The following is a 56,246-nucleotide window of genomic DNA, read 5'->3' as shown; positions in this document are numbered from 1 at the left end:
GCCAGCGGGCGATTTCTCGGTGACGTGCTGAGCAGCCGAGCGGTAATCGTCGTGACTTCGAAGGGAAAGTTCGTGCTGACGCGTAACACAGCGGCCAAGACCGATTCGAATGCCGTTCCACCCAGGCCAGGTGGTGCTGGCTCGAAGGGCGCACGCGTGATCTACTGGCGGACGCTGATGTAACAAGTTTCCGGCTTTCCGCCGGCTTGGCACCGGCGGGAATTTTCCATAGAATCACCCGCTTGCCGAGGAGCGCTGCGACCCGATGAATTGCGGGCCAGGCTCGGCAACCGAACAACGGCGCTCGCAAACCACCACCGGGGTTTGCCGCGCCGTTTGCTTTTGTGCGCTCCTGCGGCTTCCGCCCGGTGCTTGAATCGACCGAGGTAGAACCATGCAAGCCGACCGCTCCAATGAAATCCGTGACCTTCTCGCCCGCCGCATCCTGATCCTCGACGGCGCGATGGGAACGATGATCCAGCAGCACAAGCTGGGCGAGTCGGACTATCGCGGCGAACGCCTCAAGTCCCATCCGAAGGACCTCAAGGGCAACAACGACCTCTTGGTGCTGACGCGCCCGGACGTCGTCGCCGGCATCCACCGCGCCTACCTCGAAGCCGGCGCGGACATCATCGAGACCAACACCTTCAACGGCACGCGCGTGTCGCAGGCCGAGTACGGGTTGGCGGACCTCGCCTACGAGATCAACGTCACCGGCGCGCGTCTCGTGCGCGAGCTGTGCGACGAATACACCGCGCAGAACCCGGCGAAACCGCGCTACTGCGCCGGCGTGCTCGGGCCGACCTCGCGCACGCTGTCGATCTCACCCGACGTGAACGACCCGGGCTTCCGCAACATCAGCTTCGACGCGCTGGTCGACGACTACTACGATTCGGCGCGCGGGCTGCTCGAAGGCGGCGCGGACCTGCTGCTGATCGAGACGATCTTCGACACGCTGAATGCGAAGGCCGCGGTGTTCGCGATCGAGAAACTGTTTGCGGAGCTGGAGGCCGCCGGCGGCCACCGCGTGCCGGTGATGATCTCCGGCACGATCACCGACGCCTCGGGGCGCACGCTGTCGGGCCAGACCGCCGAAGCCTTCTGGAACTCGCTCGCACATGCGCGGCCGATCTCCTTCGGCCTCAACTGTGCGCTTGGCGCGAAGGAGCTGCGCCAGTACGTCGAGGACCTGTCGCACGTCTGCGACACGCACGTCTCCGCGCACCCGAATGCCGGTCTGCCAAATCCGCTCGCGCCGACCGGCTACGACGAGACGCCCGAGCAGCTCGCGACCGACATCCGCGAGTGGGCCGCGGCCGGCCTCGTGAACATCGTCGGCGGCTGTTGCGGCACGACGCCCGCGCACATCGCGGCGATCGCCGAGGCCGTCGCCGACATCGCGCCGCGCAAGGTGCCGGAAGTCGAGAAGAAGCTGCGCCTGTCCGGCCTCGAGCCCTTCAACGTCGGCGCCGACAGCCTGTTCGTGAACGTTGGCGAGCGCACCAACGTCACCGGCTCGAAAGCCTTCGCGCGCATGATCCTCGAAGGCCGCTTCGACGACGCGCTCGCGGTCGCGCGCCAGCAGGTCGACAACGGCGCCCAGGTCATCGACATCAACATGGACGAGGCGATGCTCGACTCGATGGCGGCGATGGAGCGCTTCCTCAAGCTCATCGCGTCCGAGCCGGACATCTCGCGCGTGCCGATCATGCTCGACTCGTCGAAGTGGAGCGTGATGGAGGCGGGCCTGAAGTGCATCCAGGGCAAGGGCGTCGTCAATTCGATCTCGATGAAGGAAGGCGAGGCCGAGTTCCTGCGCCAGGCGCGGCTGTGCCGCCAGTACGGCGCGGCGGTGATCGTGATGGCCTTCGACGAGAAGGGCCAGGCCGACACCTATGCGCGCAAGACCGAGATCTGCAAGCGCGCCTACGATCTGCTGGTCGGAATCGGCTTCCCGCCCGAAGACATCATCTTCGACCCGAACATCTTCGCGATCGCCACCGGCATCGAGGAGCACGACAACTACGCGGTCGACTTCATCAATGCGGTGGCGTGGATCAAGCAGAACCTGCCGTACGCGAAGACCTCGGGGGGCGTCTCCAACGTGTCCTTCAGCTTCCGCGGCAACGATCCGGTGCGCGAGGCGATCCACACGGTGTTCCTGTACCACGCGATCAAGGCGGGGATGGCCATGGGCATCGTCAACGCCGGCATGCTCGGCGTCTATGACGACCTCGAACCCGCGCTGCGCGAGAAGGTCGAGGACGTGGTGCTGAACCGCCACCCCGGCGCCGGCGAGGCGCTGGTCGAGTTCGCGCAGTCGGTGAAGGAAGGCAAGGCCAAGAACGCGGGGCCGGACCTCGCGTGGCGCGCGCTGTCGGTCGGGGAGCGGCTGTCGCATGCGCTCGTGAAGGGCATCACCGAGTTCGTCGTCGCCGACACCGAGGAGGTGCGCGCGAAGCTCGAAGCCGAGGGCAAGCCGCCGCTCGCGGTGATCGAAGGGCCGCTGATGGCGGGCATGAGCGTCGTCGGCGACCTCTTCGGCGCGGGCAAGATGTTCCTGCCGCAGGTGGTCAAGTCCGCGCGCGTGATGAAGCAGGCGGTCGCGCACCTGATCCCCTTCATCGAGGCCGAGAAGCTGCGCACCGGCGCGAGCTCCAAGGGCCGCATCGTGATGGCGACGGTGAAGGGCGACGTGCACGACATCGGCAAGAACATCGTCGGCGTCGTGCTGGGCTGCAACGGCTACGAAGTGATCGACCTCGGCGTGATGGTGCCGGCCGAGAAAATCCTGAATGCCGCGCGCGAGCATGGCGCGCAGGCGATCGGCCTGTCGGGGCTGATCACGCCTTCGCTGGAGGAAATGAGCCACGTCGCGGCCGAGATGCAGCGCCAGGGTTTCGCTGACGGTGTGTCGATCCCGCTGCTGATTGGCGGCGCGACAACGAGCCGCGCGCACACTGCGATCAAGATCGCGCCGCACTACGAGGGGCCGGTGGTGTACGTGCCGGACGCGTCGCGCGCGGTCGGCGTCGTCACGGCGCTGCTGTCCGAAGGCGGCGCGGCGGACTTCAAGACGCAGCTCGCCGCCGACTACGACAAGATCCGCGCGCAGCATGCGAACAAGAAGGGCGTGCAGCTGGTGAGCCTGGAAGCGGCGCGTGCGAACGCGTTCCGCTGGGATGGCGTGCCGGGCTATGTGCCGACCCGGCCGAACGTGCTCGGCGTGCAGGCGCTCGACGTGCCGCTGGCGGAGCTCGTCCCCTTCATCGACTGGGGCCCGTTCTTCCAGACCTGGGACCTCGCCGGCAGCTTCCCGAAGATCCTCGACGACGCGATCGTCGGCGAGACCGCGCGCAGCGTCTTCAACGACGGTCAGGCGATGCTCGAACGAGTCGTCGCCGAGGGTTGGTTGCAGGCGCGTGCGGTGTTCGGCCTGTTCCCGGCGAACCGCGTCGGCGACGACATCGCGTTCTACGCCGACGAATCGCGCGCCACGCCGCTGATGAGCTGGCACGGCCTGCGTCAGCAGCACGAGCGCCCGTCCGACAAGCCACACTATTGCCTCGCCGACTTCGTCGCGCCGAAGGATTCGGGCGTTGCGGACTACGCCGGCGCCTTCGCCGTGACCGCCGGTATCGGCATCGAGACGAAGCTCGCCGAGTTCGAGGCCGCGCACGACGACTACCACGCGATCATGCTGAAGAGTCTCGCCGACCGCCTCGCCGAAGCCTGCGCCGAGTGGCTGCACGCGCGCGTCCGCAAGGAGTTCTGGGGCTACGCGGCCGACGAGACGTTGGGTAACGACGCGCTGATCCGCGAGGAATACCGCGGCATCCGTCCGGCGCCCGGCTACCCGGCCTGCCCGGACCACACGTCGAAGGGCGCGCTGTTCGATCTGCTCGATGCGCCACGGAACGCCGGCATGACGCTGACCGAATCCTTCGCGATGAGTCCGGCGGCCGCGGTCAGTGGCTTCTACCTCGCGCATCCGCAGGCGCAGTACTTTGCGATCCCGAAGATCGGCCGCGATCAGCTCGAGGACTGGGCGCAACGCGCCGGCATGCCGGTGGAGCAGGCCGCGCGCTGGCTCGCTCCGCTGCTGTAAGCGTTTCGGGGCGTTACGCGTGCTTACCCCGGGAGGGCGGGTGCTGGCCTAGACTTTAAGCGCGAGGGCGCCGCCCCACGGAAAGAATCATTAGCCCGGCAAGCAATCAGGTGATGTCGGGTTGCGTGCGGCACCGTTACTCCCTCCCCTTGAAGGGGGAGGAACTTGGCGCCCGAGCAGATTCCACAACAGGAGAGACCCGATCATGCAAGCAGGCATTCGATCCGGCCGGTCTCGCACACCGGCCTCCACTGCGGCCATCCTTGCCGGCATGCTGCTGGCTGCAGCCGTGTTGGCCACACCGCCCGTTCATGCGCAGGATTCCCGCGGCACGACGACGGCCGAGGACGTCGGCCATGGCGTCGGGTCGACGATGCACGACATCGGCACCGGCGCGCGCGATGCCGGCAAGGAAGTGGGGCAGGCGGCCGGGAAGGCCGGCAAGGCGGTCGGCCACAGCGCGCGCGACGCGGCGGTCGTGACGTGGGACGCGATGAAGCGTACCGGCATCACGATCGGCCACACCGTGCGCGACGGCAGCAAGGCCTTCGTACGCGGCCTGAAGGGCGAACCCGAACGCTGAGCGTTTCCATCGCCGTTGCACAGAGCCACGATTTTCGCGAGAGAATCGTGGCTCTGTTCATTTGGAGCTCCCCGGCGACGCCGGGAGGGGCATGATGGATCTCAGCCAGATCACCGAAGCGATCCAGCGCGACGCCGTTTGGGTCGTGTTCGTCAATGTGCTGCTCCAGCAGCTGGGCCTGCCGGTACCGGCGGTGCCGACGCTGCTGGTCGCGGGCAGTCTCGCGGCGAGCTCGGGGCAGGCGGGCGCGATGCTCGCCGCGGCCGTGGCGGCGTCCGTTATTGCCGACTGGGTGTGGTATCTCGCCGGGCGCATCTTCGGCTATCGCGTGCTGTCCGGCCTGTGCCGGCTGTCGCTCAACCCCGGTTCCTGCGTGACGCAGACCGAGGCGCGCTTCATGCGCTGGGGCGTGTGGTCGCTGGTCGTCGCGAAGTTCGTGCCGGGTTTCTCGACCGTCGCGCCGCCCATCGCCGGGTCGCTGCGCATGCCGCTGCCCGGCTTCCTCGCGGCGGCCGCTGCGGGGGCCGCGCTGTGGGCGGGGGGCGCCATTCTCGCCGGCTGGTGGCTGCGCGATGAGTTGCAGAGCGCGCTCGCGATGATGAGCCGCCACGGTTCGACGATGATCGTTGGGCTGGCGCTTGCGCTGGGCGGATGGATCGCCTGGAAGCTGTGGCAGCGCTACCGCTTCGAGAAGCTCGCGGCGATCCCGCATGTCACGCCATCCGAACTGATCGAGGCGCTGGCGTCCGACGCGCCGCCGCTGTTCCTCGACCTGCGCGGTGCGGCGCTGATCGCGACGAGGGGGGCGGTGGACGGGGCGCGCGCGGCCGAAATCGACAATCTCCTGCGCGCGGTAGGGGACTGGCCGCGCGAGCGGCCGATCGTGACGATGTGCGCCTGTCCCGGCGACGCGACCGCGGTGCGTGCCGCGCACGTGCTGGGCGATCTGGGTTACGCCGCGGCGCGTCCGCTCAAGGGCGGCTACGAGGCCTGGCTGGCGGCGACGCGCGCCGCCTGAGCCGCGGCGGCGCTACTCGAACAGCGCGCCGACGCTCTCGCCGCTGTGGATGCGCTCGATCGCCGACGCGAACAGCGGCGCGACGGTGAGCTGGGTGATCTTGTCGAGGCGTTTGCCCGGCGGCATGTGCACGGTGTTGGTGACGACGATGGACTCGATCGGCGCGTCGCGCAGGCGGTCGATCGCCGGGCCGCACAGCACCGCGTGCACGGCGCCGACGTGGATCGAACGCGCGCCGGCGGCTTTCAGCGTGCCAATGGTCGACAGCAGCGTGCCGCCGGTCGAGATCTCGTCCTCGAAGATCACTACGTCGTGCCCCTTCACGTTGCCGACGACTTCGCCGTGGGTGACGTTGGTGTCGCTGACGCGGCGCTTGTCGATGATCGCCATCGGGATGCCCAGGCGCTCGGAGAAGCGCCCGACACGTTTCGCGCCGCCGGCGTCGGTCGCGACCGCGACCATGTGCGCGAGGTCGTGGTGGCGGCGGAAGTGCTCGGCGATGGTCGGGATCGCGGTGAGGTGGTCGACCGGCACCGAGAAGAAGCCGTGCACCTGGTCGGCGTGCAGGTCCATCGTCAGCACGCGGTTGGCGCCCGCGGTCTGCAGCATGTCGGCGATCAGGCGTCCGGTGATCGAGATGCGCGGGGCGTCCTTCTTGTCGGAGCGCGCGTAGGAGTAGTAGGGGATCACCGCGGTCACGCGCCGCGCCGAGGCGCTGCGCAGCGCGTCGAGCGTGATCATCAGCTCCATGATGTGGTCGCTCACCGGCTCGGTGAAGGACTGCACGACGAACACGTCGCGCTCGCGCACGTTGTCGCGGATCTGCACGTGCAGGTTGTCGTTCGAGAAGCGCGAGATCTCCAGCGGACTCAGCGCCAGGCCGAGCGTGTCGCAGATCTCCGCGGCCAGGGCGCGGTTGGAGTTGCACGCAAAGATGCGCAGGGCGTCGTTCATCGCATTCGCTCCGGTGGCGGTCGTGCCGCGCCGCGGGGCCGGCGCAACATCCTGTTGCGAATTGTAGCTGCCGGGACGGGGCCGCGGCAGGATGCGATGACGCGGGAAGGGGATTCACGCTCCCGGAAGCGCCCGCGCTTCCGGGGTCAGGAACTCGCTGAGGGGGCGGGCGCAGACCTCAGGTGCGCGGATCCATGTGCTGGAAATAGGCCACCCATTCGGTGCGGCTGATCTTGCCGTCGGAATCGGTGTCGATGTCGCCGAAGTACTTCACCAGCGGCGCCGAGGCGCGCGCTTCGTCGCTGTCGATGCGGCTGTCGCTGTTGCGGTCGAGCAGGCCGAAGACGTAGTTCGCGTCCGGCTCCGGTTCCGTGGCGCGCTGCGACTGGGAATCGAGGGCGACGGGCGTGAAGGCCCCGGCGGCGGCGGCGACCAGCGGGGCCAGCACGCTCAGCGCGAGCGTGGCGCAGATCAGGCGTTTGCTTAGCACGTTGTTTCTCCATCCTGGTGGATCCTGCGGGGAACGCAGAAGACCGCCGCCACTCTGCAAGCCGCGGGCCAGTCATGGAAAAATGTTTTGTATCAACGTGTTGAAGCCATTGGCATGGTCACGCAGGTGCGCGTGGGCGCAAAACCGTCGCCACGAGGCGACGGCACGGCCGGCCTGCGCGCCGAAAGCCGTGTGTGGCGCGGCTTTTGCGCTGTCGCCGGCTGGCGATGGGGGTGGGGATCTGTTGCGCTGCGGCGCGGAGGGTGCCGGAGGAAGTTACAAAGTGGCGCGCGCCGCCCCGGCTACCGGATGTTGCGGCGCGGCGATCCGGGGGCGTGTCGCCGCGTTGCGCCGTTCAGCGATACAGCAGGAAGGGTTCGCGCGCCGCGGACCAGTCGGACTCGTCGGGGATGGTGAGGGCGTCGAGGTCGGCCGGGGTCGCGGCCGGATCGTCCACCCAGCGGCGCAACAGCTCGCTGCCGTTGATGAGGTCGATCGCGAGGCGGTCGTGCTCGTACTCGTAGGGGAAGTCGCGCCACAGCGGGTAGTCCGGCTGCAGGCCGCGCAGCGCCTTGAACGCGAGCGCCTGCAGGCGCCACGGACGGAAGGCGGCGTGGTCGTAATGCGCCGGATCCTCGACGTGGATCTGCAGGCCGCTGCACAGCCTGCCGGCGTGCTTGTGGAAGGTCGGTTCGAACCAGCACTCGCGCAGCACGCAGCCGGCGAGCCAGTGCGGGGCGAGGCGCTGCATCTCCGCGCGCATCGCGCGCGCGTCGATGTCGGGGGCGCCGAAGAGCTCCAGCGGACGCGTCGTGCCGCGGCCTTCCGACAGCGTCGTGCCTTCCAGCATCACGGTGCCGGCATAGGCGCGCGCCATCGACAGGTTGGGGGCGTTGGGGCTGGGATTGACCCAGCTGCGTTCGCCCAGCGGCCAGCCGTAGCCGGGTGCCGCGTCCGGCTGCCAGCCGTCCATCGTCACGACCTGGCAGTCGACGTCGAGCTTCAGGGTCGCGACGAACCAGCGTGCGAGCTCGCCCATCGTCAGGCCGTGCCGCATCGGCAGCGGTCCGGCGCCGACGAAGCTTTCCCCGCCGGGGCGCAGCAGCAGGCCCTCGACCGGTCGCCCGGCGGGGTTCGGGCGGTCCAGCACCCACACCGCCTTGCGATGCCGGGCGGCGGCTTCGAGCACGTAGCGCAGCGTCGTGATGAAGGTGTAGATGCGGCAGCCGAGGTCTTGCAGGTCGACCAGCAGCACGTCGAAGGTGTCCATCATCGCGTCGGTCGGCCGGCGCACCTCGCCGTACAGGCTGAACACCGGGATGCCGTGCGCCGGGTCGATGAAGTCGGGCGACTCGACCATGTTGTCCTGCTTGTCGCCGCGCAGGCCGTGCTGCGGGCCGAAGGCGGCGCTGAGCGTGATGTCGGGCAGCGCTCCGAGCGCGTCGAGCGAATGCGTGAGCGTGCGCGTGACTGAAGCGGGATGGGCGAGCAGGGCGACGCGGCGGCCGGCGAGCGGGCGGCGCAGCGCGGGGTCTGCGAGCAGGCGGTCGAGGCCGAACCGGATGGAAGCGGTCATGATGTCCTGATGGTTTCCGACGTACTCAGGGCCGAGCCAGCGTCAGCGTGAAGGCGTCGCGGAGGTGGAAATCGGGGCGGGCACCGGGGTGGTGCAGGGCCCAATAGGATAGCGTGCCGTCGGCCGCTTCGACGACCGTCGTGACGCCGAGCTCGAGCGGCGAGCCCCGCGGAACGGTCGCCGCGTCGAGCGTGGCGTCGAGCACGAGCCGGTCCGCTTCGAGCCTTGACGCGATGAGGGGGGCGGGCGGGACGATTCCCGCCGCGCTTCGCTGGCGGTAGGCGTCGAAGTCGTAGATCGCCCATTCGCCCGAGGGCGAGAAGTTGAACTCGCGGTAGGCCGGGCTGCCGGGGAGGCCGATGAAAGCCTCGCAGCAGGTGTGCGCCCACAGACCGTCCGCCATCCGCGCGGCGCGCGGGCCGGGGACCGCCACCCGCTGGACGTTCCCCACGAGCTCGAAACGCAGCCGCAGCCCGCCTCCGTCCTCGCGGCAGACGCGCACCGCGACCGAATCGATGGGGCAGGGCCGGCTCGCCGGGAAAGGACGAAGCAGCGCGGTCGCTGACGCGGTCACGGGTGTTTGCCGCGCTCCAGCGCGATGCTGAGCGAGAGGTAGGCGACCGGGCATACCTCGTTCACCGGGTCGTTCGAGCCGCTTGCGGCCTGCTGGCTGCGGTCGGCGAATTCCTGATGGCGGGGCCCGATGTTCTGGGCGGTGAGGCCCCACTGCACGGTATGCCCGGCGACGGTGGTCGTGTAGGTGATGTTCGCGTCCCCCGTCGTGTAGGGCCGGGCGACGAAGCGATAGCGCGGCACGTAGCCGTCGCCGCCGGCAAGCGGGCCCATGCGCATGACGCTGATCATGCTCCTCCAGCCGCCGCCCCAGTCCTGGAGCCAGCTCACCGCCGCGGAGTAGGGGGCGCTGCGGTCCTCGATGCCGGGGTGGCTGCTGTTGCGGTCGAGGATGGCGTGCGCGACGCGCAGCTCGGTGCCCGGCCGGGGGCGCGTCGACAGCTCGTATTCGATGCCGCGCAGGCGCACCGCGGAGTCGAGGTTCTCGTAGCGGGTGGAGCCGAGGAAGGACGACAGCAGAGGCGCCGGCACGGGGTCCGGCCGGGGCACGCGCACGACGAAGTCGTGGATGTCCTCCTCGAATACCCGGACGTCCAGCGTCGTGTTCCAGGTCTCGAAGCGGCCCAGATAGCCGACTTCGCGGGCGCCGACGCGCGTCTGTTCGAGGTCGGGATTGGGCAGATAGGGGCGGACCAGCACCTGGCCGCTCGCCGGGTCGATCGCGCGGATGTCGGCGTAGCGCGCGAACACGTTGTTCTGGCGCAGGCCGCGGGAATAGCCGGCGCGCAGCGTGTGTCCGGGGGCCGCCTGCCAGTTGGCGAAGGCGCGCGGGCTGAGGTGGGTCTTGCCGCCGGAATACCGCTCCACGGCACCCCCCAGGTTCAGCGTCACGTCCTCCAGCGCGCGCCACTCGACGTTGCCCGATCCGCGGTACAGGTACTGCGGGTCGGGGTTGTCGCCGAAGTAGAGGAAGGGCGCATCGACATCATCGCGCTGGGCCTCCAGTCCCCACACCAGCTGCAGGTCCCGAGCGGGTGCGCTGCGCCGCTGGATCCCCACGCTGTCGCGCACGCTGTCGCGGTTGCGGTCGAGCGGCACCGCCGGGAACATCGGTGCGCCCGCGAACCATTCGTCGCGCACGCGTTCGTGATTGCGGTAGTAGTTGAGCAGCCACTCCGCGTTCGCGGAATCGTTGTGCTGCCACTGCAGGTGGATGTTGTGGCTGTGGTTCCTGCTGTGGCGCGTGCCGTTGTTGTTGAACACGGACCCCGCATAGCCTTCGCCGCGCGCGCCACTGTTGCTCGCGACCCGCAGCAGCAGCGAGTCCTGGGCGTCGATCTGCAGGTCGCCCCGGAGCGAGAAGGTGTCGGTGCGGCGGGTGTCGTGCAGGCCGTCGAAGCCTTCGTCCCGCTGCGTCGCCGCGTTCACGCGCAGGGTCAGCGGGTCTCCGCCGCCGCTCCAGGTGAATGTCGCGTCGCGGATGCGGTCGTCGCCCGCGCGCAGGTCCACCCGCAGTCCGGGGTCCTCGACACTGTGGCGGGTGATGATGTTGATGACGCCGAGGAAGGCGTTGGCGCCGAAACTGCTCGCATTCGTCCCGCGCACCACCTCGATGCGGTCGATCTCGTCGAGAGTGAGGGGCAGCCCGGTCCAGTCGATACCGCCGAAGGCGCTGCCGTTGATCACCGAGCGGCCGTCGATCAGCACCTGCATTTCGGTCGGATAATCGCTCGATAATCCGTGGTAGGTCACCCACTGGGCGTGCCCGCGTTCCTGCCCGATCTGCATCCCGGGCACGAGCCGCAGCACGCGCGCCAGATCGCGGTAGCCGGTCGCGGCGATCAGCTCGCGGTCGATCACCGTCACCGCGCCGGGCACCTCATGCCGGGGCTGGGGCAGGCGGGTCGCGCTCAGCACCAGCGGCAACTCCTCGAAATAGGGCGATTCCGCGGCGGATGCGGGAATCGCGACGCTCGCAATCAGTGCGAGCGCCAGGTGCAGGCGGAAGGGGCGGATCGGGTAGGCTGCCAACTGAATCTCGGTCCAGGCGCGGCGGATGATAAACCCGCAAGCATACCCTGTTCCCTACCTCCATGGTGATAGCCCGGGCATTTCCGATGATTATGTCGGCGTGCGCGGGCGTGTCATGGTCCTTAACGCAGGCGTGCATGGCGGGCAGGCCGGGAGCCGGCCCCGTCAATCAGGAATTGCGGAACCTGTGCTGCGGTTCCGCAATTCGCGCTTCTTGCCGGCGGCATGCTATATAAGCGGGATTCTCCATTTTCTGGTCCGCCATGATCGAATTCCTCACCGACCCGCAACTCATCTTCGCCTTCCTGACCCTCACCGCGCTCGAGCTGGTGCTGGGCATCGACAACATCATCTTCATCTCGATCCTTGTCGACAAGTTGCCGCCGGAACGCCGTGCGTTTGCGCGTCGCCTTGGCCTGTTCCTCGCGATGTTCATGCGCCTTGCGCTGCTCTCCATCCTCGCGTGGCTCGCCGGCCTCAACCAGGCGCTGTTCGAACTGTTCGGTCATGGCTTTTCGGCGCGCGACCTGATCCTGCTCGGCGGTGGCCTGTTCCTTGTGTGGAAGAGCACCGGGGAGATCCATCAGCTGATGGAAGGCGAGGAGGGCGAGGCGTCCTCGGCCGTCAAGGCAACCTTCACTGCCGTGATCATGCAGATCATCGTCATCGACCTGGTGTTCTCGCTCGATTCGATCATTACCGCGATCGGCATGGTGAGCAACCTGACCGTGATGATGGCCGCGGTGGTCGCGTCGGTCGGCCTGATGATGGTGGCGTCGGCGCCGATCGGCAACTTCGTGTCGGAGCACCCGACCGTGAAGATGCTGGCGCTGTCCTTCCTGATGGTGGTCGGTGTCGTGCTGATCGCCGAAGGCTTCGGTCATCACGTGCCGAAGGGCTACATCTATTCGGCGATGGCCTTCTCGGTGGTCGTCGAGATGCTCAACATCCGCATGCGCAAGCGTGCGGCCCATCCGGTGGTGCTGCACGAACCCTACGTTGCGGAGAAGCAGCCGGCACGCTGACGCGGGCCGGTCGCGCCGGGGAAGCCCGGCGTGTCGACGGCGGCGCGGAGGCTCAGCCCTTCGCGCCGCCGTTGCCGTTTACGCCCTGCTCGCGCTCCTCGTGCGCGACCGCCGAGAGGTCGCGCAGATACCACGCCGCATAGCCGAATCCTGCTGCCGCCACCAGCGCCGTGAACATCAGCTTGCTATCGAAGGGCACGCCGCCCGCAAGATTCGCGATCACGACGTAGCCGAGGTAGCAGGCGGCGACGAGGCCGCCGAGGATGCGGGTGAGGGCGAAGATCTTGCGCTGGCGGAGCGTGGGGGCGGCTTTGGGCATGGTCGTGCACGGATGCGAAGGGACGAGGCGCGCATCATCGCAGATTTTGACGTCGGCACGCCGCGACTGGCGCTGCGCGCGCGCTGCTGCGCGGGATTTCCACGCTTTCCGCCCGTTTCCCAGCGGACAGCCCTAATTCCTTGATAGAATTGCGTTTGTCTCCGCCTCGCCGATTCCGGCCGGCGGCTTTGTTTTTTTGCGATCCGATCCATGGCCGACATCCCCTATCCGCCCGAACTGCTGCGCGACGTCGCGAAACGCCGCACCTTCGGCATCATCTCCCACCCCGACGCGGGCAAGACCACGCTGACCGAGAAGCTGCTGCTGTTCGGCGGCGCGATCCAGCTCGCCGGCACCGTCAAGGCGAGGAAGAGCGCACGCCATGCGACCTCCGACTGGATGGAGGTCGAGAAGCAGCGCGGCATCTCGGTGACCAGCTCGGTGATGCAGTTCGAGTACCAGGATCACACCATCAACCTGCTCGACACGCCGGGCCACCAGGACTTCTCGGAAGACACCTACCGCGTGCTCACTGCCGTCGATGCCGCGGTGATGGTCATCGACGCCGCCAAGGGCGTCGAGGCGCAGACGATCAAGCTGCTCGAGGTGTGCCGGCTGCGCAACACCCCGATCATCACCTTCGTGAACAAGATGGACCGCGAGGTGCGCGAGACCTTCGACCTGCTGCAGGAGATCGAGGAGGTGCTGAAGATCGACTGCGCGCCGATCACCTGGCCGATCGGCATGGGCAAGACCTTCCGCGGCGTGTACCACCTGCTCGAGGACCGCGTGTTGCGCTTCACCGCGGGCGAGGAAAAGCGCAGCGAGGGCGAGCTCATCAAGGGCATCGCGAACGCCCAGCTCGACGAGCTGTTCCCGCTCGAAGTCGGCAAGTTGCGCGAGGATGTCGAGCTGATCCAGGGCGCATCGAGCCCGTTCTCGCTCGGCGACTTCCTCGCCGGCAAGCAGACGCCGGTGTTCTTCGGTTCCGGTATCAACAACTTCGGCGTGCAGGAGATCCTGCAGGCGCTGCTCGACTGGGCGCCGCCGCCGCAGCCACGGGTGGCCGGCGTGAATGACGCCGACACCCGCCTGGTGCAGCCTGCCGAGGCCCCCTTCACCGGCTTCGTGTTCAAGATCCAGGCGAACATGGACCCCAAGCACCGCGACCGCATCGCCTTCTTCCGCATCTGCTCCGGGCGCTACACCTCGGGGATGAAGGTCAGGCACGTGCGCATGGGGCGCGAAATGAAGCTCGCCAACGCGCTGACCTTCATGGCCAACGAGCGGGTGCTGATGGAAGACGGCGTCGCCGGCGACATCATCGGCATCCACAACCACGGCCAGCTGCACATCGGCGACACCCTCACCGAAGGCGAGAACCTCGGCTACAAGGGCATCCCGTACTTCTCGCCGGAACTCTTCAGCGCCGCGCGCCTGCGCGACCCGCTCAAGTCCAAGCAGCTGCAGAAGGGCCTGCAGGAACTCGGCGAGGAGGGCGCGATCCAGGTGTTCGAGCAGGAAGGCGGCAACATGCTGCTCGGCGCCGTCGGCCAGCTGCAGTTCGAGGTCGTCGCGCAGCGCCTGAAGGACGAGTACAAGGTCGACGCGATCTTCGAGTCCGCGGACATCCACACCGCACGCTGGCTCACCTTCCCCGACGAGCTCACGCGGCGCAACTTCGAGCGCGAGCAGTCGATGCGCATCGGCAAGGACGTGGACGGCAACCCCGTGTATCTCGCCTCCAGCCGTTACAACCTCGAAGTGACGATGGAGAAGTGGCCCAAGGTCGGCTTCCACGCGACGCGCGAGCACGGTCAGGTGCTGGCCTGAACGGAGGAGGCATCCCCGGAATTGCGCAGGAAATGCTGCGCCGCAGCACGACGCAGCTGTTTCCTTCACGCAACACGGGTATCTGGATGGCGTGCCGATGCTGGATAATCTCCGCATCACATGCACTCGGGCGCCAACGTGTCAGGTAACACCAGCAACAAGAAGCCGGAACGGCGAGGGTGGTTCAGGGTGCTGCGGCGCTCGCTGTTCTGGCTGTGTGTCCTGGCGATCATCGTCGGCGGCGTCGCGGCGTATTACGAAAGCGAAACTTCCTGGCTGCAGTCGCGCGAGATCCCGCGCTACGCGGCGAAGCTCTCCTTCGCGCTGCAGCCCGGCCCGAGCGAGGCGATCCGCTTCCCCGAGCACGGCCCCTTCGACCAGCGTCTGGGCTACACGCAGCTCAGGGACTTCTCCGAGCGCCTCGCCGCGCGCGGTTACGCGATCGAACGCCAGACGCGGTTCTCCGACGCGCTGCTCGACTACGCCGGCCGCGGCTATTTCCCGCCGTACCGCGAAAAGACGCACACCGGTCTGGCGGTGAGCGATGCGCGCGACGAATCGCTGTACGCGACGCGCTACCCCATCCGCCATTACGACGCGTTCGACAGCATCCCCCCGCGTATCGTGCAGGGACTGCTGTTCATCGAGAACCGCGACCTGCTGGATCCCGAGCGGCCGCACATGAATCCGGCCGTGGACTGGGCGCGCTTCGGCCGCGCGATCGTCGCCCAGCTCGCGAAGGTCGTCGACGAGGACCTCAACACCCCCGGCGGCAGCACCCTCGCGACGCAGATCGAGAAGTACCGCCACTCGCCCGACGGCGTCACCCACTCGCCGCAGGAGAAGCTGCGCCAGATGGTGTCCGCGAGCGTGCGCGCCTACCGCGACGGTGCGGAAACGCTGCCCGCGCGGCGCGAACTGGTGCTCGACTACCTCAACACCGTGCCGCTGTCGGCCGCGCCCGTGTATGGCGAGGTGCATGGCCTGGGCGATGGCCTGTGGGTGTGGTTCGGCGCCGATTTCGCGCGCGTGAACCAATTGCTCGCGAAGGACGAGGCGAGCGGCGACGAGCTCGCCGAGCAGGGGCTCGCGCTGCGCCAGGTGCTCGCGCTGATGATCGCGCACCGCCGCCCCTCGCACTATCTGGGCCGGGGCCGCGACGACCTCGCCAAGCTCGCCGACGCGCACCTGCGCATCCTCTCCGAAGGCGGGCTGATCGGGCCGGGCCTGCGCGATGCGGGCCTCAAGGCGAAGCTCGTGTTCCGCGACCCCGCGGTCGACCCCGCGCGCGTGCCGGTGCCGGCCGACAAGGGCTCGACGCTCGTGCGCACGCGCATCGCGGGCATGCTCGACGTGTCGCTCTACGACCTCGACCGCCTCGACCTGCGGGCCTCGACGACGCTCGACGGCAAGCTGCAGGAGGTCGTCACGGAATACCTGCTGCGCCTCGCCGAGCCCGAGTTCGGCCGCAACGCCGGCGTCATCGGCGAGCGCCTGCTCACCCCGGCGCAGCTCGACAAGGTGCATTACAGCTTCACGCTGTTCGAGCGCACCCCGGGCGGCAACCGCGTGCGCGTGCAGACCGACACCACCGACCAGCCGCTCGACATCAACGAGGGCAGCAAGCTCGAGCTCGGCTCCACGGCCAAGCTGCGCGTGCTCGCGACCTACCTCGAAATCGTCGCCGAGCTGCACCAGCGCCACGCGGCGCAGTCCGTGGCAGAACTGCGCGCGGTCCAGGTCGACCGCCACGACGCGATCACGCGCTGGGCGATCGACTACCTGATCCGCACGGCCGACCGCAACCTGGCGGCGATGCTCGAAGCGGCGCTGGAGCGCAACTATTCGGCCGGTCCGGGCGAGGCCTTCTTCACCGGCGGCGGGTTGCACACCTTCAACAACTTCCGCAAGGAAGACGACAGCCGTGTGCCGACGATCCGCCAGGCGCTGCAGGCCTCGATCAACCTGCCCTTCGTGCGCCTGATGCGCGACATCGTGCGCCACACGATGTACCAGGTGCCCGGCAGTACCGCGAAGCTGCTGCAGGACGACGACGATCCGCGCCGCAGCGAATATCTCGCCAAGTTCGCCGACCGCGAGGCGCAGGTCTTCATGCGGCGCTTCTGGCGCAAGTACAAGGGGCAGAGCCCGGAGAAGATCCGCGCGACCTTCATGGACGGCCTGCGCCCGAGCGCCGACCGCCTCGCGGCGACCTACCGCTACCTCAACCCGGAGGCCGACCTGAAGACCTTCTCGGCCTTCGTGGCGGAGCGCCTGCCGGCCGCCGAGCTCGGCGAAGAGCGGCTGGGTGCGTTGTACAAGCGCTATGCGCCAGGCTCCTTCGACCTGCCCGACCAGGGATTCATCGCGCGTGTGCATCCGCTGGAACTGTGGCTTGCCGGCTACCTCGCGACCCATCCCGAGGCGAGCTTCGACGAGGCGGTCGCGGCGAGCAAGGCCGAGCGCCAGGCCGTGTACCGCTGGCTGTTCCGCACCCGCTACAAGGGCGCCCAGGACACGCGCATCTACACGATCCTCGAAGTCGAAGCCTTCCTCGACATCCACCGCCGCTGGGTGCGCCTGGGCTATCCGTTCAACCGCCTCGTGCCCTCGCTCGCGACGGCTCTGGGCAGCGCCGGCGACCGCCCCGCGGCGCTGGCCGAGCTGATGGGCATCATCGTCAACGACGGCGTGCGCCTGCCGAGCGCGCGCATCGACCGCCTGCACTTCGCGCCGGACACGCCGTACGAGACGGTGTTCGCGCGCCGGCCAAGCGAGGGGGAACGCGTGATGTCTTCCGAGGTCGCGGCGGCGCTGCGCGGCGCCCTGTCCGAAGTCGTCGAGGGCGGCACCGCACGCCGGCTCTCCGGTGCCTTCACCGCGCCCGACGGCACGCCGCTCGTGGTCGGCGGCAAGACCGGCACCGGCGACAACCGCATCGTGATCTCGGGCGCGCGCGGACAGTTGAAGGGGGGGGTGGCAATGAACCGCACCGCGACCTTCGTCTTCTACCTCGGACCGCGCCACTTCGGCACCCTGACCGCGTACGTGATCGGAGCGGACGCCGCATCGTTCAAATTCACGTCGGGTCTGCCGGTGCAGATCCTCAAGTCGATGGCGCCGACGCTGCTGCCCTACCTGAGCCAGACCGTCGCCGAGCCCGAGCCGGCGCACGTGCCCCCGACCGAGGCCGCGCGCGATGCGGACGCGTCCGTGGAGGAGCCGGCGCGCGGCAACGCCGATGCGGGCATGGCCACCGGCGAGGTCCGTCCTCTGGTACCGGCGCCGGAAGGGCAGGGCGAGGCGGAGCGCGCACGGCCGCAAAATTGAAAGGATTTGTGTGGGGCGTCGGCAACGGCGCTCCATGGCCGTTGAATACTCAGGATCCCGGTGCGGTTGCGGAGGACGCGAGGCGCGCCGGATCTGCCCGCCCCGGGAGGGGTTAGTCCGGAGTGACACCGAAATGGTCCGCAATCTGAAGAACGCTTTGCGACTGCTGTTCATCGTGCCGCTGGTGCTTGCCCTGACGGGCGCGAGCGGCGCCGTCCTGGCCGACCCGCCGTCGCGCGCGGGGCGGCTGTCCGCCGTCGAGGGCGAAGTGGCCCTGCGCCGCGACAGCAGCCGTGACTGGGCGAGCGCGGCCGTGAACCTGCCGGTCACGACCGGCGACGAGATCGCGACCGAATCCGACGCGCGCGCCGAACTGCGCATCGGATCGAGCGTGCTGCGCCTTGACCAGGCCACCTCGGTCGAGGTGCTGCGGCTCGACGACGAGCGCATCCGCGTGCGCCTCAAGGAAGGCAGCGTGGCCATGCGCATCCGCAGCTCCGACCGCGAGGACGCGATCGAGGTCGAGACGCGCGACGGGGTGGCCGTGCCTGCCGCGCCCGGCCAGTACCGTGTCGACTTCGTCGATTCGGGAACGCTGGTGAGCAATCACCGCGGTCATATCGATTTCCGCACCGACGACCGCCACGTCGGCGTCACCGAGGGGCGCCGCGCCCAGATCTGGAACGACGGTCCGACCGACGTCCAGTGGGACGAGCCCGACGAGGACAACTTCATGGAGTGGTCCTTCGCGCGCGACCAGCGCGACGACCGCATCGCGCGCAACAAGTATGTTTCGCCCGAAATGACCGGTGCCGAGGATCTCTACGACTACGGCGACTGGCGCGAGTACGACGACTACGGCCCGGTGTGGTTCCCGCGCGACGTGCCCTATGGCTGGGCGCCCTACCGCTACGGCCGCTGGGTCTCGATCGCGCCGTGGGGCTGGACCTGGGTCGACGATGCGCCGTGGGGCTTCGCGCCCTTCCACTACGGCCGCTGGGTGCGCATCCGCGGCGTATGGGCCTGGGTGCCGGGGCGCTACATCGCGCGTCCGGTGTATGCGCCGGCGCTGGTCGGGTGGATCGGCACGCCGGGCGTGAGCATCACCTTCACCTCCGGCCTGCCCAACGTCAGCTGGTTCCCGCTCGCGCCGCGTGAAGTGTACGTGCCGCACTACCGTTACAGCCCGACCTACGTGCGCCAGGTCAACATCACCCACGTCACCAACGTGATCGAGATCGATCGTGTCGTGAAGACCCCGCGGCAGGTGCGCTATGCGTTCCGCGACCGCAGCGAGGCGGTGACGCGGGTGTCGGAGCGTATCCTGCGCGCGCCCAGGCCGGTCGCGCTCGATGTCGAGCGCCGTCGCGATCACCGCTTCCGCGAATGGGAGCGGCGTGGCTTCCCGGTGCGTGAGGTGGTGCGTTCCGATGGTACGCGCGTGCGTACGGTGCAGCCGGCCCAGTTCATGCAACAGCGCGGCGACCGCGACGAGCGCCAGCCGGCCGTCCGCGATCAGCGCCAGGACGAGCGCCTGCGCTTCGAGTCCCGCCAGGAGCGCACCGAGGCGCTGCGCCAGCAGCAGACGCGCGAACGCGACGAGCGGGTTGGACGCGAGCAGGAACAGCAGCGCCAGCACCAACTGCAGCGCGAGCAGCAGGAGCAGCGCCGCGAGCAACTGCGTCAGGAACGGCGCGACGAGGCGACGACGCGGCAGGAGCGGCTCGAGGCGCTGCGCCAGCAGAACGTGCGCGAACGCGAGGAACAGGGTCGTCGCGAGGCCGCGCAGCAGGAAGAACAGCAGCGTCAGCGCTCGGTCCTGCGCGAACAGCAGGAGCAGCGGCGCGACGAGGCGCGCCGCACCCAGCGCGAGGAAGTCGAACAGCGCCAGCAGGAACGCCAGCAACGGCTCGAAGCCCAGCGCCAGCAGGAGGTGGGCGAGCGCGAGGCGCGCCGGCAGCAGATCGAGCAGCAGCGCGAAGAACGCAGCCGCCAGCAGGCGATGCAGGCGCAGGAGCAGGAACGCCGGCGCGACGCGCTGCGTCAGCAGACGGAGCAGCGGGAGCGCGAGGTGCAGCAGCGGCAGATGCAGATCCAGCAGCAGCGCCAGGCCGAACAGCAACAGCGTCAGGTCGAGCAGCAACAGCGCCAGGCCGAGCGCCAGCGCGCGCAGCGCGAACCGCAGCAGGACAACCGCCGCGGCGGCGAGGAAGAGCAGCAGCAGCGCCGCCGCCCGCCCTTCGGGCAGTTCGAGGGCGGGCGCTGACGCCACCGCACTGTTGCAGTGCAGCAGTTGATTTTGGGGGGGCGAGGTTCTATCTTCTCGGGTCGCCCCTCCGAGTCCTGCTTCCTTGTCCGTCCATCACCCCAAACTCCGCTCTGTCCGGGACCGTGCCCGACAGGTGATCCTGTTCGAAATCGGCGGCCTCGCGCTCATCACCCCGCCCTTTGCGTGGCTGAGCGGCGTGCCGATGGGCGATTCGCTGAGCCTGCTCGCCGTCACGGCGCTGATGGCTGCGCTGTGGAACGCGGTCTATAACACCGCCTTCGACTGGATCGAAGGCCGCCGCACCGGCCGCACCGCCGACCGCCGCCCGTTCGCGCTGCGCGCCGTGCACGCGCTGGGTTTCGAGGGCGGGCTGCTGCTGATGACCCTGCCGGTGATCATGGCGTGGACCGGCATGGGCTGGCTGGAGGCGCTGGTCGCCGATCTCGGACTCGCGACCGCGTACGTGATCTATGCCTTCGCCTTCAACCTCGGCTACGACCGCGCCTTCCCCATCGAATCGACCGCGACCGAGGCACTCGTCCGTGCGAAATGAGCTGTCCATGACCGCCGTCATGCCCGCGATCGCGTCCGATGCGGACCTGCGCCCCTTCAATACCTTCGGCCTGCCGGCGCGCGCGGCCCGGTTCGCCACGATCGAGGATGTGGCACAGGTCGGCGCGCTGATCGCGAGCCCGGAATGGACGCTGCCGCGCCTGGTGCTGGGCGGCGGCAGCAATCTCGTGCTCACGCGCGACTTCCCCGGGCTGGTGCTCAAGGTCGCGATTGCCGGGCGCCGCCTCGTCGGCGAGGACGCCGACGCGTGGTACGTCGAGGCCGGCGCGGGCGAGAACTGGCACGACTTCGTGCGCTGGACGCTTGCGCAGGGCTGGCCGGGCCTCGAGAACCTGTCGCTGATTCCCGGCACCGTCGGCGCCGCGCCGGTGCAGAACATCGGCGCCTACGGACTCGAGATGGCCGAGCGCTTCCACTGCCTGCAGGCGGTGTCGCTGGAGACCGGCGAGATGTTGCGGCTCGGCCCGGCGGACTGCCGCTTCGCCTACCGCGACAGCGTGTTCAAGCAGGAACTCGCGGGCCGCGTGCTGATCACCTCCGTCATCTTCCGCCTGCCCAAGTGCTGGCTGCCGGTCACGGGTTATGCTGATGTCGCGCGCGAACTCGCCGCACGCGGCATCGTGCAGCCTGCCGCGCTCGACGTGTCGGACGCCGTCATCGCCATCCGCCAACGCAAGCTGCCCGACCCCGCGCGCCTCGGCAATGCCGGCAGCTTCTTCAAGAATCCGGTCGTCGATGCCGCAGTGCTGGCGCGTCTCGACGCCGTCCATCCCGACCTGCCGCGCTACCTGCAGCCCGACGGGCGCTTCAAGCTCGCTGCCGGCTGGCTGATCGACCGCAGCGGCTGGAAGGGGCGCGACCTCGGTCCCGTCGGCGCCTACGAGCAGCAGGCGCTGGTGCTCGTCAATCGCGGCGGCGCGACCGGCGCCGATGTCGAGCGCATCGCGCGGGCGATCCAGGACGACGTCTTTGCGCGCTTCGGCGTGCAGCTGGAGCCCGAACCGGTCTTCGTCTGAGCGTTCGCCGGCGCCCGTGGACCGGGGGGCGAAACCATGCTCAAATGCGCGTTTTGTCCGGCGGCGGTCTTGCCGTCGGCATGACCGCGAGCCGCTTGGCCCGCCACTCTCCCCGGGGGAAACGAACATGATCCGGAGCCGTCTGGCTCTCGTCGCGGCGCTGCTGGTCGGCACCGGCAGCGGCACGGCATTCGCCGGCAACGAGGCGGTGATGCAGCTGATCGGAAAGGCGGCGGCCGATTCCGCGACCAACGCAGCCCTCGTGCGCGAAGGCGATGCGGCCGCCTTCTTCTGCAAGAACTGCCACGGCGACAAGGGCATCGCCCGCTATCCCGAGGTGCCCAATCTCGCCAGCCAGAATCCCGCCTACATCGTCGGCCAGATCGACGCCTTCCTGTCGGGAAAGCGTCGCAACGAGTTCATGCAGGGGCTGATGAAGGTCCTGGGCGACCGCGAGAAGGCGGCCATCGCCCTGTTCTACGCGAGTCAGCCGCCGACGCCGGCCGTCGCGCCGCCGCCGCCCGCCGCCACTGCCGGTGCGGGTCATTACAAGCGCCTGTGCGTGTCCTGTCACCAGGCGGACGGGCATGGCACGGAGACCTTCGCGCGCATCGCCGGCCAGCAGCCGACCTACCTGCGGCTGAGCCTCAAGCGCTACCTCGCGCGCAGCGGCGAACGCACCAATGCCGAGATGAGCGCCGCCGTCGGCCAGCTCGGCGAGGCGAACGTCGAGTCCGTCGTGCAGTACCTCGCGAGCCTGAAGTAGGCCCGCGTCGTCCTCACTCGGCGCGCCGTAACCCCGCGAGGCCGCCAGCCGTGACGCAGGCGGCGACGCCGGTGGCGATCTCCTCGGCCATGCGCTGCTGACGCTCCGGATCGCGCAGCAGCAATTCCTCGTCGCGGTGCTTGATCACGCCGGCCTCGAACAGCACCGCCGGCTGCTGCGCGCGGTAGAGCACGACGAGGTTGTCGTAGTAATGGATCGCATGCTGCGCGTCGGCGTACTCGCGGCGGCGACCGTTCTTCTCCGTCGGTACGAAGCCGGCGCGCTGCAGCCGTGCGCCGATCGCCGAGGCGCACAGCAGACTGGTGGCGATGTCGGGATTGCGGCGCGACACGAAGAGCGAGTGGCCCGACCACAGATCGCTGAAGTCGAGCGCCATGCCCTGCCATTCCCAGGGCGTGAGGTACTGCGCGCCGACCGAGTCGTGGTGGATCGAGATCAGGAAGACCGCCTGCGCGGCGCGCTCCGGCCGCGCCTGCAGGGATTCGATGCGGCCGTCGGCGTTGATCAGTTCGGCGCGCAGGCCGAGTCGTTCGAGCGCGGCAACGACGCGTCCGGCGAGGGCGCGGTTGAACTCGAACTCGGTGCGGCCGCGCGCGCTGATCGCGCCCGGGGCGTCCAGCGTGTGGCCGACGTCCACGGCGACAAGCGGAGCCTCGTCGGTGGCAATCGCGTGGGGGAGTGCGATGGGAGCGAGGAGCAGGCCCAGCGTCGTGCGGGCCGCGCGTCGAAGCAGCGATGGCGGTCGGCGTCGCGCTCCCACGCCGTCAGCTGTCCGTGTTGCCGAGCCGGGCCGAGATCGCCTGCGCGCATGCGCGCAGTTTCGTCGCCATCGGTCCGTCCCACGCGGGGTCGAAGTTCGCGGCCGGGCCCATCGCGGTAATCGCCAGCGCGAGGTGGCCGGTGTGGTCGAAGACCGGCGCGGTGAAAGCGTTGATGCCGGGGATGGGTTTACCGACGGCGCGGGCGAGGCGTTCGCGGCGTACTTCGGCGAGATCCGACTCGAGTGCCGCGCGCGTCATCGCGCCACCGCTGGCCGACAGGTGCGCGAACTCGTCCTCGATCAGCGCCGAGGTCGTGCGCGCCGGCAGGAAGGCGGCGAAGGTGCGGCCGGTGGCGGAGGTGAGGAGGTCCATCACGGTGCCGACGCGCATGTTCACGTGCACCTGGCGGCTGCATTCCTCGATGCTGACAATGGTCGGCCCCTGGTTGCCCCACACGGCGATCGCGACGTTCTGCTGGATCTCGTCGGAGAGCCGTGCCGCCTCGGGGGTCGCGACGCGCAGCGGGTTCAGGCCGTGCAGCGCCGACAGCCCCATCTGCAGCGCGAAGGCGCCCAGTCCGTAGCGGCCGGTGAGCGGGTCCTGCTCGATCAGGCCGAGCTTGCCGAAGCTCACGAGGTAGGGGTGGGCCTTGGCCGGCGGCATGCCGGCCTCGCGCGCGAGTTCCTTGAGGATCATCGGCGCGCCCTGGCGCACCAGCGCCTGCAGCAGCGCGCCGCCGACCTCGATCGACTGGATGCCGCGCCGGTCGCCGCCTTGCTTGCCGCCGCGTTCGTCCGGGCGCTGCGCGAGCGTTTCGTTGTCCAAGTTCTTGTCTCCCATGGAGGGCGAATCTTAGCAGTTGCGCGGATCGCCTTCTTCGATTGATATTCAACGATAGCAAACGAATTGACGATAAACAAATCGTTGGCTAGGATTAAATTTCCCCGGGGCTCCGGCGGGGAGCCCGTGTCCGGGCAGATGAACAGGAGGCCGGCGACCCGCCCGCAGAAGGCGGCGCCGTCAGCGATTTGAACTCAGGAGGAGCCACCCGTGCTGAGCACGTACCAATACCCGAAGTTCGAATACCGGCGCCCGCCGGAGATCGCCGAGGGGCGAGAGGGGGGCGGGGGGCGCTATCCGGTCGTGGTCGTCGGTGCCGGCCCCGTCGGGCTCACGGCGGCGATCGACCTCGCGATCCACGGCGTGCCGGTCGTGCTGCTCGACAACGACGACACCGTGTCGATCGGTTCGCGCGGCGTGTGCTACGCGAAGCGTGCGCTCGAGATCATGGACCGCCTCGGCTGTGCCGAGGAGATGGTGGCGAAGGGCGTGTCGTGGAACGTCGGCCGCACCTTCTTCCGCGAGCAGGAGGTGTTCAACTTCAACCTGTGCCCGGAGCCCGACCACCACCGCCCGGGCATGATCAACCTGCAGCAGTACTACCTCGAGGAATACCTGGTGCGGCGCGCGCAGTCGCTGCCGGAGATCGACCTGCGCTGGAAGAACAACGTGATCGCGGTCAGCGACCAGGGCGATCGCGTCGCGTTGCGCGTCGAGACCGCCGACGGCGCGTACTCGATCGAGACCGACTGGCTGGTCGTGGCCGATGGCGCGCGCAGCCCGATCCGCCACATGATGGGACTGGACATCGAAGGCAAGATCTTCATGGACCGCTTCCTGATCGCCGACGTCGTGATGAAGGCGGATTACCCGACCGAGCGCTGGTTCTGGTTCGACCCGCCCTTCCATCCGAACCAGTCGGTGCTGCTGCATCGCCAGGCCGATAACGTGTGGCGCATCGACTTCCAGCTCGGCTGGAACGTCGATCCGGAAGAGGAGAAGCAGCCAGAAAAGGTGATCCCGCGCATCAAGGCGATGCTGGGATGGCACGCAAATGAGGAGAGGGAATTCGAGCTCGAATGGGTCAGCGTCTACACCTTCCAGTGCCGGCGCATGCACGAATTCCGCCACGGACGACTGCTGTTCACCGGCGACGCCGCGCACCAGGTCTCGCCCTTCGGCGCGCGCGGCGCGAATTCGGGCATCCAGGACACCGACAACCTGGTGTGGAAGCTCAAGCTCGTGCTCGACGGCACGGCGCCCGCGCGGCTGCTCGACACCTATTCCGAGGAGCGTGTCGCCGCCGCCGACGAGAACCTCATGAACTCGACGCGCTCGACCGACTTCATCACGCCCAAGAGCGCCACCAGCAGGACCTTCCGCAACGCCGTGCTGGGGCTGGCGAAGGACTACCCGTTCGCCCGTGCGCTGGTGAACTCGGGGCGGCTGTCGGTGCCGAGCGTCCTCGTCGAGTCGCCCCTCAACACGCCCGACACGGAAGTGTTCGCCGGCAACATGGTGCCCGGTGCGCCGATGGACGACGCCCCGGTCGACAGTACGCGCGGCGAGAAGTGGCTGCTGCAGGCGGCCGGCAATCGCTTCCTGCTGCTGTATTGCATGCCGGATGCGGGCGACGTCGACGCCGCGACCGCCGACGCCTGCACGGCGCTCGCCGCAGGCGCGATCCCGGTCGAGACCCTGGTCGTGGCCGAGCGCGGCACGGCGCCCGCGGGCCTTGGCACGCTGATCGACGTTAAAGGCCGCGTCCGCGAGCGCTACGACCTCAAGCCGGGCACGTGTTACCTGATCCGCCCCGACCAGCATGTCGCTGCGCGCTGGCGCAGCCTCGACGCCGCCAAGGTGCGCGCCGCGCTCGCCCGCGCGACCTGCAACGCCTGAAGGAATGCCGCCATGAGCCTCAACACCGACCCGAACTTCTTCACTCCCGGCAAGCGCTACTTCCGTGCCTTCAGCCCCGGCGACGACTTCTACGAGGCGCTGATCGACATGCACCGCGACCTCAGCGACGAGCAGAGCGCAATGGCGAACGCGCGCCTGATCCTGCTGCTCGCGAACCACATCGGCGACATCTCGGTGCTGCGCGAGGCGATGAAAGTCGCGCGCGAAGGCGTCTGAGCGACGGACGCTGCAAGGAGATGTCCACGTGAAGCTCGCCACGCTCAGGCACGGTGGCCGCGATGGCACGCTGGTGCTCGTCAGCCGCGACCTCGAACGCTGCCAGAGCGTCGGAGACGGTGCCGATGCCGCGCCTCATGATTAATTACATTGATTGCAAGCAAATTATTTGATGATCGTCATTCTGCGTGGCGCGTGATGGGCGTTACCATACGGGGTAGTATGTTTTCTCCGCCCGCAACATGAATACCGTGCCGTCCCTTCCGCTCGCAATCCTCGTCACCGCCCTCGTCGCGCTGGGGCCGTTGTCGACCGACTTCTACCTGCCCGCGCTGCCGTCGATCACATCGGGGCTGGCGACGGACGTCGCGCACGCCCAGCTCACGCTGTCCGTGTTCCTGTTCGGCTTCGCGATCGGCCAGCTCGTCTACGGCCCGCTGTCGGACCGCTACGGGCGCCGCCCGGTGCTGCTGTTCGGCGTTGCGGTGTATGTAGTCGCATCGGTCGCATGCGTGTTCGCGGCGTCGATCGAGGCGCTGATCGCCGCGCGCTTCCTGCAGGCGCTGGGCGCCTGCGCCGGGCCCGTGCTCGGTCGCGCTGTCGTGCGCGACATCTACGGACCGCATGATTCGGCACGCATGCTGTCCTACGTCGGCACCGCGATGGCGCTGGCGCCTCTTGTCGGACCGGTGCTGGGTGGATGGCTCGCCGTGTGGTCGGGCTGGCGCGCGACCTTCGCCTTCCTTGTCGTGTATTCCGCGCTGTTGCTGCTCGCGATCGCGCATCTGCTGCGCGAGACGAATCCCCATCTCAACTCGCAGGCCGGCCGTCCGGCGGAGATGTGGGCGAACTTCGCGCTGCTGCTGAAGAACTCCCGCTACCGGGGCGTGCTGTTGTGCAACGCGCTCGCCTATTCCGGCCTGTTCGCCTTCATCTCGGGCTCGCCCTTCGTCTTCATCGGCATGTTCGGCTTCACGCCACAGCAGATGGGCTTTGCATTCGGCGTGATCGTGTCGGGTTACATGACGGGGACCACCCTTTCCGGCCGCCTGTCGCGCAGGCTGGGCGCGGAGCGCCTGATGGGTTACGGCGTCGTGCTCGGCGTTGCGGCCGGTTTGTCGATGCTGGGGCCGGCACTCGCCGGGGCGCGCGATCCGATCGCGGTGATGTTGCCGATGTGGTTCTCGGCCTGCTCGATCGGCCTCGTGATGCCCAATGCGGCGGCGATCGGGATGGCGCCGTACCCGCACATGGCCGGCTCCGCCGCGTCGCTGATGGGCTGCTCCCAGATGGGACTTGCCGCGCTCGCAGGCGTCTTCGTCGGCCACACGCTCACCGATTCGGTCGTCCCGATGGCGCTCGTGATCGCCGTCGGCGCGCTGCTGGCCCTCGCGAGCCATGTCGTCTGGGTGAAGAGCGGCGAACCCGAGCCCTGCGCCAGCGAGGCCTGAGCTCAGCGTCCGCGCAGGATGTCGAGGTCCGCCCGGTTGCGCTCGTCGCTGTAGGGCGTGGCGGGCGCAACGGGCCCGGTGCCCGCGGAGCAGCGCACCAGCACGTTGCTCTCCGGCAGGTCGTGGAACAGCACCTCGATCTCGCACTGGCCGTACACCGACTGGATCGTCGCGAGCAGGTTGCGGGCGTACGGGGTGGCGAGGCGCGGATCGAGGATCAGGTTCGCGAGCATCACGCCGTCCGGCGCGAGGGCGGTACGGGTGCCGCGCCAGAACTCGCGCGTCACGAGATGGGCCGGGATGCTCGTCAGCGCGCTGTACACATCGACGACGATGGCGTCGAAGCGCTCCGTCGTGTCCGCGACGAAGCGCCGCGCGTCGGTCGCGACGAAGCGCCCGCGGATCCGCTCGCGCAGGAACTCGCGTTCGGCGATCTCCCGGATCGCAGGATCGATATCGACGTACACGTAGTCGTTCGACATCTCCCGGTGCGACAGCGTGAAACCGCCGCCCCCGAGCACGAGGATGCGGCGTCCGCGCAGGTTCATCTCGTCGAGCAGGATCGCGCGCAGACGCTCGATGTAGTGCCCGTAGCGCGGCGGCTCGCTCGCGTCGATCAGCGACGATGCGGAGTTGTTGCTGCGGAACACCCGCGCGTCCTTCGTGCCCGGCACGGTCACCGGATCGACGCGGTAGGTCGCGTAGGCGGTCTCGATCTGCTGCGGCAGGATCACGTTACACCCGAGCGCGACGAGGGCCACCAGCGCCGGCAGCGGCAGACGCCGCAGGGCGTGGTGGTCCTTGTCGCCGAGGAAGGGTACGAGCACGAGCAGGACGCCGGCGCACATCAGCACCGCGGCGGACACGCCCAGCCACTGCATCACGCCGAGTGACAGCGACAGGGATCCGAGGAATGAGCCCAGCGTCGACCAGTACAGCGCCGCGCCGCTGCGCGCGCCCGCCCGTTCGTGGCGCAGCAGGTTCGTCAGCACGGGCACGGTCTGGCCGAGCAGCCATGCGATCGGGCACACCACGCCGGCGATGAAGAGGAGGTAAGCGAGCGGCAGCGGGCGCACGTGCTCGAACAGCGCATCGACGACGGGACCCGCCAGGCCGATTCCGGTGAGTGCCGCCGCGACGAGAAAGTTCAGGCGCACGCGAGCGAGAAAATTGCGCTCGACCTTACCGCCCGCCTGATAGCCCAGCGCGAGCGCGAGGAGGAAGAAACCGATCGTCGGAGCCGTGACGGTGATCGCGCTGCCCAGGTGCGGCACGAGGCGGCGCAGCGCGATGATCTCCGCCCCGAGGGACGCGAAACCCTCGACGAACACCATGCCGAACAGCAGCAGGCCGGGCAGGGCAGCCGGTGTCGCCGACGAGGGAAGAGGGGGTGGCGCGGGCGGAATCCCGTTCACGACGTCGCTCATCGGGGAGTGCGCCGTGTCCGTGAAGACAGGCCGGGAATCAAGATATTCATACGCCCCATACCACCGGCACGCCTTCCTTCTGCGAGGCCTCCAGCAGGTCGAGCAGCGGCCACGCGCGTTGCGCGAGGCTCACCGGCGCGGCCATGCCGCGCCGCTCGGGGTCGGGCTCCTCGTCGTCGTCCTGCGCCTGGCCGGCGCGGCGCGCCTTGTCTTCCTCGATCGCCGCCCGCAGGCGCGCGATCGCGTCGGGCAACTGTTCGACGGTGACGATGCCCTTGCCGTCCTGCGGATCCTTGCCGAGGATCGCGACGAGCTTTTTGGCGATGTCGCCGAACATGATGACGTCGGCGCCCGCGGCCGACTTGAACGTGATCAGCATTGCCCTGTCCTCAGAGTCCCTTCACCGCATAGATGCCCGGCGCGTTGCGCCAGTAGCCCTTGTAGTCCATGCCGCAGCCGAACAGGAAGCGGTCGGCGACGTCGAGCCCGGTGAAGTCCGCGCGCATGCCCGGGTAGGCCTTGCGCTCGTGCAGCTTGTGCGTGAGCACCGCGGAGCGCACTTCCGACGCGCCTTCGCCCTTCAGGTATTCCAGAATCGAATGCAGCGTGTGCCCCTCGTCGAGGATGTCGTCGAGCACCAGCACCGCGCGCCCGCGCAGGTCCTGCGTCGGCCGCATGCGCCAGTCGAGGTCCGCGCCCTTGAGCGCGTGGCCGTAGCGCGTGGCGTGCAGGTAGGCGAGTTCGAGCGGGAAGGGCAGGCGTGGCAGGATCTGTCCGGCCAGGATCATGCCGCCGTTCATCACGACGTACACGAGCGGATTCCGGTCCGCCATCCGTGCCGTGATCTCGGCCGCCATGCGGTCCAGTGCCGCGTTCACGGTCGCGCCGTCGGCCAGGCAGTCTGCCTCCTCGCGCACGCGGATGATTTCGTCCAGATCGACGGTCATCGCGGGTCTCCTGCGGTGTGAATGAATCGTGTAATTCTACCGGACCTCGGGTGCGGGCGCTTCCACCCTGCATGCGCGCGGAACGGGGCCGCGCGCGAACGGGGCGCGGCCGGCCCTCAGGCCGCGAAGCGGCGCAGGAAGCCGACCAAGGGCTCGAGGCTGCGGCCCAGCCTGCGGTAGATCATCCAGCCGAACCAGGCGCGGCGTGCCACGCGCAGCGCCTGCCGCGGCCGGATGAGAACGATGGCGAATGCCAGCACGGACAGCAGCGGCACATGGTCGCGCAGCCCGCGCGCCTGGTCGCGGACGCGGTCGACGACGTCGAGCACCGAGTCGATGCGCTCAAGGCCGGCGACGAAGGCCGCGCGCTGCCGCGCCGCCGCGAACTGCAGGCGCTGCTTTTGGAGCGCCAGTTCGATCTGCCGCGGATTCATTCGCGTGGCCGCAGCGCCTCGCGGTCGCGTGCGAGTTCGCCCAGGCTGGCGGCGAACAGGCGGCTGCCCCGCCTCACTTCACGCGCCGCATTGCGCGCCGTCAGGATGCCCGCCGCGAGCAGCACGACGGTGCCCGCTCCGAGTGCGAGCAGGCGGTGATCGTCCCACAGCAGCACCGTCAGCAACACCGCCAGGAAGACCACCCCGAATCCGAGGAACACCGCGCTCAGCATCGTGTTGAAGAGCAGCGAGCTCAGGCGCAGTTTCTCTTCCTGCGCCTCGACCGCGAGCAGCTCCAGCCGGATCTGCGCGGTTGCGAGTCCGGCATCGAGCAAGCCGCGCAGGCTGCCCGCCAGGCGACGGTGGGGTTCCTCGGCCACGGAACTCAGCGACGGCCCGACAACAGTCCGAGCAGGAAGGCGACGCCGGCGGCGATCCCGACCGACTGCCACGGGTTCTTGTGCACGTAGTCGTCGGTGGCGTTGGCGACCTTCTTGGCCTGTTCGACCGCTACGGCCTCCACATCGGCGATGCGGTCCTTTGCGGCGAGCACGCGGTCGCCGAGGCGGCTGCGGACTTCGCTCAGCCGGTCGCCGGCCTGTCCGGCGGTCAGCTTCAGCAGTTCCTCGGCATCGCTGAGTACGACCTTGAAGTCGGAAACGAGTTTTTCGCGGGAAACATCGGCATTGACGGACATTTTTCGTACCCCCGGTCTGTGCTGGAAGATCGGCGTGCGCGCAAGCGCACGGGACACAGCTCAGGCTAGCCCCATTCGCGCGCGAACGCAAATGCTAAAGGCCTATCGTGCGTGACGTCTTGCTGCCGGGCTCGGTGCGTCGCGGACGGCATTCCGGGCTGTGGTAGCCTCGCTTTTTTTTTCCTGGACGCTTCCCCGATGACTGGCCGAAACGACCCTTGCCCCTGCGGTAGCGGAAAGAAGTTCAAGAAGTGCTGCCAAGGGCGGGCGAGCGGACATTCGACGAACACGACCAACGTGCGACCGGCCTCCGCGCGGCTGCTCGATGCCGTCGCGCTGCATCAGGCGGGGCACCTCGACGCCGCGGCGCAGGCCTACCGGGCGATCCTGGCGTCGTCGCCGGGCGACGGCGATGCGCTGCACTACCTCGGCGTGATTGCCTTCCAGCAGCACCGCTATGCCGAGTCGGTCGATCTCATCGGGCAGGCGATCGCGCGCACCCCCGGAGCCCCGGCGTTCCACTGCAACCTCGGCAACGCGTACATGCGCCTGCGCCGGTTCGGCGACGCGAAACACGCCTACCGCCAGGCATGCGGCCTCGACCCGCACTTTGGCATCGCGCTGGTCGGACTTGCCAACGCCTGCCTGTCGGGGGGAAATGCCGAGGAAGCCCTCGCGGCCGCGCGCAGGGGGGTCGAGGCCGCGCCGCAGCTGTTCGCTGCGTGGGTCGCCTTCGGCGACGCGCTGCACGACACCGGGCATATCGACGAGGCCGCGGAAAGTTATCGGCAGGCCCTCGCGCTGCACCGCGAGCCGGGCGCGCTGACCAAGCTCGCCAACATCCTGACCCGTTTCGGACGGGTGGCCGAAGCCGACGAATGCATCGCGGAGGCCCTGCGCATCGACGCCGGGTTCGAGCCGGCGTGGTGGGCGCGGCTCATGAACCTGAACTACGTGTCGACAGACCAGCAGGCGATCTGTGCGGTGCATCGCGACTGGGCCCGGCGCTTCGTGCCGCACGACACGGCCGCACCGACGGCCCCCGCCGTTCCCCGGGACGAAAGCCGCAGGCTGCGAATCGCTTACCTGTCCGCCGATTTCCGGCGGCATGCGCTGCGTTTCTTCGTGCGGCCCATCCTGCGCCATCACGACCGCTCCCGCTTCGAGGTGCACTGCTATTCGAACTCGGCGGTCGAGGACGACGTCACCGGCGAGCTGAAGGCCCTGGCCGAGCACTGGGTCGATTGCCATGCGCTGTCCGATGCCGAACTCGCCGACCGGATCCGCGTCGACGGCATCGACCTGCTCGTCGACCTCTCCGGCCACAGCCAGGGAAACCGCCTCAAGGCGCTCGCGCTGAAGCCGGCGCCGGTGCAGGTGACGATGCTCGGCTACCTGAACACCACCGGCCTGAAGGCGATCGACTACCGCATCGGTGATCCGTTCACGTGTCCGCCGGGCGTTCTCGACGAGTACGGCACCGAAACCCTCGTGCGCCTGCCTGCGTGTCAGTGGTGTTACGAGCCCGACGACGAGCCGGCGATCGCCCCCCTGCCGGCGCGCGCGAACGGCTATGTGACCTTCGGTTGCGTTCATAACCTGGCGAAGCTGACCCCGACGCAGCTCGATCTCTACGCCCGCATCCTCGCTGCCGTTCCCGGGTCCCGCCTGCTGATGGTCGTGTGGGGTCGCGCGCCGCGGCAGGATCTGGAACTCTTCTTCGCTGGTCGCGGGCTCGCCGGCCGTGTCGAACTCGTCGAGCCGGGCGCCTACCGCGACTATCTGTCGCTCTACGACAGGTTCGATGTCGGCCTTGACGCTTTCCCGTACTCGGGCGGCACGACGACGCTGGAGTCCGTATGGATGGGCGTTCCCGTCGTGACGATGAAGGGGCCCACCCAGGCGAGCAACGGCGGCGTGTCGATCATGTCGAACCTGGGCTTGCCGGAATTCGTTGCGGACTGCCCCGACGCCTGCATCGACGCGGCACGACGCATTGCCGCGGACCTCGATGCGCTCGCGACATTGCGGGCCGGCCTCAGGTCGAGGCTGCAGGCTTCGCCGATCATGGACGGGCCGGCGTACGTGCGGGCGCTGGAGACCCTTTACCGCGGCTTCGTGACGCGCGCTCAGCCGGCCCAGTCGTAATCGACCGTGAGCGGCGCGTGGTCGGAGAAGCGCTGCTCCTTGTACACCCGCGCTTCGCGCGCCGTCGCGGCGATGCCCGGCGTCGCGAGCTGGTAGTCGAGGCGCCAGCCGACGTTCTTCGCCCACGCCTGGCCGCGGTTCGACCACCACGTATAGCAGGCGTCGGTGGCGTCGGGATGCAGGCGGCGGTAGACGTCGATCCAGCCCTGCTCGTCGAGCACGCGCGTCATCCACGCGCGCTCCTCGGGCAGGAAGCCGGAGTTCTTCTGGTTCGACTTCCAGTTCCTGAGGTCGATCTCCTTGTGCGCGATGTTCCAGTCGCCGCAGATCACGACCTCGCGCCCGCTCGCGTGCAGTTTTTCCATGTGCGGCAGGAAGCGCTCCATGAAGCTGAACTTGATCTGCTGGCGCTCCTCGGAGCTCGATCCGGAGGGCAGGTACAGCGACACGACCGACAGCTGCCCGAAATCGAGCTGCAGGAAGCGTCCCTCGGCGTCGATGTCGGCGATCCCGAGCCCCTCGACAACGCGGTCGGGCGCGCGCCGCGCATATACGCCAACGCCGCTGTAGCCCTTCTTCTCGGCGTGGTGGAAGTAGCCGGTGTAGCCGGCCGGCGTGCGCATCGCGTCGCTGAGGTCGCCCGCGTGGGCCTTCAATTCCTGCAGGCAGACGATGTCCGCATGCTGTGCGCCGAGCCAGTCGATGAAGCCCTTGGTGGTGGCCGATCGGATGCCGTTGAGGTTTAGGGTGATGATGCGTAACATTCGGCCGGATAACCCAGAACTGGAAGCAAGAGCGTGGATTTTAGCCGGGATTTCATCACGTTGGCCTGCGACAAGGGCGTGCTGCGCTTCGGGTCCTTCGTGACCAAGGCGGGCCGCAATTCGCCGTACTTCTTCAACGCCGGACTGTTCGACGACGGCAGCTCGTTCCGCGAGCTGTGCGGCTTCTACGCGCGCGCGATCGTCGCCGCGGGCGTGCCCTGCGACATGCTCTTCGGCCCGGCCTACAAGGGCATCCCGCTGGTCGCGGGTGTCGCGATCCGGCTGGCCGAGCAGGGTGTGAACCTGCCCTTCGCGTTCAATCGCAAGGAGGCCAAGGACCACGGCGAAGGCGGCACCCTTGTGGGCGCGCCGCTCGAGGGCCGCGTGCTGATCCTCGACGACGTGATCTCGGCCGGCACCTCGGTGCGCGAATCGGTCGACATCATCCGCGGCGCGGGTGCCGAACCGGCCGGCGTCGTCATCGCACTCGACCGCATGGAACGCGGCAAGGGCGAGAAATCGGCGGTACAGGAAGTGCGCGAAAGCTTCGGCATCCCCGTCGTCGCCGTCGCGACGCTCGAAGACCTGATCGGCTATCTGGGCGACAGTCCGGAGCTGGCCGCCAACCTCGAGGCCGTGCAGGCCTACCGGAACACCTATGGCATCGCGACGCAGTCCTGAGTTTCTCGCCGCGCTCCTGCTGGGCCTGACGCTGGCGAACACGGCCGGTGCGAAGGTGTATTGCTGCGAGGATGCCGATGGCCGGCGCCAGTGTGGCGATGTGCTCCCGCAGGCCTGCTATGGGCGGGCGTATCGCGAGATGGGCCCGCAGGGCTCGATCAAGCGCGAGGTTTCCGCGCCGCTGAGTGCCGACGAAATCGCGCGTCGCAGGGCCGTGGAACAGCAGAAGAAGGACGACGAGCTGCGCCAGGCCAAACAGCGCCGCCTCGATCAGGCCCTGCTCGACACCTATGCGAGCGTCGAGGACCTCGATCGCCGCCGCGACCGCGAGATCGGCGACATCGAGCGCAGCATCGAAGAAGTGCGCAAGCGCGACAAGGAGCTGCGCACGAAGCGCCAGCGCTTCGAGAAGGAGGCCGAGTTCCACAAGGGGCGCGACCTGCCGCGCGATCTCGCCGCCAACCTGCGCTCGATCGACAGCGAGCTGGTGACGCAGAGCCGGCTCATGGAGGAGAAGACGCGCGAGCTCGAAGCAACGCGCGCGCGTTTCGAGACCGACCGCGCCCGCTACGTGGAATTGAGCAGCGCCGCCGCGAAGCAGCGCTGAACATGCGGAGGGTCGGCCCCCGTTGGCCGGCTCGCGGCCGGTGGCGAGCGTAACGCCGGGATTGCCGCCCGATGGTTGCAGGCCGGTGCGCACCGTGCGGCCCGGCAGGATTCAGGAGTCGTCATGAGCATTGCCGCCAGCAAGGTCGTCCGTGCCGCCTGCCCGCACGACTGTCCCGACACCTGTGCGATGGAGGTCACCGTCGAGGACGGCCGGGCGGTGAAGATCCGGGGCGCCGATGACCTGCCCTTCACGAACGGCGCGCTGTGCACCAAGGTCGCGCACTACCTCGAACGCGTCTATTCCGACCAGCGCCTGCTGCACCCGATGAAGCGCGTCGGCCGCAAGGGCGAGGGGTGCTTCGAGCGCATCTCGTGGGACGAGGCGCTCGCGACCATCGCCGACAAGTTCGCCTCAATCGCCGCCGACGACCCGCGTGCGATCCTGCCCTACAGCTACGCCGGCACGATGGGCCTGGTGCAAAGCGAAAGCATCGACCGCCGCTTCTTCCACCGTCTCGGCGCATCGCTGCTCGAACGCACCATCTGCGCGTCGGCCGGCGCGGCGGGCTGGAAGGCGACGATGGGCGCCTCGGTGGGCATGGACCCCGAGGCGATCGTCGACGCGAAGCTGATCCTGATCTGGGGCGGCAACCCGGTCGTCTCCAACCTGCACGGCTGGCGCTACATCCTCGAAGCAAAGCGGCGCGGCGCCAAGCTCGTGTGCATCGACCCGTGGCGCTCGCAGACCGCCGAGAAGTGCGACCTGCACCTCGCACCGTGGCCCGGCACCGACGGCGCGCTCGCGCTCGCGATGATGCAGGTGCTGATCGCCGACGGCCTCATCGACCGCGACTACATCGACGCCCATACGCTCGGCTTCGACGCGCTCGCCGAGCGCGTGCAGCCCTGCACGCCGGAATGGGCGGCGCCGCTGACGGGGCTGCCGGTCGACACGATCCGCGCGCTCGCACGCGAGTACGGCAGCGTGAAGCCCGCGGCGATCCGCCTCAACTACGGCCTCAACCGCTGCGCGGGCGGCGCCACGGTGATGCGCAACATCGCCTGCCTGCCGGCGCTCATCGGCGCGTGGCGCCATCCGGCGGGCGGCGCGCTGTTGTCGACCTCGGGCAACTTCCCGGTCGACCAGCAGGCGCTGGAGCGCCCCGACCTGTACACGGCGCACCATGCGCGCGCGCCGCGCACGATCAACATGGCGACGATAGGCGAGGCGCTGCTCACCGCGGACGATCCGCCGATCCGTGCCCTGTACGTGTACAACTCCAACCCGCTCGCGGTCGCCCCGAACGGCACGCGCGTGCGCGAAGGCTTCCTGCGCGAGGATCTCTTCTGCGTCGTGCATGAGCTCTTCCAGACCGACACCGCCGACTACGCGGACATCCTGCTGCCCGCGACGACCCAGCTCGAACACCGCGACGTGCACAAGGCCTACGGCCACCTCTACGCGCTGACCAACGAGCCGGCGATCGCGCCGCTGGGCGAGGCGAAGCCCAACAGCGAGGTGTTCCGGCTGCTCGCCGCGCGCCTCGGCTTCACCGATGCGGCGCTGTTCGAGTCCGACGACGAGATCGCCGCGCAGGCCTTCAACCGGCGCGACAACCGCGCGCTGGGCCTCGATCCGGAGACCCTGAGGGCGCGCGGCTGGGCGCGCCTGAACCTGCCGCGCCCGTTCGCGCCCTTCGCCAAGGGCAATTTCCCGACGCCCTCGGGCAAGTGCGAGTTCTGGTCGGAATCGCTCGCGCAGCGCGGCTTCGACCCGCTGCCGGGCTGGGTGCCGCCGCACGAGTCGCCGGTCAGCAGTCCGGCGCTCGCGGCGCGCTATCCGCTGGCGATGATCTCGCCGCCGGCGCGCAACTTCCTCAACACCAGCTTCGCCAACCTGCCGCGCTTCCGCGAGCAGGAGGGCGGGCCGAAACTCGAACTCCACCCGGACGACGCCGCGCGGCGCGGCATCGTGGCGGGCGAACGCCTGCGCATCTTCAACGACCGCGGCGCCTTCCATGCGCAGGCGGTCGTAACCGAGCGCGTGCGGCCGGGGCTCGTCGTGTGTCCCTCGGTATGGTGGCGCAAGCTCTCGGGCGACGGCGAGAACGCCAACGCCGTGACTTCGCCCGCGCTGACCGACATCGGTGGCGGGCCGACTTTCTACGACTGTCTCGTCGAGGTGAGCAAGGCATGAGCGGCGCCCAGACCCTGGACCGCGTCGCGCGCCTGATCGCCGACGCCCGGCGCATCCTCTTCATCACCGGTGCGGGTATCTCGGCCGACTCCGGCCTGCCGACCTATCGCGGCATCGGCGGCCTGTACCACGAGCGCCTCACCGACGAGGGCCTGCTGATCGAAGAGGCGCTGTCGGGCGAGATGATGAACCGCCGGCCCGACATCGCCTGGAAGTACATCGCGCAGATCGAGGCCAATTGCCGCGGTGCGCAGCCCAACATCGCGCACCGCATCATCGCGGCGCTGGAGCACGAGAAGCCGGGCGTGTGGGTGCTGACGCAGAACGTCGACGGCCTGCACCGCGATGCCGGTTCGCGCAACCTGATCGAGATCCATGGCACCGTGCATCACCTGCGCTGCATGGACTGCAGGCACCGGCGCAGCGTGGCCGACTATTCCGGCCTGCAGCTGCCGCCCGCGTGCCCGAAATGCGGCGGCGTGCTGCGGCCCGACGTCGTGCTGTTCGGCGAGATGCTGCCCGAAGAGGGGCTCCATCGGCTCGAGTCCCTGATCGCGCACGGCCTCGAGCTGGTCGTGTCGATCGGCACGACCAGCGTGTTTCCCTACATCGCGGGGCCGGTGTGGTGGGCGAGGGAAATCGGCGTGCCGAGCGTCGAGATCAATCCCGGCGACACCGAAGTCAGCGAAATCGTCACGCACCGCCTGCGCCTGCGCGCCGCTGAGGCGATGCCCGAGCTGTGGCGACGCCTGCACCCGGAGCGTCCGTTGGAGGACTGAAGGGTTCGCCTTCTGTCGTGCTTGAGTATGTGCAATAATCTGCACATGTTCAATTTGTTGTGCAGGTGCCGCGATGCGAGCCATTACCTATACCGAAGCGCGTAACAACCTCGCCTCCGAACTCGATCGCGTGGTCAATGACTATGACGTTACAATAATCACCCGGCAAAAGGCCGAAGCCGCGGTGTTGATGTCGATGCGCGAGTACGAATCGCTGATGGAGACGGCGCACCTGCTGCGCCATCCGAAGAATGCGATGCGGTTGATGAAGGCCATCGACGACATCGAAAACCGGCGCAATCTGGTGAAAAGAGAATTGATCGACGAATGAGGCTCACGTTCCATCCGCAAGCCTGGGAGGACTACCTCTACTGGCAGCAGAACGACAAGCAGATTCTCAAGCGCATCAACGCGCTGATCCGCGACATCCTGCGCGATCCCTACGACGGCATCGGCAAGCCCGAGGCGCTCAAGTTCAACTTCAGCGGCTACTGGTCGCGGCGCATCGACGACGAGCACCGTATCGTCTACAAGGTCATCGACGACGAGGTGATCATCGCGCAGGTGCGCGGTCACTACGACTGAATCCTGCGCCGCGAGCCCGCTCGGCATGTTCCCCTGCATCTCGGCGCGTGTGGGGTGGGTGAGGGACGTAGCGACTAGCGCAGCTCCTCGAGCATCACCTCATAGACCTTCTTCGCGTCGTCATAGCCGACGCTGTAGCGCGACGGATAGGTGCCGCTCTTCGAGTATTTCGCGGGCCGTGGCACCGGGGCCGAAAACGAGGGTTTCGACCTGAAAAATTCGAGCGATGCCATCGGTTCCACGAAGGTCAGGCGTTTTTTGTAGTAGCCGTAGATGAAGGTCGCGGTAAACGGCTGCTTCTGGAACTCGGGCGCGGTCGGGTTGATTGCGTGCACGCCCATGCGTGGAACGGCAGTGCCCGGCGGCAGGATGTAGCCGGCCGGCATCAGTTCGGCCGGCGGCTGCTGGCCCGGATCGGCCGAGTCGTTCGGGCCATTGAAACGGACCTTCGACACCTCCTCGCGGCTCACGACGTAGAAATGGAAATCGAAATGCGGCACGTCGTAGACCTGCGGTGGCGGATGGCCCAGCGATTCCCAGTCGATCATCACGTGATCGACGGCCGTCTTCGGTCCCTTCGCCGGCATGCCCAGCACGTAAGAGAAGAGCGGGTTGGCGCCGGGCGCCGCCACGGGCAGCCCGTCGAGCATGCCCTCCGTGAACACCACGCCGATCGCAGCCACCGCGCCGTCGGCACCGGTGCGGACCACCGTATGGGCCGTGCCTTGGCCGATCTTGACCGGCTTGCCCTCGAACACTGCCGCCTTGCCCTCCGCCAGGGCCATCCCTGTTCCGAGTGTGGCGAGCGCCATCGCGCCCGCCAGGAAGAGGTTCCGCCACGCCCGCGCATGCGTCCGCTTCATGATCCGCGCTCCCTCGATCGGTGCTTCGACTCGCTGTGGCAGGGCGGTTCGGCATCTCTGCCCCGGTCCTTCAATCTAGTTGATCGTTGCGGGACTGCAATGGACACCGCGACCTTGCCGCGGGGCAGAGGTATGCTGACGGGGCTACGTGCAGCCACTTTCTGGAAAACGGTCGGCACGCCGCCTGTCGGGTAGTCAGCTCGGCGCAGCATCGCCGGCCGCGGCTCAAATGCCGAGTTGCAGCGCCGCCAGTCGCGCGTACAGCCCGCCCTGGCGGCGGAGGTCGTCCGGCGTTCCGGTTTCGACGATGCGGCCCTGGTCCAGCACGACGATGCGGTCGACCTTCTGGACCGTCGCGAGGCGGTGGGCGATGATCAGCGTCGTGCGCCCTTGCATCGCGCTGTCGAGGCCTTTCTGCACGAGGATTTCCGATTCGGCGTCGAGTGCGCTGGTGGCTTCGTCGAGCAGCATCAGGGGGGCGCCCTTCAGGATGGCGCGCGCGATGGCGATGCGCTGGCGCTGGCCGCCGGAAAGACGGGTGCCGCGTTCGCCGAGGAAGCTGCGGTAGCCTTCGGGCAGGCGCTCGACGAATTCGTCCACGCGCGCGGCCCGGGCGGCGGCGATGACCTCGGCGTCGCTGGCCGCAGGCCGGCCATAGCGGATGTTGTCGAGCGCGGTCGCGGAGAAGATCACCGGTTCCTGCGGCACGATCGCGATGCCGCGGCGCAGGTCGTGCAGGCTGAGCTCGCGGATGTCCTGGCCGTTGAGGCGGATGCGACCGTCGGTGGCGTCGTAATAGCGCAGCAGGACCTGGAACAGGCTGGTCTTGCCGGCGCCGGAGGGGCCGACGAGGGCGACGCTTTCGCCGTGCGCGACGTCCAGGCAGATGTCGTCGAGGGCGCGAACCTGCGGTCGGGCGGGGTAGCGCAGGGTGAGGTGCTCGAAGCGCAGCGCCGCCTGCGTCGGGAGGCGCGGCGCTTGCGGTTCGGCGGCTTCGCGGACGGCCGTGTCGGCGTGAAGGAGTTCGAGCAGACGCCCGGTAGCGCCGGCGGCGCGCATCACGTCGCCCCAGACTTCCGCCATGGTGCCAACGCCGCCCGCCACGAGCATCGCGTAGAGAACGAAGGATGCAAGCTGCCCCTGGGTCATGACGCCTGCGTGCACCTGGCGCGCGCCGACCCACAGCACGAAGACGATGGTTCCCATCACGGCAGTGATGATCACCGCCGTCAGCGCCGCGCGCACGCGCGTGCGCCGGATGGCGGTGGCGAAGGCCGTGTCGGCCGCGTCGGCGAAGCGCGCCGCCTCGTAGCGTTCCTGCGTATAGGCCTGCACCGTGGGCATCGCATTGAGGATCTCGCCGGCGAGGGCCGAGGCGTCGGCGATGCGGTCCTGCGATTCGCGCGAGAGCCGCTTGACCTTGCGGCCGATGACCGCGATCGGCAGGGCCAGCAGGGCCATCAGGCCCAGGTTCAGGGCGAAGAGGTGGAGGCTGGTCACGGCCAGCATGACCATGCCGCCGACGAACTGGAAGAAGCTGCGCAGGCCCATCGACACGGAACTGCCGACGACGGTCTGGATCAGCGTCGTGTCGCCGCTGAGTCGCGACAGCACTTCGCCCGTCTGCAGGGTCTCGAAGAATTGCGGCGACTGCGCCAGCACGCGCGCATAGACCGCGGAGCGCAGGTCTGCCGTGGCACGCTCGCCGATCCAGGTCACCGTGTAATAGCGCGCCGACACGACGAGTGCCCAGGCGCTCGCGAGGCCGAACAGGGCGAGGAAATGGGCCTCGAGGCCCGGTGCGCCGACCAGGCCCTCGGCAGGGCGGGCGCGCTCGCCGAAGCCGAAGTCGATCAGGTCGCGGAAGGCCAGCGGCATCAGCAGCATGATCGCCGAGCCGAGGCACAGCAGCACGAACGCAAGTATCAGGCGTGCCCGGTACGGGCGCAGGTAGGGCCACAGCCCTGTCAGGGCGGACAGGCTGCGGGAGGGCGGTGCGAGAGCTGCGGCGTTGCGGTCCATCCCCGATTATCCGTCCTGCGACAGTGCGTCCCGCGTGCGCTGAGCCGCCGCGGGAACGATGACCGGCCTTGGCCGGACGTTCCCGCGGCCGGGATCGGGACGCCGTCCCGCGTGCCGCTTACAGCAGCACGCGCTCGATGCCGCCGTTGTTGGCGCGCTGCACGTACTCCGGCATCCAGTTCTCGCCCAGCACGTGTTTGGCGATCTCGATGACGATGTAGTCCGCATCCACGCCGCCCGCGTCGTTCGCATAGCGCGCCAGCCCTTGCAGGCACGACGGGCACGAGGTCAGGATCTTGACCGGGTCGTGGCCGCCGTCGCGCAGCGCCGCGGCGCCTTTCTCGATCTCCTGCTGCTTGCGGAAGCGCACCTGGGTCGAGATGTCCGGCCGTGCGGCCGCGAGCGTGCCCGATTCGCCGCAGCAGCGGTCGCTCAGGTCGACGCGCGTGCCCATCAGCGCGTTGGCGACCTTGATGCCCGAATGAACCTTCATCGGCGTGTGGCAGGGCTCGTGGTACATGTACTTGGTGCCGGAGACGCCCTCGAGCTTGACGCCCTTTTCCATCAGGTACTCGTGGATGTCGAGCAGGCGGCAGCCGGGGAAGATCTTGTCGAACTGGTACTTCAGCAGCTGGTCCATGCAGGTGCCGCAGGACACGATCACCGTCTTGATGTCGAGGTAGTTCAGCGTGTTGGCGACGCGGTGGAACAGCACGCGGTTGTCGGTCGTGATCTGCTGGCCCTTGTCGTCCTCGCCGGCCGAGGTCTGCGGATAGCCGCAGCACAGGTAGCCCGGCGGCAGCACGGTGGTCGCGCCGACCTGGTACAGCATCGCCTGGGTGGCGAGGCCGACCTGGCTGAACAGCCGCTCCGAGCCGCAGCCGGGGAAGTAGAACACCGCTTCCGACTCGTCGCGCTTGAGCTGCGGGTTGCGGATCACCGGGATGACCTTGTCGTCCTCGATGTCGAGCAGCGCGCGGCTGGTGCGCTTGGGCAGGTTGCCGGGCATCGGCTTGTTGATGAAGTGGATCACCTGCGCCTTGAGCGGCGGCTTGCCGAGGGTCGCGGGCGGCTGCTTCACCTGGGACTGGATCAGGCCCAGCGACTTGCCGATGCGGTGGCCGAGGCGCTGCACCTTGTAGCCCCACTGGAGCATGCCGGTGCGGATCAGCTTGATCGTCGCCGGATCCTTCGCGGTGAGGAAGGCCATCGCCGCGGCCTTGCCGGGGTTGAAGCTCTTCTTGCCCTGCTTGCGCAGCAGGTTGCGCATCTTGATCGACACGTCGCCGAAGTCGATGTCGACCGGGCAGGGCTTCTCGCACTTGTGGCACACCGTGCAGTGGTCGGCGACGTCCTCGAACTCGGCCCAGTGCGCGAGCGATACGCCGCGGCGCGTCTGCTCCTCGTACAGGAAGGCCTCGATCAGCAGCGAGGTGCTGAGGATCTTGTTCCGCGGGCTGTACAGCAGGTTCGCGCGCGGCACGTGCGTCGAGCACACCGGCTTGCACTTGCCGCAGCGCAGGCAGTCCTTGATGTCGTGCGCGATGTCGCCGATCTCGGTCTGCTCCATGATCAGCGATTCGTGGCCCATCAGGTTGAAGCTGGGCGTGTAGGCGTTGTCGAGGTTGCCCTTGATCGGCCCGTTGCGCATGAGCTTGCCGCGGTTGAAGCGGCCTTCCGGATCGACCTTCTGCTTGTACGACCAGAAGTTCGCCATCTCCTCGTCGGTGAGGTAGTCGAGCTTGGTGATGCCGATGCCGTGCTCGCCCGAGATCACGCCGTCGAGCGCGCGCGCCAGCGCCATGATGCGGTCGACCGCGCGGTTGGCGGTCTGCAGCATGTCGTAGTGGTCGGAGTTCACCGGGATGTTGGTGTGCACGTTGCCGTCGCCGGCGTGCATGTGCAGTGCGACGAAGACGCGGCCGCGCAGCACTTCCTTGTGCACTTCCTCGATGCGCGCGAGCACGGCGCGGAACACCACGCCGTCGAAGATCTTGTCGAGGCGCGGCTTCAGCTCGGTCTTCCACGAAGTGCGCACCGAGTAGTCCTGCAGGCGGTGGAACAGCACCGGATTTGCAGCGCGATTGGTCAGTTCGCCGGCTTGCACGCCGTACTGCGCGAACTGGGCCTCGGCCTCGGCGAGCGGCAGGTCGAGGTTGTCGAGCAGCCACTGCCAGCGCCGGCGCACGCTCGCGACATACTCGAGCGCGGCCTGCCGGCGGTCGCCGATCAGCTCGTCGGCGGAAAGATTCGCGTCGCCCTGGTCGAGCGACAGGTCGCCCCGCAGGAATTCGCTCAGCGCGTCGCACAGTTCCAGCTTGTTCTGCGTCGACAGCTCGATGTTGATGCGCTCGATGCCGTCGCAGTAGTCGCCCATGCGCGGCAGCGGGATCACGACGTCCTCGTTCACCTTGAACGCATTGGTGTGGCGCGAGATCGCCGCGGTGCGCGAGCGGTCGAGCCAGAAGTGCTTGCGCTGCTCGGGGCTGACTGCGATGAAGCCTTCGGCACCGCGCACGTTGCACATGCGCACGACTTCCGAGGCTGCGGCCATCACGGCCGCCTCGTCGTGGCCGACGATGTCGCCGATCAGCACCATCTTCGGCCGCCCGTGGCGCTTCGCCTTGGTCGTGTAGCCGACCGCCTTCACGTAGCGCTCGTCGAGGTGCTCGAGGCCCGCGAGCTGTACGCCCAGGCGGTGGCCTTCGGCGCCGGGCTTGAACCAGTCGGTGATCTCGACGATCGCCGGCACGGCCTCGCGCACCTGGCCGAAGAATTCGAGACAGACCGTGCGCGTCACCGGCGGCATCTTGTGCAGCACCCAGCGCGCGGCGACGATCAGGCCGTCCGTGCCTTCCTTCTGCACGCCGGGCACGCCGCCAAGGAACTTGTCGGTGACGTCCTTGCCGAGGCCGGTCTTGCGGCACGAGGCGCCCGGCAGCGTCAGGATCTCCTCGCCGAGCAGCGCGTAGTTCGCGGCATCGAAGCGGCGCAGGCGGAACTGCACGGTCTCCTGCTCGTGGATCTTGCCGAAGTTGTGGTCGAGGCGCTCGACCTCCAGCCAGTTGCCGTCCGGCGTGACCATCTTCCACCACGCCAGGTTGTCGAGCGCGGTGCCCCACAGCACGGCCTTCTTGCCGCCGGCGTTCATCGCGATGTTGCCGCCGATGCACGAGGCGCTGGCCGAGGTCGGGTCGACCGCGAACACGCGGCCGGCCGCGGCGGCGGCTTCCGCCACGCGCTCGGTGACCACGCCCGCGCCGGTGCGGATCGTCATGTAGGGCTGGGCGGGATTGCCGCTGCGGTCGGGCAGCAGCGTTTCCTCGACCTTGCCGAGGTCGATCAGCTTCTCGGTGTTGATGACCACCGAGCGCGCGTCGAGCGGCACGGCGCCGCCGGTGTAGCCGGTGCCGCCGCCGCGCGGGATGATCGTCAGCCCGAGCTCGATGCAGCTCTTCACGAGCGAGGCCATCTCCTCTTCGGTGTCGGGATACAGCACGACGAAGGGGTACTCGACGCGCCAGTCGGTCGCATCGGTGACGTGAGACACGCGCGCGTGTCCGTCGAAGCAGATGTTGTCGCGCCGCGTGTGGCGGACGAGCGCCTTGAGCGTCTTCCTGCGCAGCGTGCCGGTATCGTCGAAGAAAGCGGCGAAGCGATCCACCGCACCGTGCGCGGCGGCCACGAGACGCGCGACGTTGTCGCTGCGGTCCGGGTCCGCGGATGCGCTTTCCTCGCGGCGCTTCTCGACTTCGGTGAGGCGGTGGCGCAGCGCCTCGATCAGCGCCTTGCGCCGTTCCGGGTTGCCCAGCAGGTCGTCCTGCAGGTAGGGGTTGCGCTGCACGACCCAGATGTCGCCGAGCACCTCGTACAGCATGCGCGCCGAGCGTCCGGTGACGCGCTCTTCGCGCAGCGCATTGAGCGTCTGCCACGCGTCGGTGCCGAGCAGGCGGATGACGATCTCGCGGTCGGAGAACGAGGTGTAGTTATAGGGAATCTCGCGCAGGCGTTGGGTCATGAGATGTTCCGGTACCGGACGGCAGTGAACCGCAAATTGTAACTTACTGCAGTGCAATAGACGCGCGCTTTAAGTCCTTGAGGCGCGTAGGGTCTTGATTTTCCAATGGGTTGAATCTGTTTTCGGACAGTTCTGCGCGCGAAAGTTCAGTCCGCGCGTGCGCTGGCAGCGACGACCGCGATCTCGACGCGCCAGCCCGGCCGCGCGAGCCCTGCGACCTGCACGCAGGCGCGCGACGGTGCCGTGGCGGCGGGCAGCCAGGCATCCCACGCCGCGTTCATCGCGTCGTAGTCGGCCATGTCGGTGAGGTAGATCGTCGCCGACAGCAGGCGCTCGCGGCTGCTCCCGGCGCGGGACAGCAACGTGTCGAGACTCGCGAGGATCTCGGCGGTCTGCGTGGCGGCGTCGGCGTTCTCGGTGACGGGAACCTCGACGATCCATGCGGTGCCGTTGTGGATGACGATGTCGGAATAGCGGGCGGTGGTGCCCAGGCGCTGGATGTTCATGGGGGGCAAGGGGGCAGGGGGTCAGGTGACGGAAAAGGCGATCAGCGCGTAGCGTAGCAGCTTGCCCACGCCCATCCACAGCAGGCAGGGCAGCCACGGCAGGCGCAGCCAGCCGGCGGCGGCGCACAGCGCGTCACCGACGACGGGCGCCCAGGAGAGCAGCAGCACCGGCGCGCCGTGACGGCGCACCCAGTCGAGGCGGGTGGTGTCGGCGCGCTGCGGCAGCAGCCGCGCGAGACCCCAGGTGCTCATGCCGCCCAGCGTGTTGCCGAGCGTCGCGAGCGTCAGGGCGGGCACGAGCTGTTCCGGGCGCTGGCTCAGCACGCCGGCGAGCACCAGCTCCGAGCCGCCCGGCAGCAGCGTCGCGGAGAGGAAGCTCGACGCGAAGAGGGCGGCCAGTCCGGCGTCGGGGCCGGGGTCGAGCAGCGACAGGAAGCTCATCGGCGATGCCGCGCCGGCATCTTCCCCGCTGGCGCGGCGTCGGTCACGAGCAGGAGTCGATTGTCCCGCATCGCCGCATCAGCGAGTCCGCATCCCGCCCCGCCGGGCGTCGCACCCGTTCCCGCCAGGCGCGTCATACGATGTCGATGAACACCAGCTCGCGCTCGATCTCGCTCGCCGAGAAGCCGCAGCCGATGCGGCCGCTGCCCGCGAGCACGAGCTCGGCCCCCTTGATGCAGCTCTCGTTGCCGTCGTCGTCGGCAAGGAAGGTGCCGTTGGTGCTCTGGTCGATCAGCACGAAGCCCTCGCGCCGGCGTTCGATGCGGGCATGCTGGCGCGACGCGCGCGGGTCGGCGATCACGACGTCGTTGCCGAGTTCGCGTCCGAGCAGTACCACCGGGCGCGATTCGTCCACGAACAGGGTGTCCTGGCCATGGCGTATGCGAACGCGTTGCTCGATCCGTTTTTCGACCGGAACCGAGGCGGTGGTGGCGGGCTGGCGCGCCACCGCGAAGGCGGTCCAGCCCAGGCCGGCGAGCGCGGGGTTGCGCGACGGGGAGGCGGCGACGAACTGCCGCCCGGTGGCCGACAGTTGCATGACGACGGCCTCGCTCGCGAGCGCGTGCCCCGGCTTGGCGGTTTCCGCCAGGCGCGTGGCGCCGAGTTCGGCGTCGTCGGCGTCGGCCGCGCCGCTATGCAGGCCGACACTGATCGTCATGCGCAGGCCGCGCAGCGGCGGCAGGCTCTGCACGCGGTCGAACATCTCGCAGGTGGACAGCACGGCCTCGTCGGCGCGCGGAAACGTCGCGCAGACGCGGGCCGCGCCGCGCCGCTGCGCCGTGCCGCCGTTGGCCTCGATCGCGAGGTCGATGCGGTGCATGCAGCGCTCCAGCGCGCGCCGCGCTTCGGCGGCATCGAGGGCGTCGGCGATACGGTCCGCGCCGGGTATTGCGGCGACGAGGACGCAGACGTTGTTCGGCTGGGTCATGACCGGGGTTCCGTTGCTGTTGCGGACCGGACGGGAGGGCCGTCGGACGATGCTGAAGGGAAATTCGCGGGGGGTCGGAAGATGATCGTCAAATGGTGCCGGCGACGCAAGCCGCCGGCATGAGCGCTCAGTCCTCGTCCGTGAATTCACTCACAATCGAAATGACATGGTTCTGCAGCGGCAGTTCCGGGCGGTCGAAGGCGATGTCGCCCTCGGCGACCGGGGTGTCGCGCGTGAGGTTGCGGAAATCGAACAGCGCATTGTCCGCGAGGTGCGAGGGTACGACCTGGCTCATCGCCGTCGCGATCGATTCGATGCGCCCCGGGAACTCGCGTGCCCAGCCCTGCAGCATGTTCTTGATCTGCTTGCGCTGCGCGTTCTCCTGCGAGCCGCACAGGTTGCACGGGATGATGGGGAAGTCCATCGTGCGCGCGAAGCGGGCGATGTCGTTCTCGGTGCAGTAGGCGAGCGGGCGGATCACGACGTGCTCGCCGTTGTCGCTGACGAGCTTGGGCGGCATGGATTTCAGCTTGCCGCCGAAGAACATGTTGAGGAACAGCGTCTCGATCATGTCGTCGCGGTGGTGGCCGAGCGCGATGCGCGTCGCGCCGATCTCCTTGGCGACGCGGTAGATGATGCCGCGGCGCAGGCGCGAGCACAGCGAACAGGTGGTCTTGCCCTCGGGGATCTTGTCCTTGACGATCGAGTAGGTGTCCTCGGTGACGATGCGGTACTCGATGCCGATCGACTCGAAGTAGGCCGGCAGCACGTCGGCGGGAAAGCCCGGCTGCTTCTGGTCGAGGTTCATCGCGACGATGCGGAAGTTCACCGGCGCGCGCTCGCGCAGCGCCATCAGGCAGGACAGCAGCGTGAAGGAATCCTTGCCGCCCGACACGCATACCATCACGGTGTCGCCTTCGCCGATCATGTTGAAGTCGGCGATCGCCTTGCCGACGCCGCGTTCGAGCTTCTTCTTCAGGCGCAGGAAGGTGTTGGAAAAACGGGTTTCGACGGCAGCGGCCGGATGGGGCGCCGCGACGGCGGGGCTGGTGTCCGGGGGCGGGGGGGCTGCCTCGGCGGCAGTGGCGGGGGCGTTCACGGCGGGAGTCCTGCTAGAAAAACGAGCGGAATTATACCTTTCGGCGCAGTGCATCAGAGATGTGCGCTGCGCCCGCCGTCGACGGCGAGGATCTGGCCGGTGACGTAGGTCGCGTCGAACACCAGGAAGCGCACGGTGCGGGCGATGTCGGCGGGGCTGCCGGCGCGGCCGAGGAGCGTGTGGCGTACGATCGCGTTCTGCTCGGCGGGGGCGATCTGGCCGTCCTCGGGCCAGTCCACGGCGCCCGGCGACACGCCGTTCACACGCACCTCCGGGGCGAGTTCCACCGCGAGCGCCTTCGTCAGGCCCAGCAGCCCGGCCTTGGCAGCGCAGTACAGCGGGTAGTGATGCAGCGGACGTTCGGCGTGGATGTCCACGATATTCACGATCGCGCCGCGGGCCTTGCGCAGCGCCGGGGCGAGGGCCTGCGACAGGAACAACGGCCCCTTCAGGTTGGAGCCGATCAGGTCGCTCCACGCCGCGGCGTCTATCGTGCCGAGCGGCGTGGGGAAGAAGCTCGAGGCGTTATTCACCAGCGCGTCGAGGCGGCCATGGCGCGTCAGCACCGCGTCGGCGAGTGCCTCGGGGGCGCCGTCCTCCTTCAGGTCGGCGTGCGCCGTCCAGGCCGAGCCGGGGCGCACGCGGTTCAGGGCGTCGGCGAGTGCGTCGGCGTCGCTGCCCGAGCTGCGGTAGTGCAGCACGACGTTTGCGCCCGCGGCGTGCAGCGTGCGTGCGATTTCGGCGCCGACGCGCCGCGCGGCGCCGGTGATGAGGATGACGGGAGTGTCCTGCGTGTCCATCGTTGGGGTGGTCCGTGATTCATTCTTGTATGCGTGATCGTCCGTGGCCGCGCGCGGGGCCGGCCGTGCGGCGGGGGTTAGAATACGCGTTTTCCGTTGCACTTCGCCCATGTCCCTGCCCGAACCCTCCGCCGACGCGCTCGAACAGAGCACGCGCCTGCTCCGCACGATCACCGCCGCCATCGCCGAAGCCGGCGGATGGATCCCGTTCTCGCGCTACATGGAGCTCGCGCTGTACGCGCCGGGTCTCGGGTATTACAGCGGCGGCGCGCGAAAGTTCGGTCCCGGCGGCGACTTCATCACCTCGCCCGAGCTCACGCCCTTGTTCGGCCAGGCGCTCGCCGCGCAGGTCGAGCAGGTGATGCGTGCGTCCGCGCCCCACGTGATCGAGGTCGGCGCCGGCACGGGGCTGCTCGCCGCGGACCTGCTGCTCGAACTCGAGCGCCGCGGCTGTGCGCCCGAAAGCTACGGCATCCTCGAGGTCTCGGGCGAGCTGCGCGAGCGCCAGTTCGACACGCTGGCGGCGAAGGCGCCGCATCTGGCGTCGCGCGTGCAGTGGCTCGATACGCTGCCCGAGCGCTTTGCCGGCGCCGTGGTCGCGAACGAGGTGCTCGACGTGATGCCGGTGCATGTGCTCGCCACGCGCGGCGATGCGCTCTACGAGCGCGGCGTCGCGGTCGATGGGGACGGTGTCCTGCGCTGGGCCGATTCGCCCGCCGCCGGCGCGGTCGCCGAAGCCGCGGCGGCGCTCGAGTTGCCGCACTCGGACAGCGCCGAGTACGTCAGCGAGATCAACCTCGCCGCGCGCGCGTGGATCGGCGAGTGGGCCGCGCGGCTGGAATGCGGCGCGCTGCTGCTGATCGACTACGGCTATCCGCGCGCCGAGTACTACCTGCCGTCGCGTTCGAGCGGCACACTGCTGTGCTATTACCGCCACAACGCGCATCCCGACCCCTTCCTGTGGCCGGGGCTCAACGACATCACCGCCTTCGTCGATTTCACCGCGGTCGCGGAAGCCGCCTTCGACGCCGGGCTGGACGTGATGGGCTACACGAACCAGGCGGCCTTCCTGTTCAACTGCGGGGTGCTGGAGTGTCTCGCGCGGCGCGGGCCGGAGGAGAGCGCGGACTACATCCGCGCGGCGCGCGCGGTGCAGCGCCTGACCACGCCGCAAGAGATGGGCGAGCTGTTCAAGGTGCTCGCGGTGGGGCGCGGCATCGGCGAGCCGCTGCTGGGTTTCATGCGCGGCGACCGCCTGCACACGCTGTAGCGGAACAAGGCACGCCGCCCGCGCTTCGCGGTGCGGGTGTCAGGCGCGTGTCATTGCGCGCGCAACGGCGGTGCTGCGCGGCCTCGCGCAACACCCGCGTCGTTCATTCCTGGTAGCGGTACACCGCTTCGAGGAAATGCTCGACATCGATCGGCGGCTTCTGCGCTTCGTGCGAGGCGTGCTCGACTTCCTGCAGCCCGGCCGCGACTTCCGGCTGCGGCGGCAGCCAGTTCGCGTTGAGGACCTCGTCGCCGTATTCTTCCGGCGGCTCCCCGATGACCTTGCCCGTCGTCATGTCCATGATCGTCACCATGTTGGCCTCCGCTGCGTGCTTGGGTGATTCGGCTACCTGGGTGATATATCGGCAGCCGCGTCCGATTCCTGAATCCCTTGCTCCGTATGTGCGGACTTGCGCTTTGTTTTCAACTCCGGCACGGCACGGAATCACGTCCCGTGGCGGGGCTGGCGGGGGTGCCTCCTCGCACCCTTGCTTCCATCATGAATGGGAATGATGACGATTTCCAGTGGGTGATCAAACAATCTGTGTCGGAAGCCACGCCGCGATGTGGTCGGCCACCGGGCGCCAGTCGCGTTCGAGCATCACGCCGTGTCCCAGACCGGGAAAGATGTGCGCGGGCTCGCCGTAGATCGCGGCGGTCATGGACACCTGCGCGGGCGGGATGAGGTGGTCGTGCTCCGCGCCCAGGATCAGCATTGGCGGGCGGTGCATGCGTCCCGGCTGCGGCAGGTTGAACAGCGTCATGTCCCAGATCGCGCGATGCGATTCCGGCTGGCACTGGCGGTAGTAGCGCATCAGCGCGGCGTCGTCGACGGGCTGGTGGAAGAGGGCTTCGCGCAGGCCCTCCGGCTCGGGATGTCCGCCGTTGAGCATGCTGTTGAGGTCGTTGATCAGGTTGGGCTTGTTGAACATCAGCCCGATCGCCGAGCCCATGAGCCCCTGCGGCGGCACCGAGCACAGCAGCACCGCGGCGGGCGCACCGGCGCGTTCGAGATACTTCTGCACGACCATGCCGCCCATCGAGTGGCCGATCAGCACCGGCGCGGCGGGCAGGCGGGAGACGACCTCGGCGACGTCGCGCACGTAGTCGTCGATCGACAGCGTGTCGAGCACCGTGCGCCGCCGGCTGCCACCGTGCCCCGACAGCGAAACGGCGTAGCTGGTGTAGCCGGCGTCGGCGAAGTAGGGCAGGAAGTGCTCGGCCCAGCACCATGCGCCGGTGTAGGCGCCGTGGATGAAGAGCAGGGGCGTTGCGTACGCGGGCTTGCCCGACGGGCTGCAGGCGAGGACTTCGAGGTCGCCGAAACGGTTGGCGTTCATGCGCGGCTCCTCTTCGCGCGGGCCGTCTCGGGGGGATTTGCGCCACAGGTGTCGCCGTGGCGGTCGGCGGCGTCGATGCCGCGCGCTGCGGGCTGCATCCGGGAGGTGAGGTCGGTCATTCTTGATGTCTTCTTGTCGAGGGCGGGTGGGCCCGGTGGGGTGCGCGCGTCGGCACGTTGCGACAGCGCGGTCTCGCGGGGTCTAATGCTCGTTTAGCTGCCGGAGCAGGGCGTGGTGAAGTGGCTCGTCGTGATCGTGCTGATGGTACTGGTTATCGGCCTGTTCCGCCCGGGGCTGACTCGGCTGCGCTTCGGTCATCTGCCCGGAGACCTGCATTTTCGCCTCTTCGGCCGTGCCTTTCATCTGCCGTTTACCAGCACGATCCTGCTGTCGCTGGTGGCATGGGCGATCCTGCGGGCGCTGTGAGCGGGGCGCGCGCCGCTTGGTTCGCCGCGCGGCGCGAACTCAGCCCGCATCGACGGCGGTCCGGCCGCCCAGTGCCTTGACCGCGGCGACGCGTGCCGCATGCACGCGCTGCGGGATCTGCGACTTGTCGTCGCAGGCACGCGCGATCGCGCCCGCATCCACCCCCTGCATCGCGGCCAGCGCCGCACGCCAGCGTTCCGCGCGGACGTAGGGCGCCTCGCGGCCGGGACGGCCGTGGTAGTCGCAGGCCGCGGCTTCCAGCAGCAGCGCGAAACGCTCGGGCCGGCGCAGGGCGTCGACCGTTTCCAGCACCTTGACGATGGTTTCCGGGCGCAGCTTTTCGACCTGGTGAAGAATTCCGTGCTCGCGGGCGAAAATCACCGCGAGGTCGCGGCACTCGACCGGCGCGCGCAGGCGCTCCGACACCGCACGCGCGCGGGTCGCGCTCTTCGCCTCGTGGCCGTAGTGGTGCGGCAGGATGTCCGCGGGCGTGTCGCCCTTGCCGAGGTCGTGCATCAGGCAGGCCCAGCGCACGGCGAGCGGCTGCCGGGTCTTCGCCGCATGGTCGAGCACCAGCAGCACGTGTTCGCCGGTGTCGACCTCCGGGTGGTGCTCCACCGGCTGCGGTACGCCGAACAGGCGCTCGACTTCGGGCAGGATGCGCGCCAGCGCGCCGCAGTCGCGCAGCACGCGCAGCATGCGCGAGGGGCGCGCTTCCATCAGTCCGCGCGCGAGTTCCTGCCACACCCGCTCGGGCACGAGATGATCGACCTCGCCGTTGTCCACCATCGCGCGCATCAGCGCCAGCGTCTCCGGGGCCACGCTGAAGTCGCCGAAGCGCGCGGCGAAGCGCGCCACCCGCAGGATGCGCACCGGATCCTCGGCAAACGCGGGGCTGACGTGGCGGAAGATGTGCGCGGCGAGATCGGCCTGCCCGCCGTAGGGGTCGATCAGCGTGCCGTCCTCGTCCGCCGCGATCGCATTGATCGTCAGGTCGCGCCGCAGCAGGTCGTCCTCCAGCGTGACGTCGGGCGCGGCATGCACGACGAAGCCGGTGTAGCCGCGCCCGCTCTTGCGTTCGGTGCGCGCGAGGGCGTATTCCTCGTTGGTCTGCGGGTGCAGGAAGACGGGGAAGTCCTTGCCGACCGGGCGGAAGCCGCGCCCGAGCATCTCCTCGGGTGTTGCGCCGACCACCACCCAGTCGCGGTCCTGCACCGGCAGGCCGAGCAGGCGGTCGCGCACGGCACCGCCGACGACATAGCAGCGCATCAGCCGTATAGGTCCTCGAAGGGGATGGACTCGGTCTCCGCGTGGGCCGACGCTTCCCATTCCTTCATCGCCGGATGGGCGAGCATCGCCGCGAGGTATTCGCCGGCCGCGCCGGCGGGCTTGACGTCGTAAGTCTTGAAGCGGAAGCAGATCGGCGCGTACATCGCGTCGGCAATCGTGAAGGCGCCGAACAGATACGGGCCGGCCGGATTCGCCGGTGCGCCGAAGCGCGCGCGGCAGTCGTTCCAGATCGCCTCGATGCGCGCGATGTTGGCATCGACGGCGGGCGTGTGGCCCTTGCCGGCGTAGTCCTTGCGGATGTTCATGGTCATGTTCTGGCGCAGGTCCGGGAAACCGGAATGCATCTCGGCGCTGATCGCGCGCGCGAACGCGCGGGCCGCGGGATCTGTCGGCCACAGGCCGGGCGCCTTCTCGGCGAGGTATTCGCAGATCGCCAGCGAGTCCCACACCGTGAGGCCGTGGTCGATCAGGCAGGGCACTTTGCCCGAGGGCGAGTGCTGCAGGATGCGCTCGCGGCTGCCCTCGATGAAGAGCGGAATGCGGATCTCCTCGAAGAGCTGTCCGGCGGCGCGGGCTGCGAGCCATGCGCGCAGGGACCAGGACGAATAGTTCTTGTTGCCGATGATGAGCTTCATGCGTTCGCCTCCGTTGGGGACTACTCGGGTGCTGCGAGAAAGAATCAGACGTGGCGCGTGCGGCGCGCGCGGCGGCGCATCGGGTAGTAGCGGGCGCGCAGATGACGGTCGCCGATCCAGGTCGGCGCGAGCGCCTCGAGCCCCGCCGGCGTCATGCCGAAAGGCAGGGGTGCGCCGCCGGCGACGTTGTCGACGCGCATCGAGCGCACGTTGTCGCGGCTCATCAGCGGCCGCGGCGCGAGTTCCATCAGCCGTGCCTGCAGCAGCGCGAGGCCCTCGGGCAGCGGGATCACCGGGCGCGGCCGGCCGGAAAGCTCGCTGACGTATTCGACCAGCTCGCGCAGCGTGTAGACCTTCGGTCCCGCCACCTCGTAAGTCTGGCCGCGTGCCGACGGCTCGGTGAGGCTGCGCCATACGACCTCGGCGACGTCCTCGACGTGCACCGGCTGGAAGCGCGCGTGCGCGCCCGCAAGCGGCAGCATGGGCAGGCGCCGCGCGAGGCGCACGAACATGTTGAGGAAGCTGTCTTCGCGGCCGAAGATCACCGACGGGCGCAGGATCGTCCACGCCGGTGCGTTGCCGGCCGCGTGGATGGCCTCCTCGCCGGCCGCCTTCGAGCGCTGGTATTCCGACGGACCGTCCGCCGCCGCGCCGAGCGCGCTGATGTGCACGAGGCGGGCGACCCCCGCGGCCCGGCAGGCGGCGACGATCTTGCGCGGCAGCTCGACGTGGGCGCGTGCGAAGTCGGGGCCGTAGGGACGGCCGGGGCGCGAGTGCAGGATGCCGACGAGGTTCACGACCGCGTCGGCGCCCGCGAAGAGACGCTCCAGCGTCGCCGGGGCATGGATGTCGGCTTCTATGACATCGACGGTCGGCAGCACCAGCAGCTCGCCCGCATGGATGTAGCGCCGCGTCGGCACCAGCACGGCGATGCCCTCGCGCGACAGGCGGTTGGCAACGGCGCGGCCCACAAACCCGGTGCCGCCGACGAGTACGACGCGTTCCAGTTTCATGCTGCTGCCTCCTTGCGCGGGGCGGACAGGCTTCTAGGGTTCCGCCGTCAGCCGTGGCGAGATCGTGCCGAGACGGGCCTTCAGCGACTGCGGCTTCGCCTCCAGCATCGCGGCATAGATGACCGCATTGGCCATCACCTTTTTCACATAATCGCGCGTTTCGTCGAAGGGGATCGTCTCTGCATAGATCGCGCCTTCGAGCGGCCGTTCGTCGCGCCACCTGCGCGCGCGTCCCGGTCCCGCATTGTAGCCGGCGGACGCGAGCACCGGATGGTCGTCGAGATCCTCGAGGATCAGGCGCATGTAGCTCGTGCCCAGCAGCACGTTGGTGTCGGGGTCGGTCAGCATGCCCTGGTGATAGCCGGCGAGGCCGATCTTGCGCGCCACCCATTTGCCCGTGGCCGGCATCACCTGCATCAGGCCCTGGGCGCCGGAACTGGAGCGCGCCGGTGCGATGAAACGGCTCTCCTGGCGCATCAGGCCATATACCCAGGCCATGTCCAGGCCCTGCTGGTGCACCTGTGGCTCGATGAGCTGGCGGTAGGGCGTGAGGAAGCGCAGGTCGAAGTTGGCCTGCGGGTCGGTGCGTTCGGCG

The 56,246-nt window shown here is 68.7% G+C and carries 53 protein-coding genes, 1 pseudogene and 1 riboswitch (2 of these 55 cut by a window edge); of the genes and pseudogenes, 24 read left to right on the top strand and 30 right to left on the bottom strand.

The annotated features are described in order from the left end of the window. The 4 genes from BW991_RS01265 to BW991_RS01250 all read left to right on the top strand — a co-directional run. Positions 1-183, top strand: partial view of a pilus assembly protein gene (locus BW991_RS01265; protein ID WP_076600281.1) — the final stretch only. 3,039 nt of this gene lie to the left of the window's left edge; only the last 183 of its 3,222 coding nucleotides appear in the window; its start codon lies beyond the left edge, outside the window; its stop codon occupies positions 181-183. A gap of 58 nt (positions 184-241) precedes the next feature. Beyond that, positions 242-313, top strand: a riboswitch (S-adenosyl-L-homocysteine riboswitch). Between the two features lie 81 nt (positions 314-394). Beyond that, on the top strand, positions 395-4,108 hold the full coding sequence (gene metH / locus BW991_RS01260; RefSeq protein WP_076600280.1) for a methionine synthase: 3,714 nt from the start codon (positions 395-397) through the stop codon (positions 4,106-4,108). 205 nt (positions 4,109-4,313) lie between these two features. Then, on the top strand, positions 4,314-4,691 hold the full coding sequence (locus BW991_RS01255) for a hypothetical protein (RefSeq protein ID WP_076600279.1): 378 nt from the start codon (positions 4,314-4,316) through the stop codon (positions 4,689-4,691). A 94-nt stretch (positions 4,692-4,785) separates the two neighbouring features. Further along, the gene (locus BW991_RS01250; protein WP_076600278.1) at positions 4,786-5,709 is read left to right on the top strand and encodes a VTT domain-containing protein; all 924 of its coding nucleotides are present in this window, start codon (positions 4,786-4,788) and stop codon (positions 5,707-5,709) included. Positions 5,710-5,721: 12 nt separating this feature from the next. Here the strand turns inward: BW991_RS01250 and BW991_RS01245 are convergent, their stop codons facing one another. The 5 genes from BW991_RS01245 to BW991_RS01225 form a co-directional block, all read right to left on the bottom strand. Then, a complete protein-coding gene (locus BW991_RS01245; protein WP_076600277.1) occupies positions 5,722-6,663 on the bottom strand; it encodes a ribose-phosphate diphosphokinase in 942 nt (313 codons plus the stop codon). A gap of 178 nt (positions 6,664-6,841) precedes the next feature. Further along, complete coding sequence (locus BW991_RS01240; protein ID WP_076600276.1) at positions 6,842-7,153, bottom strand: EF-hand domain-containing protein; 312 nt, start codon at positions 7,151-7,153, stop codon at positions 6,842-6,844. 355 nt (positions 7,154-7,508) lie between these two features. Continuing rightward, a complete protein-coding gene (locus BW991_RS01235) occupies positions 7,509-8,729 on the bottom strand; it encodes an exo-beta-N-acetylmuramidase NamZ family protein (RefSeq protein ID WP_076600275.1) in 1,221 nt (406 codons plus the stop codon). A gap of 25 nt (positions 8,730-8,754) precedes the next feature. Continuing rightward, positions 8,755-9,303, bottom strand: coding sequence for a DOMON-like domain-containing protein (locus BW991_RS01230; RefSeq protein ID WP_076600274.1), 549 nt, complete (start codon positions 9,301-9,303; stop codon positions 8,755-8,757). Next, positions 9,300-11,333 (bottom strand): TonB-dependent receptor plug domain-containing protein, encoded by a 2,034-nt coding sequence (locus BW991_RS01225; RefSeq protein ID WP_076600273.1) that lies wholly within the window; start codon positions 11,331-11,333, stop codon positions 9,300-9,302. Before BW991_RS01225 ends, BW991_RS01230 begins: the two co-directional genes overlap by 4 nt. Positions 11,334-11,596: 263 nt before the next feature. Between BW991_RS01225 and BW991_RS01220 the strand changes: the two genes are divergently transcribed. Then, positions 11,597-12,358 (top strand): TerC family protein, encoded by a 762-nt coding sequence (locus BW991_RS01220; protein ID WP_076600272.1) that lies wholly within the window; start codon positions 11,597-11,599, stop codon positions 12,356-12,358. Positions 12,359-12,410: 52 nt separating this feature from the next. Here the strand turns inward: BW991_RS01220 and BW991_RS01215 are convergent, their stop codons facing one another. Continuing rightward, entirely contained in the window at positions 12,411-12,677 is a 267-nt protein-coding gene (locus BW991_RS01215) for a hypothetical protein (protein WP_076600271.1), read from the bottom strand. Between the two features lie 210 nt (positions 12,678-12,887). Here BW991_RS01215 and BW991_RS01210 point away from each other — a divergent pair, with 210 nt between their 5' ends. The 6 genes from BW991_RS01210 (at position 12,888) to BW991_RS01185 (ending at position 22,464) form a co-directional block, all read left to right on the top strand. Then, positions 12,888-14,510, top strand: coding sequence for a peptide chain release factor 3 (locus BW991_RS01210; RefSeq protein ID WP_076600270.1), 1,623 nt, complete (start codon positions 12,888-12,890; stop codon positions 14,508-14,510). A 120-nt stretch (positions 14,511-14,630) separates the two neighbouring features. Continuing rightward, on the top strand, positions 14,631-17,840 hold the full coding sequence (locus tag BW991_RS01205) for a transglycosylase domain-containing protein (RefSeq protein ID WP_076600269.1): 3,210 nt from the start codon (positions 14,631-14,633) through the stop codon (positions 17,838-17,840). A gap of 133 nt (positions 17,841-17,973) precedes the next feature. Continuing rightward, the gene (locus tag BW991_RS01200; RefSeq protein WP_076600268.1) at positions 17,974-20,106 is read left to right on the top strand and encodes a DUF6600 domain-containing protein; all 2,133 of its coding nucleotides are present in this window, start codon (positions 17,974-17,976) and stop codon (positions 20,104-20,106) included. A gap of 85 nt (positions 20,107-20,191) precedes the next feature. Further along, positions 20,192-20,662 (top strand): PACE efflux transporter, encoded by a 471-nt coding sequence (locus tag BW991_RS01195; RefSeq protein ID WP_076600267.1) that lies wholly within the window; start codon positions 20,192-20,194, stop codon positions 20,660-20,662. A gap of 7 nt (positions 20,663-20,669) precedes the next feature. Next, the gene (murB, locus tag BW991_RS01190; protein WP_170879031.1) at positions 20,670-21,698 is read left to right on the top strand and encodes a UDP-N-acetylmuramate dehydrogenase; all 1,029 of its coding nucleotides are present in this window, start codon (positions 20,670-20,672) and stop codon (positions 21,696-21,698) included. 127 nt (positions 21,699-21,825) lie between these two features. After that, entirely contained in the window at positions 21,826-22,464 is a 639-nt protein-coding gene (locus BW991_RS01185) for a c-type cytochrome (RefSeq protein ID WP_076600266.1), read from the top strand. Positions 22,465-22,477: 13 nt separating this feature from the next. Here BW991_RS01185 and BW991_RS01180 read toward each other — a convergent pair whose 3' ends face one another. Together BW991_RS01180 and BW991_RS01175 are read right to left on the bottom strand one after the other, a co-directional pair. Beyond that, the gene (locus BW991_RS01180) at positions 22,478-23,218 is read right to left on the bottom strand and encodes an N-acetylmuramoyl-L-alanine amidase family protein (RefSeq protein ID WP_076600525.1); all 741 of its coding nucleotides are present in this window, start codon (positions 23,216-23,218) and stop codon (positions 22,478-22,480) included. A 31-nt stretch (positions 23,219-23,249) separates the two neighbouring features. Continuing rightward, on the bottom strand, positions 23,250-24,071 hold the full coding sequence (locus tag BW991_RS01175; RefSeq protein ID WP_076600265.1) for an IclR family transcriptional regulator: 822 nt from the start codon (positions 24,069-24,071) through the stop codon (positions 23,250-23,252). 225 nt (positions 24,072-24,296) lie between these two features. Between BW991_RS01175 and BW991_RS01170 the strand changes: the two genes are divergently transcribed. From BW991_RS01170 to BW991_RS01160, 4 genes and pseudogenes are all read left to right on the top strand, one after another. Then, complete coding sequence (locus BW991_RS01170; protein WP_076600264.1) at positions 24,297-25,985, top strand: FAD-dependent oxidoreductase; 1,689 nt, start codon at positions 24,297-24,299, stop codon at positions 25,983-25,985. Between the two features lie 12 nt (positions 25,986-25,997). Further along, positions 25,998-26,222, top strand: coding sequence for a DUF2783 domain-containing protein (locus BW991_RS01165; RefSeq protein ID WP_076600263.1), 225 nt, complete (start codon positions 25,998-26,000; stop codon positions 26,220-26,222). A 28-nt stretch (positions 26,223-26,250) separates the two neighbouring features. After that, a pseudogene (locus BW991_RS24305) lies at positions 26,251-26,334 on the top strand (hypothetical protein); the annotation flags it as partial. 130 nt (positions 26,335-26,464) lie between these two features. Beyond that, positions 26,465-27,673, top strand: a complete 1,209-nt coding sequence (locus BW991_RS01160) for a multidrug effflux MFS transporter (protein ID WP_076600262.1) — start codon at positions 26,465-26,467, stop codon at positions 27,671-27,673. Between the two features lie 2 nt (positions 27,674-27,675). Here the strand turns inward: BW991_RS01160 and BW991_RS01155 are convergent, their stop codons facing one another. The 6 genes from BW991_RS01155 to BW991_RS01130 all read right to left on the bottom strand — a co-directional run bounded on the left by BW991_RS01155 (position 27,676) and on the right by BW991_RS01130 (position 31,178). After that, on the bottom strand, positions 27,676-29,100 hold the full coding sequence (locus BW991_RS01155) for a fused MFS/spermidine synthase (protein WP_076600261.1): 1,425 nt from the start codon (positions 29,098-29,100) through the stop codon (positions 27,676-27,678). Between the two features lie 46 nt (positions 29,101-29,146). Then, positions 29,147-29,479 carry a DUF1840 domain-containing protein gene (locus BW991_RS01150; protein ID WP_076600260.1) on the bottom strand — a complete coding sequence of 111 codons (333 nt, stop codon included), beginning with the start codon at positions 29,477-29,479 and terminating at the stop codon, positions 29,147-29,149. Between the two features lie 10 nt (positions 29,480-29,489). After that, positions 29,490-30,047: a hypoxanthine-guanine phosphoribosyltransferase gene (locus tag BW991_RS01145; protein WP_076600259.1), complete on the bottom strand. Its 558-nt coding sequence runs from the start codon at positions 30,045-30,047 to the stop codon at positions 29,490-29,492. A 116-nt stretch (positions 30,048-30,163) separates the two neighbouring features. Then, positions 30,164-30,481, bottom strand: coding sequence for a YqjK family protein (locus BW991_RS01140; RefSeq protein WP_076600258.1), 318 nt, complete (start codon positions 30,479-30,481; stop codon positions 30,164-30,166). Continuing rightward, complete coding sequence (locus BW991_RS01135) at positions 30,478-30,861, bottom strand: phage holin family protein (protein ID WP_088179557.1); 384 nt, start codon at positions 30,859-30,861, stop codon at positions 30,478-30,480. Before BW991_RS01135 ends, BW991_RS01140 begins: the two co-directional genes overlap by 4 nt. 5 nt (positions 30,862-30,866) lie before the next feature. Continuing rightward, positions 30,867-31,178: an ElaB/YgaM/YqjD family protein gene (locus BW991_RS01130; RefSeq protein ID WP_076600257.1), complete on the bottom strand. Its 312-nt coding sequence runs from the start codon at positions 31,176-31,178 to the stop codon at positions 30,867-30,869. A gap of 198 nt (positions 31,179-31,376) precedes the next feature. Here BW991_RS01130 and BW991_RS01125 point away from each other — a divergent pair, with 198 nt between their 5' ends. Further along, entirely contained in the window at positions 31,377-33,326 is a 1,950-nt protein-coding gene (locus BW991_RS01125) for an O-linked N-acetylglucosamine transferase, SPINDLY family protein (protein WP_076600256.1), read from the top strand. On the opposite strand, the gene BW991_RS01120 is transcribed toward BW991_RS01125, so the two are convergent. Next, a complete protein-coding gene (locus BW991_RS01120) occupies positions 33,308-34,090 on the bottom strand; it encodes an exodeoxyribonuclease III (RefSeq protein WP_076600255.1) in 783 nt (260 codons plus the stop codon). The two genes, BW991_RS01125 and BW991_RS01120, sit on opposite strands and share 19 nt — an antisense overlap. Before the next feature lie 33 nt (positions 34,091-34,123). On the opposite strand from BW991_RS01120, the gene pyrE reads away from it, so the two are divergent. The 6 genes from pyrE to BW991_RS01090 all read left to right on the top strand — a co-directional run bounded on the left by pyrE (position 34,124) and on the right by BW991_RS01090 (position 38,941). Beyond that, positions 34,124-34,771 (top strand): orotate phosphoribosyltransferase, encoded by a 648-nt coding sequence (pyrE, locus tag BW991_RS01115; protein WP_076600254.1) that lies wholly within the window; start codon positions 34,124-34,126, stop codon positions 34,769-34,771. Continuing rightward, positions 34,749-35,378 carry a hypothetical protein gene (locus tag BW991_RS01110; RefSeq protein WP_076600253.1) on the top strand — a complete coding sequence of 210 codons (630 nt, stop codon included), beginning with the start codon at positions 34,749-34,751 and terminating at the stop codon, positions 35,376-35,378. Before pyrE ends, BW991_RS01110 begins: the two co-directional genes overlap by 23 nt. Positions 35,379-35,501: 123 nt before the next feature. Beyond that, positions 35,502-37,577: a molybdopterin-containing oxidoreductase family protein gene (locus tag BW991_RS01105; RefSeq protein ID WP_076600252.1), complete on the top strand. Its 2,076-nt coding sequence runs from the start codon at positions 35,502-35,504 to the stop codon at positions 37,575-37,577. After that, the gene (locus BW991_RS01100; protein WP_076600251.1) at positions 37,574-38,356 is read left to right on the top strand and encodes an NAD-dependent deacylase; all 783 of its coding nucleotides are present in this window, start codon (positions 37,574-37,576) and stop codon (positions 38,354-38,356) included. The genes BW991_RS01105 and BW991_RS01100 overlap by 4 nt, the downstream gene beginning before the upstream one ends. 73 nt (positions 38,357-38,429) lie before the next feature. Further along, positions 38,430-38,687 (top strand): type II toxin-antitoxin system Phd/YefM family antitoxin, encoded by a 258-nt coding sequence (locus BW991_RS01095; protein WP_076600250.1) that lies wholly within the window; start codon positions 38,430-38,432, stop codon positions 38,685-38,687. Next, complete coding sequence (locus BW991_RS01090) at positions 38,684-38,941, top strand: Txe/YoeB family addiction module toxin (protein ID WP_076600249.1); 258 nt, start codon at positions 38,684-38,686, stop codon at positions 38,939-38,941. Before BW991_RS01095 ends, BW991_RS01090 begins: the two co-directional genes overlap by 4 nt. Before the next feature lie 74 nt (positions 38,942-39,015). On the opposite strand, the gene BW991_RS01085 is transcribed toward BW991_RS01090, so the two are convergent. The 8 genes from BW991_RS01085 to BW991_RS01050 form a co-directional block, all read right to left on the bottom strand. Continuing rightward, positions 39,016-39,804 (bottom strand): DUF5602 domain-containing protein, encoded by a 789-nt coding sequence (locus tag BW991_RS01085; RefSeq protein WP_076600248.1) that lies wholly within the window; start codon positions 39,802-39,804, stop codon positions 39,016-39,018. 225 nt (positions 39,805-40,029) lie between these two features. Next, positions 40,030-41,826, bottom strand: coding sequence for an ABC transporter transmembrane domain-containing protein (locus tag BW991_RS01080; RefSeq protein ID WP_076600247.1), 1,797 nt, complete (start codon positions 41,824-41,826; stop codon positions 40,030-40,032). 118 nt (positions 41,827-41,944) lie between these two features. After that, positions 41,945-45,844 carry a DUF3683 domain-containing protein gene (locus BW991_RS01075; RefSeq protein ID WP_076600246.1) on the bottom strand — a complete coding sequence of 1,300 codons (3,900 nt, stop codon included), beginning with the start codon at positions 45,842-45,844 and terminating at the stop codon, positions 41,945-41,947. A gap of 146 nt (positions 45,845-45,990) precedes the next feature. Beyond that, positions 45,991-46,350 carry a RidA family protein gene (locus tag BW991_RS01070; RefSeq protein ID WP_076600245.1) on the bottom strand — a complete coding sequence of 120 codons (360 nt, stop codon included), beginning with the start codon at positions 46,348-46,350 and terminating at the stop codon, positions 45,991-45,993. 21 nt (positions 46,351-46,371) lie between these two features. Then, on the bottom strand, positions 46,372-46,791 hold the full coding sequence (locus tag BW991_RS01065) for a YqaA family protein (protein ID WP_076600244.1): 420 nt from the start codon (positions 46,789-46,791) through the stop codon (positions 46,372-46,374). 133 nt (positions 46,792-46,924) lie between these two features. After that, entirely contained in the window at positions 46,925-47,779 is an 855-nt protein-coding gene (locus BW991_RS01060) for an FHA domain-containing protein (RefSeq protein WP_076600243.1), read from the bottom strand. Between the two features lie 127 nt (positions 47,780-47,906). After that, positions 47,907-48,878: a tRNA 2-thiocytidine(32) synthetase TtcA gene (ttcA, locus tag BW991_RS01055; RefSeq protein ID WP_076600242.1), complete on the bottom strand. Its 972-nt coding sequence runs from the start codon at positions 48,876-48,878 to the stop codon at positions 47,907-47,909. Positions 48,879-48,931: 53 nt separating this feature from the next. Continuing rightward, positions 48,932-49,678, bottom strand: coding sequence for a pteridine reductase (locus BW991_RS01050; protein ID WP_076600241.1), 747 nt, complete (start codon positions 49,676-49,678; stop codon positions 48,932-48,934). Positions 49,679-49,787: 109 nt separating this feature from the next. Between BW991_RS01050 and BW991_RS01045 the strand changes: the two genes are divergently transcribed. Further along, a complete protein-coding gene (locus tag BW991_RS01045) occupies positions 49,788-50,948 on the top strand; it encodes a class I SAM-dependent methyltransferase (protein ID WP_076600240.1) in 1,161 nt (386 codons plus the stop codon). 103 nt (positions 50,949-51,051) lie between these two features. Here the strand turns inward: BW991_RS01045 and BW991_RS01040 are convergent, their stop codons facing one another. The 3 genes from BW991_RS01040 to BW991_RS24300 form a co-directional block, all read right to left on the bottom strand. Next, positions 51,052-51,261: a hypothetical protein gene (locus tag BW991_RS01040; RefSeq protein WP_076600239.1), complete on the bottom strand. Its 210-nt coding sequence runs from the start codon at positions 51,259-51,261 to the stop codon at positions 51,052-51,054. Between the two features lie 219 nt (positions 51,262-51,480). Beyond that, positions 51,481-52,287 carry an alpha/beta hydrolase gene (locus BW991_RS01035; RefSeq protein WP_076600238.1) on the bottom strand — a complete coding sequence of 269 codons (807 nt, stop codon included), beginning with the start codon at positions 52,285-52,287 and terminating at the stop codon, positions 51,481-51,483. Further along, the gene (locus BW991_RS24300) at positions 52,284-52,406 is read right to left on the bottom strand and encodes a hypothetical protein (protein ID WP_280174113.1); all 123 of its coding nucleotides are present in this window, start codon (positions 52,404-52,406) and stop codon (positions 52,284-52,286) included. The genes BW991_RS01035 and BW991_RS24300 overlap by 4 nt, the downstream gene beginning before the upstream one ends. A gap of 115 nt (positions 52,407-52,521) precedes the next feature. On the opposite strand from BW991_RS24300, the gene BW991_RS01030 reads away from it, so the two are divergent. After that, positions 52,522-52,713 (top strand): DUF2905 domain-containing protein, encoded by a 192-nt coding sequence (locus BW991_RS01030; protein WP_224792842.1) that lies wholly within the window; start codon positions 52,522-52,524, stop codon positions 52,711-52,713. A gap of 39 nt (positions 52,714-52,752) precedes the next feature. On the opposite strand, the gene BW991_RS01025 is transcribed toward BW991_RS01030, so the two are convergent. The 4 genes in view from BW991_RS01025 to BW991_RS01010 are tightly spaced (at most 44 nt apart) and all read right to left on the bottom strand, a layout consistent with a single transcriptional unit that may run on beyond the window. Beyond that, positions 52,753-53,982, bottom strand: a complete 1,230-nt coding sequence (locus BW991_RS01025) for a multifunctional CCA addition/repair protein (RefSeq protein WP_076600236.1) — start codon at positions 53,980-53,982, stop codon at positions 52,753-52,755. Next, entirely contained in the window at positions 53,982-54,638 is a 657-nt protein-coding gene (locus BW991_RS01020; protein ID WP_076600235.1) for a glutathione S-transferase family protein, read from the bottom strand. The genes BW991_RS01025 and BW991_RS01020 overlap by 1 nt, the downstream gene beginning before the upstream one ends. 44 nt (positions 54,639-54,682) lie before the next feature. Next, positions 54,683-55,651, bottom strand: a complete 969-nt coding sequence (locus BW991_RS01015; protein ID WP_076600234.1) for a complex I NDUFA9 subunit family protein — start codon at positions 55,649-55,651, stop codon at positions 54,683-54,685. A 33-nt stretch (positions 55,652-55,684) separates the two neighbouring features. Beyond that, positions 55,685-56,246 carry the 3' end of a lytic transglycosylase domain-containing protein gene (locus tag BW991_RS01010; protein WP_076600233.1) on the bottom strand. 1,370 nt of this gene lie beyond the right edge of the window, so 562 of the gene's 1,932 nt are visible here — the last part of the coding sequence; its start codon lies beyond the right edge, outside the window; its stop codon occupies positions 55,685-55,687.

Source organism: Aromatoleum tolulyticum (genome assembly GCF_900156155.1).
Classification (GTDB): Bacteria; Pseudomonadota; Gammaproteobacteria; order Burkholderiales; family Rhodocyclaceae; genus Aromatoleum; species Aromatoleum tolulyticum.
Note: the sequence above shows the minus strand (reverse complement) of the source record. Positions and strands in the feature narration are given on the sequence as shown.

What these genes read in the sequence shown, in the direction of transcription:
- metH (WP_076600280.1), top strand. Translation starts at nt 395, where the DNA reads ATGCAAGCCGACCGCTCCAATGAAATCCGTGACCTTCTCGCCCGCCGC.
- BW991_RS01255 (WP_076600279.1), top strand. Translation starts at nt 4,314, where the DNA reads ATGCAAGCAGGCATTCGATCCGGCCGGTCTCGCACACCGGCCTCCACT.
- BW991_RS01250 (WP_076600278.1), top strand. Translation starts at nt 4,786, where the DNA reads ATGGATCTCAGCCAGATCACCGAAGCGATCCAGCGCGACGCCGTTTGG.
- BW991_RS01245 (WP_076600277.1), bottom strand. Translation starts at nt 6,663, where the DNA reads ATGAACGACGCCCTGCGCATCTTTGCGTGCAACTCCAACCGCGCCCTG.
- BW991_RS01235 (WP_076600275.1), bottom strand. Translation starts at nt 8,729, where the DNA reads ATGACCGCTTCCATCCGGTTCGGCCTCGACCGCCTGCTCGCAGACCCC.
- BW991_RS01220 (WP_076600272.1), top strand. Translation starts at nt 11,597, where the DNA reads ATGATCGAATTCCTCACCGACCCGCAACTCATCTTCGCCTTCCTGACC.
- BW991_RS01215 (WP_076600271.1), bottom strand. Translation starts at nt 12,677, where the DNA reads ATGCCCAAAGCCGCCCCCACGCTCCGCCAGCGCAAGATCTTCGCCCTC.
- BW991_RS01210 (WP_076600270.1), top strand. Translation starts at nt 12,888, where the DNA reads ATGGCCGACATCCCCTATCCGCCCGAACTGCTGCGCGACGTCGCGAAA.
- BW991_RS01205 (WP_076600269.1), top strand. Translation starts at nt 14,631, where the DNA reads ATGCACTCGGGCGCCAACGTGTCAGGTAACACCAGCAACAAGAAGCCG.
- BW991_RS01200 (WP_076600268.1), top strand. Translation starts at nt 17,974, where the DNA reads ATGGTCCGCAATCTGAAGAACGCTTTGCGACTGCTGTTCATCGTGCCG.
- murB (WP_170879031.1), top strand. Translation starts at nt 20,670, where the DNA reads ATGACCGCCGTCATGCCCGCGATCGCGTCCGATGCGGACCTGCGCCCC.
- BW991_RS01185 (WP_076600266.1), top strand. Translation starts at nt 21,826, where the DNA reads ATGATCCGGAGCCGTCTGGCTCTCGTCGCGGCGCTGCTGGTCGGCACC.
- BW991_RS01165 (WP_076600263.1), top strand. Translation starts at nt 25,998, where the DNA reads ATGAGCCTCAACACCGACCCGAACTTCTTCACTCCCGGCAAGCGCTAC.
- BW991_RS01160 (WP_076600262.1), top strand. Translation starts at nt 26,465, where the DNA reads ATGAATACCGTGCCGTCCCTTCCGCTCGCAATCCTCGTCACCGCCCTC.
- BW991_RS01155 (WP_076600261.1), bottom strand. Translation starts at nt 29,100, where the DNA reads ATGAGCGACGTCGTGAACGGGATTCCGCCCGCGCCACCCCCTCTTCCC.
- BW991_RS01150 (WP_076600260.1), bottom strand. Translation starts at nt 29,479, where the DNA reads ATGCTGATCACGTTCAAGTCGGCCGCGGGCGCCGACGTCATCATGTTC.
- BW991_RS01145 (WP_076600259.1), bottom strand. Translation starts at nt 30,047, where the DNA reads ATGACCGTCGATCTGGACGAAATCATCCGCGTGCGCGAGGAGGCAGAC.
- BW991_RS01140 (WP_076600258.1), bottom strand. Translation starts at nt 30,481, where the DNA reads ATGAATCCGCGGCAGATCGAACTGGCGCTCCAAAAGCAGCGCCTGCAG.
- BW991_RS01130 (WP_076600257.1), bottom strand. Translation starts at nt 31,178, where the DNA reads ATGTCCGTCAATGCCGATGTTTCCCGCGAAAAACTCGTTTCCGACTTC.
- BW991_RS01125 (WP_076600256.1), top strand. Translation starts at nt 31,377, where the DNA reads ATGACTGGCCGAAACGACCCTTGCCCCTGCGGTAGCGGAAAGAAGTTC.
- BW991_RS01120 (WP_076600255.1), bottom strand. Translation starts at nt 34,090, where the DNA reads ATGTTACGCATCATCACCCTAAACCTCAACGGCATCCGATCGGCCACC.
- BW991_RS01110 (WP_076600253.1), top strand. Translation starts at nt 34,749, where the DNA reads ATGGCATCGCGACGCAGTCCTGAGTTTCTCGCCGCGCTCCTGCTGGGC.
- BW991_RS01105 (WP_076600252.1), top strand. Translation starts at nt 35,502, where the DNA reads ATGAGCATTGCCGCCAGCAAGGTCGTCCGTGCCGCCTGCCCGCACGAC.
- BW991_RS01100 (WP_076600251.1), top strand. Translation starts at nt 37,574, where the DNA reads ATGAGCGGCGCCCAGACCCTGGACCGCGTCGCGCGCCTGATCGCCGAC.
- BW991_RS01095 (WP_076600250.1), top strand. Translation starts at nt 38,430, where the DNA reads ATGCGAGCCATTACCTATACCGAAGCGCGTAACAACCTCGCCTCCGAA.
- BW991_RS01090 (WP_076600249.1), top strand. Translation starts at nt 38,684, where the DNA reads ATGAGGCTCACGTTCCATCCGCAAGCCTGGGAGGACTACCTCTACTGG.
- BW991_RS01085 (WP_076600248.1), bottom strand. Translation starts at nt 39,804, where the DNA reads ATGAAGCGGACGCATGCGCGGGCGTGGCGGAACCTCTTCCTGGCGGGC.
- BW991_RS01080 (WP_076600247.1), bottom strand. Translation starts at nt 41,826, where the DNA reads ATGGACCGCAACGCCGCAGCTCTCGCACCGCCCTCCCGCAGCCTGTCC.
- BW991_RS01075 (WP_076600246.1), bottom strand. Translation starts at nt 45,844, where the DNA reads ATGACCCAACGCCTGCGCGAGATTCCCTATAACTACACCTCGTTCTCC.
- BW991_RS01070 (WP_076600245.1), bottom strand. Translation starts at nt 46,350, where the DNA reads ATGAACATCCAGCGCCTGGGCACCACCGCCCGCTATTCCGACATCGTC.
- BW991_RS01065 (WP_076600244.1), bottom strand. Translation starts at nt 46,791, where the DNA reads ATGAGCTTCCTGTCGCTGCTCGACCCCGGCCCCGACGCCGGACTGGCC.
- BW991_RS01060 (WP_076600243.1), bottom strand. Translation starts at nt 47,779, where the DNA reads ATGACCCAGCCGAACAACGTCTGCGTCCTCGTCGCCGCAATACCCGGC.
- BW991_RS01050 (WP_076600241.1), bottom strand. Translation starts at nt 49,678, where the DNA reads ATGGACACGCAGGACACTCCCGTCATCCTCATCACCGGCGCCGCGCGG.
- BW991_RS01045 (WP_076600240.1), top strand. Translation starts at nt 49,788, where the DNA reads ATGTCCCTGCCCGAACCCTCCGCCGACGCGCTCGAACAGAGCACGCGC.
- BW991_RS01040 (WP_076600239.1), bottom strand. Translation starts at nt 51,261, where the DNA reads ATGGTGACGATCATGGACATGACGACGGGCAAGGTCATCGGGGAGCCG.
- BW991_RS01035 (WP_076600238.1), bottom strand. Translation starts at nt 52,287, where the DNA reads ATGAACGCCAACCGTTTCGGCGACCTCGAAGTCCTCGCCTGCAGCCCG.
- BW991_RS24300 (WP_280174113.1), bottom strand. Translation starts at nt 52,406, where the DNA reads ATGACCGACCTCACCTCCCGGATGCAGCCCGCAGCGCGCGGCATCGAC.
- BW991_RS01025 (WP_076600236.1), bottom strand. Translation starts at nt 53,982, where the DNA reads ATGCGCTGCTATGTCGTCGGCGGTGCCGTGCGCGACCGCCTGCTCGGC.
- BW991_RS01020 (WP_076600235.1), bottom strand. Translation starts at nt 54,638, where the DNA reads ATGAAGCTCATCATCGGCAACAAGAACTATTCGTCCTGGTCCCTGCGC.
- BW991_RS01015 (WP_076600234.1), bottom strand. Translation starts at nt 55,651, where the DNA reads ATGAAACTGGAACGCGTCGTACTCGTCGGCGGCACCGGGTTTGTGGGC.